We start from the raw sequence: 57,671 nt of genomic DNA on the forward strand, positions 1-57,671 counted from the left end.
TTTCAGCAATTATGGCCAATGTATCGTCTACAAGTAATAGATTTAAACTGAATCTAACCCCTAAATTAGCTTCTATATTAATAGAAAATTATCATTCTGTATCGCATGAGCGATACAGATTTCCTGATGACTGGCAGTTCGATAAATTTACACTTGGTGAATATAAAAAGATATTTACAACGCTTCAGTCCTTACTTTATGGGCGTTTTATTGCCAGAACAAAACTGGCAAGTGAGGGATTGAGAGGAATTGGCTATCCGGACTCGGTTTGGGTACTTTCTTGCTTTGAATTAACCTCTCGATTGTCTAGATATACATCTTTAAAAAATGAAACTATAGAATCCATTCTCGATTATTTAACATTCGGAGGCGTTGATGTTCGAAATCCAGATATTGCCATCCAGCCGATTGTTGACCTTAAAAACGGCTATCTTGCACTTTCCTCATTCGTGTTTATGAATTCAGATGCAGAGAGAAATTTAAGCGTCCTATTGAATCAGGTCGAAAATGATCGAAAGCTATACTCTAACTTGGTCCAACAGAAAGAAGATATTTTACGTGATTTATTGAAAAGTGAAATTGAACCACTCGGCTTTGAGGTTGTCAGTGGAAAACTTGTTGATACCGATCTCGATCTCGCAATTATAGATAGAAAAGAAAAGCTATGTATTGCGTTCGAACTGAAATGGTTCATCGAACCTGCGGAGATTCGAGAAGTTATTCAGCGATCAAAGGAGCTTCAAAAAGGTGTCGAGCAGGCATTGAATTTCATGAGAAAATTTGAAAGAAATGACGAAGATTTGCTCAATAATCTATTGAAAATAGACCAAGAATACATCTTTAAGGTGGCTGTGGGTTCAAGAAATTGGATCGGGCACTTTGATGTACAGAACCCGATAGTTCCGATAATAAAGATTCGTCATTTCACCGATGAACTCAAACAGAGGAAAAATTTAAAATCCGCTGTTAAATGGCTAGAGGAGCGTCAATATCTTCCAAAAAATATGGTTGACTATGAGATAATTGACATACCGTTAGAGTTAGGGGACTGGAATAGTTCTTGGTATGGAATCAAACCCAAACCCAAAACTGAATAACTATAAGTACTAGGACAAATTTCATGCTTTACTCTAAGTTATAGTTGGCTGTCTTTAATAACGAATTAATATACCTGATAATTTTAATGTGTAAAAATCAGCCCCTTGGCGTACTACTGCAATCTACGGAACAAATTTATATGTCACACAAAAATCTCGAAGCCAAGAAGCGACATCATTACGTCTGGGCGAAGTACCTCACCCGCTGGGGTAAAGGGACGAAAAACGTTTTCTACACTACGAAGACTGGCAAGATAGCCTATGACAGCGTGCGTGCCATAGCTGCTGACAACTATTTCTACAAAACTACAATGCTGACAAGTAAGCATGTTGAAGTGATAAAAAGCTTTTCCCGGCAAAGTCCCGAGCATCTTCAACAACAGCACATGTCGTATCTTAATGATTTCCTTAAAATGCAGCGTTTGGAGGCCATTTATAATGAGTCTGATATTCAAGATCCGGAAGCTGAGGCTCTTCTCCATGCAATGAAGTGTAACCTAATGGAAAATCTCCATGCCTCCCACGAAAAAAGTGTACTACCGATTTTATCAGAGTGAGCTGATGACCAGCTTGATATACTGCAAGATAAGCAGCAGATGATAGAGTTCATGATGTTTTTGGGTCATCAAATCGCCCGGACGAAAGCTTTTCGAGATGGTGTGCTCAGGGCTCAGCCTCGCCGCAATATTGTTGAAATTGAAGTAGCCGATGCGATGACACACGCATGGTGGTTCCTAAGCTACATGTTTGGAATGAATATCGGATTCAGCCTCTACTCAAGTCGACACGACACCAGACATGCATTGCTGGTAAATGACACAGAGCATCCTTTCATTACGTCCGATCAGCCGATCGTCAATGTACATGCGTGTATCTCAGAGACAGAATTCTCAGCACCTGAACACGCTGATTTCTATTACCCAATTTCGCCTCGCATTGCCTATATCATCTGCGATTCCAAACGATTTTTACCAGGCAAAAATCAGGTTGATGAGGCCACTGTTACTGAGTTCAATACTAAAGTGGCGGCCCAAGCTATGGTGCATATCATCGGTAATACCGAGAGCGCCATTCTACCCTTTCAAAAACACATTGGAAGCCGTTATGCAAGTAGAACACCCTTTTATGAGGATAGAGATTAACTACTTACCTTTAAAAATTGTTGCACGATTTACCTGTCTACTAGGTAATAACCATTCAGAATAAATTACCTCCCACTTCAACACATCGTGTAAAAACGTCAATTTTTTACATAACAATATGTATATAAAGAAAATAAAATTAAAACCTTTAAATGTGCTACAGCGGGAAGATGCCTAGTAAATAGCTGACCTTCTCGCCCTTGTGCAACATAAGTCTGCGGGCGTGGTATCCACTTCCCTTCAGCAGTTGGACATTTCTAATGAGCCAGCGAATAGACATTTCTATCGAGCCTTGACAAATAGGGCTGTAGCCAAAATGCACGGTTTCCACAGGACTAATCCACCATGGCTATGTTGCGCTACAATCTCTCACTCAATGCTCAATTCTTTCTGCAGGATGAACACCGTCCTGACATTTTCGCGATGCACCACTTCAACCGACTCAGGATCTTCAGGATACCCTCGACGTGGCCAGCCTGGTAATCGGCAGTTGATGTCAGGCCTTGCAGAGCCTGTACTGCGCATCATCCGCGAACGTTACGCCGACTTTGGTCCGACATTAGCCTGCGAGAAGCTTGCTGATATTCATGATCTTAATCTTGCTAAAGAGATTGTGTGTAAGCTCATGACCCGGGACGGTTTATGGATCCTACGTAAGCACGGCCGCCTCGTGTGCATCAGCCACGCCTGCGTCGGACCTGTATCGGTGAGTTGATTCAGATTGATGGCAGTGAACTATTCATCACCCACGACAAAGTCGAAAACCCTGCGCAATTAAAGGATAAAACCTTTCTGCTCGCCACCGAAGCCTATACCTCCTTCTGGCCATGGGCGAAAAGCGAGCTGGGGTTGAGCAACACCAAAGTGCGCCCCTATACCTTTAACGTCCAGCCGTTCCTCGCGGATAAAAATCTGGTACAGCAGGGCTACGTAACTTCAGAGCCATTCTCTGTCGCCAAAGGGGGGCAACCGTTCTACGTTTATCCGCTCAGCGACTGGGGCTACCCTCCCTACGGCAACTCGATTATCTGTATGACCGACACCATCAAGAAGCGCCCGGCTGCCGTGGCGGCGTTTGTCAAAGCCTCAATGGAGGGCTGGAAAAGCTATCTTCAGGATCCCCGCGCCGGGAACGCGCTGATTAGCAAAGCGAATCCGCAAATGGGGGCCGAGCAAATTGCTTTTGGTATTGCCCAGATGAAGAAATATCAGCTGGTCACCGGCGGCGATGCCATGACCGGTGGTATCGGTATTATCACGCAGCCGCGGCTGAAAAAAACCTGGGATATGTTGGTGAAAAACAAACTGATCGATGCCAGCAAAGTGCCATTTGAGCAGACCTACACCCTGGATATGGTCAAAGATGCCGGAGTCATGCCATGAATACCGCGCCTAAACTCACCGTGATGAGCGACAACCACTTTGTTCCGGCGTCCGTGGCGCCGGCCATTGAAGTCCTCTCGGCGGAGAAAATTTACAGCAACGGGACCCGGGCGCTGCTGCCCGTCAATCTGACGATCAACCAGGGGGAGTTTGTTACGCTGCTCGGGCCTTCCGGTTGCGGTAAGAGCACCCTGCTGAAAATGGTGGCCGGGCTGGTGGAGCCCAGCGACGGCAAACTGATGTTATGGCGTCGTGACAGCCGGGAAAAAGCCCAGGCCCCGCTCTCTTTTGTCTTCCAGGAGGCCACCTTGATGCCGTGGAGCAGCGTTCACAGCAACGTCCGCTTGCCTCTGGATCTTGCTGGTGTCCCGCGAGCAGAAGCTAACACCCGGGTGAGCGAAGCCCTCGAGTTGGTGGGGCTTGGCAAGTTTGCCAACGTCCTGCCGCGCGAGCTCTCCGGGGGCATGCAGATGCGCGTCTCTATCGCCCGTGGCCTGGTGACGCGGCCAAAATTGCTGCTGATGGATGAACCCTTCGGGGCGCTGGATGAAATCACGCGTAACAAGCTTGATGCCGATCTCCTGCGTCTCTGGCAGGAGCAAAACCTGACGGTGGTGTTCGTCACCCATTCGATCCATGAAGCGGTGTTCCTCTCTCAGCGGGTCATTATGATGGCGGCCCGCCCAGGCCGGGTCGTCGAAGATATCGCCATCAGAGAGCCGTTCCCACGCAATGAGGATTTTCGTGTCAGCCCGGCATTTTCCCATTACGCCCGGCAGTTGCAGGACAGTCTCTTACAGGCAAGCCAATCCGGTATGGAGCCATAATATGAAATCTGCAAACGCTACACCGTGGATTAATCATCCGCACTTTCTCAAAATTCTCTACCCGACCATCGTTGCGGTGCTGGTGATCTTGCTCTGGCAGGGGGCGGTCAGCTATTTTCGCATCCCGCAATTTCTGGTGCCTTCCCCGCTGGTGATGGTGGAAAGTCTGTGGACGCATCTTACACCGCTGCTGCTGTCATTACTGTTTACGCTGAAGATCACCCTGATATCGTTTCTCCTGTCGATCGTTATCGGCACCGCTATCGCGTTTATCCTGGTGCAGAACCGTTTTATCGAAACCGCGCTGTTTCCGTACATCGTCTTTTTGCAGGTGACGCCGATTGTTGCTATCGCGCCGTTGATCATTATTTGGGTGAAAGATGCCACCCTCTCGTTGGTGGTGTGCTCAACCCTGATGGCGGTATTCCCGATTATCTCCAATACCACCCAGGGGTTACGCAGTGTATCGCCTGGGCTGCTGAGCTATTTCAGGCTGAATCACGCCAGCCGTTTGCAGATCCTGGTACGACTGCGCATTCCCTCCGCGCTGCCCTATTTCTTTGGCGCCCTGCGTATTTCCAGCGGCCTGTCGCTGATCGGCGCGGTAGTAGCGGAGTTTGTTGCCGGCACCGGTGGAACCAATACCGGTCTGGCCTATCAGATCCTGCAGGCGGGTTACCAGTTGGACATTCCGCTGATGTTTGCCGCTCTGATGTTGATCTCCCTCGCCGGTATTGTGCTGTTTGGGGTGATGTCCTGGGTGTCGCGCCTGGCGCTCAGCGCATGGCATGAAAGCGAAGCCGTGCAATCTCACTAATTTAACAGGTAGAAAAATGATGACTTGTGAGCAACGTCAACATGCGGTCGCGCTGATACAGCAGGCATTGCCGGAGCTGGAGTGGACCTTACACCCGGCGAAGATCAAACGTCTTTCCCGCGATTTTCACTGGTTCAGTCCGGTGCTTAACCAACAGCTGGAAGGAAAACAGGCGGACGCCGTAGTCCGTCCACGCAACGAAGAAGAGCTACGGCAGCTGGTTGCCGCCTGCGTACAGCATCAGTTGCCGATTACCCTGCGCGGCAGCGCCACCGGTAATTATGGCCAACTGGTGCCCCTGGAGGGCGGAATACTGGTCGATATGACCGCGTTGAATCAAATCTGCGAGCTCAACAACGGTACGGTAAGCGCCCAGGCCGGCATTCGCCTGGCGGACATTGAGGCCGCAACCCGTCCGACAGGATGGGAGTTGCGCTGCATGCCATCAACCTTCCGGTTGGCCAGCTTAGGCGGCCTCTACTGCGGCGGTTTTGGCGGTATCGGCTCCATTAACTACGGCCCACTGGCGGCGCCCGGCAACGTGCTCAGCGTCAAAGTCATGACCGTGGAGGCTTCTCCCCGAGTGCTGACCATTCCGGCGCCGCAGGCTCTGCTGCTGCACCACGCCTACGGCAGTAACGGCATCATCCTTGAAGTCGAACTGGCGCTGGCCCCCACGCACCGCTGGATCGAACGCCTTGACGTGTTTGACGACTTCGCCGACGCCCTGAATTATGCCAACGAGTGCCTCCGTTCTCCCGGATTCGTCAAGCGCCAGCTGGCGCTGCTTGCCGCACCGATCCCGGACTATTTTAGCCACCTCAAGGACCATTATCGTGCCGGGCAGCACGCGGCCATCAGCGTTATCGCCGAGGAGAGTGAAGGCTTCTGCCCCGGGCTGGTGCTGAAGCATAAAGGGGAAAATGCCATCCGCCAGAGCGGCGATGAGGCCCGGGAGCGCAATGCCTCATTAATGGAGTACTGCTGGAACCACACCACACTGCATGCGCTGAAAATCGACAATACGCTGACCTATTTACAAACAGCGTTTAATTATCAGAACTTCCCTCAGCAAATTTTGCAGATGGCGCAGCGATTCTCAGGCGAAGTCATCTCGCATATTGAATTCCTGCGTGATAATGATGGCAATATTACCGCCAGCGGCCTGCAACTGGTGCGCTATTCTACCGAAGAGCGGCTAAATGAAATTATGCAGATATTTCGCGATAATGACGTCAAAATTAATAACCCACATGTTTATCAGGTTGAAGATGGCAAACAGGGAGTTATTCGACCCGACGTTGTCGCCGTCAAAAAATATATCGACCCGGACGGTTTGCTTAATCCAGGCAAGCTACGAGGCTGGGCCCAGCGCGACCAGCTAGCCTTAGAAAGTAACCCATTGTCCTTACACGATAAATAAAGCCCGAGCCTTACTGGCCGCCCTACAAAATAAAAACACGAAGGTATCACCTGCCATTTTTATGGCAGGTATTTTTCTTCCCAAAATTGAAGTGATATTTAACAGGGTGATCTCAATGAAAAGCAAAACCATGACTCGTGGACTAACGTTGGCTGCGTTACTCATTTCCCAGGGGATATTCATCCAGGACGGCCACGCCACAATTTCCTTAACCACGGACTGTAAATCCAGCGTCGCCAGTTCACTCACCGAATTCTTTACCTGCGGTAGCGTCAGCGGCAGCCTGCGCACATTATATTATTCAACCCATAACGCCTATTTTGTTTCGGGCCTATCGCAGGACACGGTCAGCTACGGCGGCAGCGTAAAATATGCCACGGCGGAATATTATGGCGTCAGCCTCGGCGTCAGCGGCATTCTGCAGCGTGGGATTTCCCATAACGATGACCATCTGGTTAGCGAACTCGGCCCCAATCAAACCGGCATCGGCGAAGCCTGGCTCAGCTGGCATGACGAGCAGTTCAGGATCACCGCCGGCGACCAGCGGATTAATATTCCTTTTATCGGCGACTATGACTGGCGCATTACGCCAATACTTTTCCGGGCGATTGATGCCAGCTATGGCGATAGCGACAATTTCCTGCATGCCACCAAAATCACCCGCTATAAACCCTGGGGCGACGACCAGTTTCTGGATACCACCGCGTATACCGACATAGAGCAAAGCACCAACGGGATGTGGGGCATCGGTGGCGGGCGGTCCATCGCGTTTGGCGATCGCAAAGTTAACGCCCAGATGTGGTACGAAGACTATGACGACTATACGCGGATCGTCTATGCCGACAGTTTTCTCTCGTGGAATGAATATGCCACTGAGCCAAAAATCGGTCTCCAGTTCATTCGCGGGCTGAGCGAAGGTAAAGCGCTGGCCGGCGAGGTAAACAGCACCAGCTATGGCGCGCAGTTCAGTATGAAACTCGCTCCGTCTCTGGCGTGGACGCTGAATTATAACCACATTTCCGCCAACGGTAATGCTTATGGCAACGGCGCCCTGGTGACGCCGTACGCGCACAATACCTCTTCCGGTCCCTACTTCGCTCAGCCCTTCTTTACCAGCACGCAGGATCTGGGCAGCGGCAACGCCTACTCCACCGCTCTGAACTGGGCCGCCACCGAGCAGGTTTCCCTCGGCAGCCGCTACTCGTTTATGGATTTAACCCCCACGCCAGGCGCTTCCAGCAGCAACCAGTCTGAATATCTGGTCTACGGCACCTACCGTTTCACAGGACTGCTGAACGGGCTGAGTCTGACGGACTTTGCCGGCGTACAGACCAACTCCACCTCGGATAAAAATTTCTGGCAAAACCGTCTCGCGTTACAGTATGACTTTTAAGCCTCTGGCAACCACGCAAGCCGAGGGGACCGATAATGCGCCTGCGGGCGCATCTTTGGTTTTTTTAACACCTCACTCCCCCGCGGTATTCTCGGTCCAGTCAAACGCCAGCTGTTTCGCGGTCCGTTCCGCCAGTGCTCTGTCCGCCAGGCGTTCAACTAAATGCAGGCACATATCAATCCCCGCCGAGATCCCCGCCGAAGAGACAATCTTCCCCTCATCAACCCAACGCAGGCCCTCTTTTACGACTAGCTGCGGGAACATGGCGCGCAGATCGGCGATATCCTCCCAATGGGTGGTGGCCGATTTATCCGTCAACATACCGGCCTTCGCGAGTAAAAACGCGCCCGTGCACACCGAAGCGGTGATCGTCGTGGTTAAGGACTGCTGGCGGATCCAGGCGATGACGGCGTCCTTTTTCAGCTCTGCATTAACAACGCCTCCGGGAATGATCAGGCAGTCAATTGGCGGGTGGTTGTCGATTGTCACTTCCGGGGTTAGCTTCAGGCCGGCGCGTGCATGGATGGTGTCCTGCGTTTCGCCGATCGTAAAGACGTTAAACAGTGCCGGCTCTCCCCGATGCACCCGGGAGGCACAGGTAAAGACCTCATAAGGCCCGGCAAAATCGAGCACTTCAACATTATCGAAAATATATATCCCCACGTTTACTGCCATAAATTCACTCCCTCGGCGGTGCAAAATAAACAGCGAAATCGCTTTTTTAAACCCGATCAACATTACCCTGTTTTATTTTTTCTACCAAAATACAGAAATCGAATGATGCCCAAATGAAACAGTTGTCGTCATATGCTGGCGATAGTTGCATCACATAGTGTGCGGCTTTTCCTGTGCATCTCTTCCGCCCGTGGGCGATCCCTTCCCTCTTCCCGCAAACCGAAAGCGCTCAAGGCCGCAACAGGCAGGCTCCAACGCCGTCGCGATCGTCAAGACAACATTTCGGTAGCTGCTCTGCCTGGGTGCACGCCGTGCTTTGTTTTTGTGAAACTCTTGCACCTTTTTTGACGCTAACGGCTCGTATTGTTCCTTTTTGGTGCTCGGGAATATCCGTCACTTTCTAGGTACTTCAGTCGATAAATAAATATTTCCATATGTTTCATCAAGATAAAAAGATGGCATCAAAATTGCCTTTATCGACGTGGCAGACCGACACAGTAAAAAAAACGTACGGTTAAATGCACACACAACCACATAACAACACGATTTCTCCATACAGGATGCTTTATGAAAAAAATGATGCTCTCCACTCTGGTTGCCGCCGCGTCTCTGTTCGCTGTCGCGCAGCAAGCGCATGCTGGCACCACGTTGGATGCAATTAAGAAAAAAGGGTTTGTTCAGTGCGGTATCAGTGATGGTTTGCCGGGCTTCTCTTATGCCGATGCGAGCGGCAAATTCACCGGTATTGATGTCGATCTGTGCCGGGCGACGGCCGCCGCGGTGTTTGGCGACGCCAGCAAGGTCAAATACACTCCGCTGACGGCCAAAGAGCGCTTCACCGCCCTGCAATCCGGCGAAGTGGACATTCTGTCCCGCAATACCACCTGGACGTCGTCACGTGATGGCGGGATGGGATTCTTGTTCGCCGGGGTCAACTATTATGACGGGATCGGCTTCCTGACCCACCAAAAAGCCGGCCTCAAAAGCGCGAAAGAGCTGGATGGCGCCACCGTCTGTATTCAGGCCGGCACGGATACCGAGCTGAACGTGGCGGATTACTTCAAAGCCAACAAAATGCAATACACCCCGGTGACCTTCGACCGTTCTGACGAATCCGCGAAAGCCCTCGACAGCGGCCGTTGCGATACCCTGGCTTCCGACCAGTCTCAGCTGTATGCACTGCGTATTAAGCTCGGCAAACCGGATGAGTTTATCGTGCTGCCGGAAGTGATTTCGAAAGAACCGCTGGGTCCGGTGGTACGCCGTGGTGATGACGACTGGTTCACCATCGTCAAATGGTCGCTGTACGCCATGCTGAACGCCGAAGAAATGGGGATCACCTCGGCAAACGTCGAGCAGATGGCGGCGAAACCGTCCAACCCGGACATCGCGCACCTGCTGGGCGCGGAAGGTGACTTCGGCAAAGACCTCAAGCTCGACAACAAATGGGCGTTCAACATTATCAAACAGGTCGGTAACTACCAGGAAAGCTTTGACCGCAACGTGGGTAAAGACAGCGCGCTGAAAATCGCACGTGGCCAGAATGCGCTCTGGAACCAGGGCGGCATCCAGTACGCACCGCCGGTACGTTAATTCTGTTTCCAGTCGGGTACCGCACCCTGCGGTACCCAATGCGCTTTTTTGATTGAGGTTTCATCATGTCTCAACGCCCAACCGTAAAAAGGGATTTTTCGTTCGGTAATCCTACGGTTCGCGCCTGGCTTTACCAGATAGCCGCCATTGTGGCCGTCTTTGTTGTCGTGGGGTATCTGATCCATAACACGGTGATCAACCTGGCCAACCGCGGTATTACCTCCGGTTTTGGTTTTCTTGATCGTAGTGCCGGGTTCGGCATCGTCCAGCACCTGATTGATTACTCGGAAGGCGATACCTACGCGCGGGTGTTCCTCGTGGGGTTAACCAACACCCTGCTGGTTTCCGCGATGTGTATTGTTTTCGCCTCGGTACTCGGGTTTTTTATCGGCCTGGCGCGCCTGTCGGATAACTGGCTGCTGCGCAAGCTCTCGACTATCTATATTGAAACCTTCCGTAATATCCCGCCGTTGCTGCAAATATTCTTCTGGTATTTCGCGGTGCTGCGTAATTTACCCGGCCCGCGAGAAGCACTGAGCGCCTTCGACCTGGCCTTTGTCAGCAACCGCGGGCTGTACATCCCCTGGCCTACCTGGGCCCCCGGCAGCTGGCCGTTCGTGATTGCCCTTGGACTGGCGATCGCCGGTAGCATCGGCCTGCGCCATTACAACCGTCAACATCAGTTGAAGACCGGGCAGATGCGCCGGACCTGGCCGCTGGCCGCCGGGATGATCATCGTCTTCCCGCTGGTCGCCCATCTGCTGTTTGGCGCCGCCACCCACTGGGATGTTCCGCAGCTACGCGGCTTCAACTTCCGCGGCGGCTTCGTGATGATCCCGGAGCTGGCGTCGCTGACGCTGGCGCTGTCGATCTACACCTCGTCGTTTATTGCCGAAGTGATCCGCTCAGGCATTCAGTCGGTTCCTCACGGGCAAAGTGAAGCGGCCCGTTCGTTAGGCTTGCCGAACCCCGTGACCATGCGTCAGGTGATCATCCCGCAGGCGATGCGGGTCATCATTCCGCCGCTGACCAGTCAGTACCTCAACATTGTGAAAAACTCCTCACTGGCGGCGGCAATCGGCTACCCGGATATGGTCTCGCTGTTTGCCGGTACGGTACTGAATCAGACCGGTCAGGCGATCGAAACCATTGCCATCACCATGGCGGTGTACCTGATTATCAGTCTGCTGATTTCGCTGCTGATGAACCTCTACAACCGCAAAATCGCGCTGGTTGAGCGTTAAGAGAACGGAATGACTATGTCTGTGACCACACATGAAACACCGCCAGTGCCGACCAACCCGGCAAGTAAAGCCTGGGCCTGGGCACGTAAAAACCTGCTCTCCAGCTGGACCAACGCCCTGCTAACCCTGCTGTGCCTGTGGATTATCTGGAGCGTTATTCCACCCGCGCTGAACTGGCTGGTCTTCCAGGCCAACTGGCTGGGAACCACCCGCGCCGACTGTACCAAAGAAGGCGCCTGCTGGGTGTTTGTCCATGCCCGCTTTGGCCAGTTTATGTATGGCCTGTACCCGCATGAACTGCGCTGGCGCATCAACCTCGCGCTGGTCATTGGTCTGCTGTCCATCATTCCGATGTTCATCAAATCGATGCCGCGCCGGGGCCGCTATATCGCCTGCTGGGCGGTGGCCTATCCGCTGGTGGTCTGGTTCCTGATGTACGGCGGTTTCTTCGGCCTCGAGCGCGTCGAGACCCGCCAGTGGGGCGGCCTGACGCTGACGCTGATTATCGCCTCTGTCGGGATTGCCGGGGCCTTGCCGCTGGGGATTTTGCTGGCGCTGGGGCGACGCTCAACCATGCCGGTGGTGCGCACCCTGTCGGTGATTTTTATCGAGTTCTGGCGAGGCGTGCCGTTGATCACCGTGCTGTTTATGTCATCGGTGATGCTGCCGCTGTTTATGGCCGAAGGAACCACCATCGATAAGCTGGTGCGTGCCCTGGTCGGGGTGATCCTGTTCCAGTCGGCCTATGTTGCCGAAGTGGTGCGCGGCGGTCTGCAGGCGCTCCCGAAAGGACAATATGAGGCGGCGGAATCGCTGGCGCTGGGCTACTGGAAAAACCAGATGCTGGTCATCCTCCCCCAGGCGCTGAAGCTCACCATCCCCGGGCTGGTCAACACCATTATTGCGCTGTTCAAAGATACCAGCCTGGTGATCATCATCGGCCTGTTCGATCTGTTCAGTAGCGTACAGCAGGCCACGGTTGACCCCACCTGGCTGGGGATGTCGACAGAGGGCTATGTTTTTGCCGCCATGGTCTACTGGATTTTCTGTTTTAGCATGTCGCGCTATAGCCAGTATCTGGAAAAGCGCTTTCACACCGGGCGTAAATCGCACTGAGGTTTTACATGACACACACAATGACTAATTCTGCTGACGCAATGATGATTTCGCTCGAAAATGTGAATAAATGGTACGGCCAGTTTCACGTATTAAAAGATATCAACCTGCAGGTGAAACCGCGCGAGCGCATTGTACTTTGCGGGCCTTCAGGCTCGGGTAAATCGACCACCATCCGCTGCATCAACCACCTGGAAGAACACCAGCAAGGGCGTATCGTCGTTGATGGTATTCATCTCAACGATGATGTCCGCAACATCGAGCGCGTTCGTACCGAAGTCGGCATGGTATTCCAGCACTTTAACCTTTTCCCCCACCTGACCGTATTGCAGAACTGCACCCTGGCGCCGACCTGGGTGCGCAAGATGCCGACCAAAGAAGCAGAAGCCCTGGCCATGCACTATCTGCAGCGCGTCCGTATTGCCGAACATGCGCATAAGTTCCCAGGGCAGCTCTCCGGGGGCCAGCAGCAGCGCGTGGCGATTGCCCGCTCTCTCTGCATGAAGCCCAAAATCATGTTGTTTGATGAGCCAACCTCCGCGCTGGATCCGGAGATGGTCAAAGAGGTGCTCGATACCATGATTGGCCTGGCGGAAGATGGCATGACCATGCTATGCGTCACTCATGAAATGGGCTTTGCCCGCACGGTGGCGGATCGGGTGATCTTTATGGACCGCGGTGAAATTGTCGAACAGGCGCCGCCGCAGGAGTTCTTCTCCAACCCGAAATCAGAACGTACCCGGGCGTTCCTGTCGCAGGTAATACACTAAACCAGCTTGCAACTCGCCCCTCTGTATTAAGGGGCGCAGTTTTATTCAGCCAGCAGACTCCTGACGCTGGACATCTACCGCCACTTCCAGCGCCAGCGTTGCCCCGCCATCGAAAATCACCCCCTGGAGCGGCGTGACATCGGCATAATCCCGGCCCCACGCGGTTACAATATGTTGCCCCTGCGGCATGAGATCGTTTGTCGGATCGAACTCCAGCCAGCCGCTGTCAGGGATAAAAATGGCGAACCAGGCATGTGACGCATCGGTCCCGACCAGTTTTTCCTGCCCCTCTGGCGGCAGGGTTTCAATATAGCCGCTGATATAACGCGCGGGTAAGCCGACGGAACGCAGGCAGGCGATCGCCAGATGGGCAAAATCCTGGCAGACGCCGCGCCTCTCCTCTAAGACCTGTTCGGGCGGCGTGGTAACGCTGGTCGCCACCGGGTCGAAAGTAAACCCGGTAAAAATGCGATGAGTCAACGCCATTGCCGCCTGCAGCACCGGGGCATCGTCGTGGAACAGATCCGCCGCATAGCTGGCCAGCCGTTCTGAACGACGGATTAACCCGGAATCCAGCACATACTCTTTCGCCATGCGCAGGTCCGCCGTTGGGCAGGCATGCAGCAGGTATCGATATTCGCCGCAGGTCAGCGCGTGGCTCTGCAGCAGATCCGCGTGGTGGATTTCGTCAATCTCAAACTCACTTTCCATCTCAATGGTCAGCGTGTCGTGCGGCACCTGAATCGAGAAATAAAAGGTCTGGTTGCCGAAATAATCACACCCCTCGTTCTGATAAACCGGCATCGGCGTGACGGTGATCCGACGCTGTAAACAGCGCTGGCTGGCGGTGTTGCGCGGCAACAGGTGCGTCATGTTGTAGCATAACGTCACCGGCGAATTGTACTGGTACCTGGTAAGGTGTCGTACCCGATATTTCATAGATCAGTCTTCCACTGCGCGTTAATCAGTTGCTGCGGCCCGTCGGCGTGATCGAAATACTTGTCGCTCAACAAGGTGGTGAATTGCTCCAGCTGACTGATTATCTGGGTCATCAGGGCATCCAGCTGCAAACGCTCACCGCTGGTTTCATCGACCTGTGCCAGCACTTCCACTTCAGCCAGCTGAATATCCGTCAGGGATTTAATGATCGGCCGCAGATCTGACGTCAGGCTGGAGGTCTGGGCCTCCTGGCGCGGCAGATCGAGGAGATATTTGCGCAGACGATCGACCTGATAAATCAACGAACGCGGGTTCGTCCCGTCCAGCATGAGTAAGTCCAGACCAGAAATGATATTCATCTGCCCCCGGTAGCGACGGCGGAAAGAAATCAGCGCCTCAACGCTCATCAGCACCGACTCCAGAATTTGCTGTTGCTGTAGACCCGGCACCGCGGGGGTCAGCGTGTGCTTCAGCAGAATGGCGGTCAGGCGCGCCCGCTCGGCACGCCGGCCAATCTCCTGGAACCGCCAGTCCATCCCGCGCAGCATGCTTTCATGATTCAGCCCGGATAACGCCAGCAATGAGGTCACCAGATTATCCAGCGACTCTTCCGGCAGCTCCGGCAGCCCGTCCTGATAGGCAACCTCTACGGTGCGAATATAATCGCGTAATTCATTGATAATGATCCGCGTATCGGCCGAGAGCATCTCTTTGACCTGCTCGCCGCAGGCCAGCATATTGAGGATATTAAACTTGATGGAGCCGGTGCGTTGACCATCGCAAACCAGCGACGCGAGTTCATGATTGAGGTCGTCGGGGGCGTCGCTTTCTGGCACCGTTCCGGTCAGCGCAGATAACGCCGCCAGCAGAATGTCGCGGCTTTCAGGCATAAAATACTCCACGCCGTTGAGCTGCTTGAACAGAATACGGATCAGGCGCAGGCTCATCTCCGCGCGCTCCGCATAGCGGCCAAACCAGAACAGGTTTTCGATCACCCGGCTCGGCAGATTCCCCTCATCGCGAGGCAGAGAGTCCGCCAGCGTCGGCTGCACGGTATCCACGCTTTCCCCGAGTATCCACGTATCTTTACTGCGCGCGCCGGACAGATCGCTGACGATAAACGCCCCAGCTGACTCGGCGACTCGCGACAGGGTTCCGGGCATCACGCAGTACCCTTCCTCGGTGGCGACGGTGAACCCGCGGAAAATCGTCGGGCGATACTCAATGCGCTGATTATCCCAGACCGGAACCTGCGATCCCGGAACATAGGCCTGAGCCACGTAATCGTGCGGACGGGCAGAGATCTGCTGAATAATCTGCTGGCGGCTATCCGCATCTAGGCAATGGCCGTAGATACTTTTGCTGTCAAAACTGCGGTAAGCCGGTTTGATGATCAGCTGCTCAAGGTGGCTAATTACAAAATCGCGGTCTTCCGCCCGTCCGCACCACCAGGTTTGCACCGTGGGGATCGATAGCGGTTCACCAAGCAGATACTGGCTGATGTCCGCGAGGAATGCCAGCAGGGCCGGCGCTTCAAGCACCCCCGAGCCCAGCGGGTTTGCCAGCACCACGTTACCGTTGCGCACCACTTCCAGCAGCCCCGGCACCCCCAGTCGCGAATCGGCGCGCAGTTCCGTCTGGTCGCAGTAAGCATCATCCATCCGCCGCAAAATCACATCGACTTCCGACAGGCCATTCAGGGACTTCAGCCAGACCCTGCCGTTACGCACCGTCAGGTCGCCGCCCTGCACCAGCTGGAAACCGAGATAGTTCGCCAGATAGGCATGTTCAAAATAGGTGCTGCTGTAGGCGCCGGGCGTCAGAACCACAATGCGCGGGGTATCGGTTTTATGGCTGGCGAGGCTCGCCAGGGTATGGCGTAGCGCATGAAAGAACCCGGACAGCCGCCGCACATGGCTGGTGCGAAACAGCGAGGGCAGCACGCGGGAAACGGCGATACGGTTTTCCAGAACGTAGCCGGTGCCGCTCGGCGCCTGGGTGCGATCGCCAATGGCCACAAACTGACCATCGCCACCGCGCACTACATCGACCGCGTGGAAAATCAAATTGTGCGCCCCCGGCAGGCGGATGCCGTGGCACTGGCGCAGAAAGCCAGGGTGAGAAAAGATAATTTCCGACGGGATAATCCCGTCTTTCAGTAACCGCTGTTCGCCATAGAGATCTTTCAGCATCAGATCGAACAGCCGTGAACGCTGTGCCAGCCCGCGTTCCACGCTGGACCACTCCTCTTCCGCCAGCAGCGTCGGGATGATATCCAGCGCCCAGACGTTGGGCGACAGCGGATCGCCATTGAGGTTATAGGTCGCGCCATCATCGCGCAAAATACGCTGGGCCTGGCGAAGACGGTTTTCCATCCCCTCCACGCCCATCTCGCTGACGCTGTTAATCACTTCCGCCCAGTGCGGGCGGAGGGTGTTCGTCAGATCGCAGGCTTCGTTATAGATGGCTGTCGGCACATTCCCGACAGAGAAAGAGGCCGGCTCACAGGCCGGCGCGCTTGATTCAGAAAAAGAAGCTGTCATGTATGCTGATTACCCGGCTCAAAACTAAATCCTAGTAGACTTCCTGCGAAGGTCCAACGTATGCGGGTATTCGTCGCCAGGCTCTTCCGCAGGCGGAGCCATCGGGCGTGGAACCTGTTCGTGCTCATAGAATGTCCTGAGCGCGCTGAAGGCCGGCGGAGGGATCAACGCCCCCTGGGTGAAGCCATGATCCCAGAAGCGATTGACCCGCCGGGCCTCGGCTTCATTGCTGTTAACCGGCCGCGTGTCGTAATTACGCCCGCCAGGATGGCTGACGCGATAGCTACAGCCGCCAATGGAAAGCCCGTTCCAGGTATCGATCAAATCAAACACCAGCGGCGTATTGACCCCCAGCGTTGGATGCAGCGCCGACGGCGGCGCCCAGGCGCGATAACGAACCGCCCCCACCATCTCCCCTTGCCTGCCGGTCGCCCGCAGCGGCACGCGGCGGCCGTTGCACGCCAGCACGTAGCGACCTTCGGTCAACCCCGACAGGCGTACCTGAATGCGTTCGACGGAGGAATCCACGTAGCGCGAGGTTCCGGACAGCGTCACTTCTTCGCCCAGCACGTGCCACGGCTCGATGGCCCAGCGAAGCTCCAGCTCGATATCATCAATTTGCTGGCGCCCATAATGCGGGAAACGGAACTCTTCAAACGGCAACAGCCACGCCAGCCTGAACGGATAGCCATGCCGCTGCAGGTCATCCACCACCTCTTTGACGTCCTGCCAGACGTAATGCGGCAGCATAAACTTATCGTGCAGCTGGGTGCCCCACCGGACCAGCGGCTTGTGATACGGCTCGTTCCAGAAACGCGCTACCAGACAGCGGAGCAGCAGCAATTGCACCAGCGACATGCGGGCGTGCGGCGGCATTTCGAAGCCGCGGAACTCCAGCAGCCCCAGACGGCCGCTACTGCTGCCCGCGGCGTACAGTTTATCGATGCAAAACTCTGAGCGATGGGTGTTCCCGGTGACGTCCACCAGCAGGTTGCGCATCAGCCGGTCCACCAGCCATGGCGTATCAACCAGCCCTTCCGGCATATTCTGGAAGGCGATCTCCATTTCATAGAGCACTTCATCGCGCCCTTCGTCCGGACGCGGCGCCTGGCTGGTGGGGCCAATAAACATCCCGGAAAATAAGTACGACAGGCCGGGATGATGCTGCCAGTAGATCACCAGGCTGCGCAGTAGATCGGGACGCCGCAGCACCGGGCTGTCTGCCGGGGTCACGCCCCCCAGGGTCACGTGGTTACCGCCTCCGGTACCGGTGTGACGCCCATCCAGCATAAACTTCTCGGCCCCCAATCGGGTCTGGTGCGCCTGCTCGTACAGCGTTTCGATATGATGAACCAGCTCATCCCAGTGGCTTGCCGGGTGAATATTGACCTCGATAACCCCGGGATCGGGGGTTAACAGCAGCTTCTGCAAGCGCGGATCTTTCGGTGGCTCATAACCTTCAATCACCACCGGGAGTTGCAACGCGCTGGCCGTCGCCTCGACGGCGTGGATCAGGGCGACATAATTTTCCAGATGAGTGACCGGCGGCAGGAACAGATGGAGCTTGCCCTCGCGCGGTTCGAGGCACAGCGCGGTGCGGACTACGCTCTGGCTGCCGTTAGCCGTCGGTTTTTGTTGCTGTAGGGCCTGCCGGGCAACGGGGGTATCCGCCGCGTCCCCCAGCGCAAAGAGCGGCAGCGGCTCGCGCGGCTCGAAGGGATCGCGGTCGATAACCCGCTCATCTTCGGTGAGTGCCGGCAGTGAATTAAGCGGCAGACGGTAGCCCATGGCGCTGTCTCCGGGGATCAGCGTAATCAGCCCGCCGCGCATCGGCCAGGCGCTGCTCCGCCACTGCTGGCCCACAAACTCAACGGGCAGAATGTAGCCCGTCGCGCTTTCCATCCCGCGGCTCAGTAAACTGGCGAGCCGTCGCCGTTCAAGGTCATCATCAAGCTTCGCCTTCCTCGGGTCGGCCCCTTCCGGCAGCCCGCGTTCCAGCCACAGATAGTAGAGCGTATCTTCATACGCGGGTTGCAGATAGCCGTTATCGACGCCAAGCTGCCGACATAGCGCCTGACCAAAGCGCTGCGCATCAGCAATGTCGTGACCGTAATCTTGATCGACGCGGGCCAGCAGTTCCGGATCGTGCCACAGCGCCTCGCCGTCGGTGCGCCAGAAGCATCCCAGCGCCCAGCGCGGGACTTCCTCTCCCGGATACCACTTGCCCTGACCGTAGTGCAGCAGCCCCCCATGACTGAACTGCGCTTTTAGCCGCAGCAGCAGATCTTTGGCGAGACGTAATTTGTCCTTACCCAGCGCCTCGGTATTCCACTGTGCAGAATCCATATCGTCGATGGAGATAAATGTCGGCTCGCCCCCCATGGTCAGGCGCACATCGTTGGCCTGCAGCTCAACGTCAACGGCGCGTCCCAGCGCATTAATGTTCTGCCATTCATCTTCGCTGTAAGGCCGCGTGACTCGCGGATCTTCATGAATGCGCGTGACAATGTTGGTATAGCTGAATTCACATTCGCACGGGTCGGTTGCGCCGGTAATCGGGGCTGCAGACTGCGGGTCGGCCGTACAGGCTAAAGGAATATGCCCTTCGCCAGCGAACAGGCCGCTGGTCGGATCCAGCCCCACCCAGCCGGCGCCGGGAAGATAGACTTCACACCAGGCGTGCAGATCGGTGAAATCCTGTTCCGGGCCTGACGGACCGTCGAGCGCTTTGACATCGGCGGTCAGCTGCACCAGATAGCCGGAGGCAAAGCGCGCAGCCAGCCCCAGATGACGCAGTATCTGCACCAGCAGCCACGAGGTATCTCTGCACGAGCCTTTTTGCAACATCAGGGTTTCCTGACAGCTTTGCACCCCCGGCTCCAGGCGAATGCCATAGGCAATTTCGTTGGCCAGCCGGCTGTTGAGCTGTACCAGGAAGGTCACGATGGGCACCATTTCCTCGCAATCAACGCTGTCCAGCCACGCGTCCAGTTCAGGGCTCTGCTCGGTTATCTTCAGATACGGCGCGAGTTCTTCCTGCATCAAGGCATCATACGCAAAGGGAAAATGCTCGGCATACTCTTCAATAAAGAAGTCGAACGGGTTGATCACGGTCATGTCCGCGATCACCTCCACCGCAAACTCCAGCCGTTTCATCTTTTCAGGAAACACCAGCCGCGCCTGATAGTTACCGAACGGATCCTGCTGCCAGTTAATAAAGTGGTCTTCGGGCGTCACTTTCAGCGAGTAGCCATGAATATGGGTACGTGAATGGGGCGCTGGCCGCAGGCGCAAAATATGCGGCGCTACGTTGATCAAACGATCGAACTCGTACGTCGTAGTATGTTGAATCGCAACCCGGATGGTCATACGGCATCCCCTTGCAGGAAATGAAACCAGTTATCGGTAATCAGGTGATGAAGCGCGATCAGGCTAAGCTGAACCTCATTGAGATACAGGCTGAATTCGCGGTTCAGATCGTGTGAATTATCGACGCCCCGGGTTGCAAGCAGAAGACTGTCGATGTGATCGGAAACGGCCGACGCCCGCGGCAGTTCAGCGGCGGCCAGCTTGATTTGCTGCAGGCAATAGCGCTGCGAACGGGGGAAATGCCCATCGGTGAGCAGCAGCGTCACCACCAGCGAGCCTTTAATCGAACAGCGCATCACCCGGCGAAAGCTGAGATAGGCGCTTTGCGATTTGAGCACCTTAGACCACACCACCTGGCCTAGCTTGATGCTCTCTTCTTCACGCGCCTGCATCATCAGCGAGTTCGCGGCGTCCAGAATGCGGGTGTTCATATCGGCGCGCTCCAGATAGCGCCCCATATTGAGAAAATGCCAGCCGGCATCGCGGCTCATCGACCCGGTCAGCAGACCGATAATTTTCTGGCAGCCTTCAATTACGGTATTGAGATAGGTATGCCGTTCAGAGCGGTTGATCCCCAGGCGGATATTCTGTCTGGCGTAGAGATCCAGTTCATTAATCAGCTCCCACATTTCGCCCGGCACCACATCGCGGCTGGTCCGGATATTTTCACGCACCATTTTTAATGACGACAGCAGCGAGTCGGGGTTGCTCTCGTCGGCCAGCAGAAACTTCAGCACATTGCGCTCGTCTTTAATCTTATAGCGCTGGCTGAACAAGGCGACGCCGCTGTTAATTTCGATCAGGTTATACCAGGAAACGGCGATATCGCGTGGCAGATCGTAAAGCAGGTCGTCATACACGCTGACTAACCGTGCGATATTCTCCACACGTTCCAGATAACGCGCGCTCCAGTACAGGCGCGCCGCAACTCTTGATAGCATGTTCATTTGCGTTTGCTCTCCACGATCCAGGTATCCTTGCTGCCGCCGCCCTGCGATGAGTTCACCACCAACGAGCCTTTTTTCATCGCCACCCGCGTCAGGCCGCCGGTCGTCACGTAGGTCTCTTTGCTTTGCAAAATAAACGGGCGTAAATCAAGGTGGCGCGGCTCGAGATAATCTTTGGCAATGAGCGCCGGTGCGGTGGAGAGCTTCAGCGTCGGCTGAGCAATATAATTTCGCGGATTTTGCTGGATCAGTTCGGCAAACATCTGCTGCTCTTTTTTGGTCGAGTGCGGCCCGACCAGCATGCCGTAACCGCCGGATTCGTTGGCCGGTTTGACCACCAGCTTATCCAGATTCTGCAGAACGTACTCGCGGTGGTCATCATTCTGGCAGAGGAAGGTTTCGACATTCGGGAGAATCGGCTCTTCGTCGAGATAGTAACGGATCAGGGCCGGGACATACGCATAGACCACCTTGTCATCCGCCACCCCGGCGCCAGGCGCGTTAGCCAGCGCCACGTTTCCGGCTTTCCAGGCCCGCATCAGGCCAGGCACGCCCAGTACCGACTCAGGATAGAAGACTTCCGGGTCGAGGAACATATCGTCAATGCGCCGGTAAATAACGTCCACCCGCTCTGGACCGTAGATCGTTTTGGTGTAGACGCAGTCGTCGTCGCCGACAAACAGATCGGCGCCCTCTACAAGTTCAACCCCCATTTGCTGGGCCAGGAAGGCATGCTCGAAGTAGGCGGAATTATAAATCCCCGGCGTCAGCACCACGATTTCCGGGCGTTCAATCTGCCGCGGCGACAGGGCCGTCAGGGTTTCCAGCAGCTGCGCCGGATAGGCGTCAATCGGTTTGATATCGTCACTTTCAAACAGTTCCGGCAGGACGCGCTTGGTAATGGCGCGGTTTTCCAGCATATAGGAGACGCCGGAGGGAACCCGCAGGTTATCTTCCAGGACGTAGAACTGCCCGGTTTCATCCCGAACTAAATCGGTGCCGCAAATATGCGCCCATACGCCATACGGCGGCGACATGCCGACACACTCGGGACGGAAATTTTTCGATTCCTTAATGATATATTCGGGAATGATGCCGTCTTTGATACACAGTTGTTCGTTGTAGAGGTCATTGATAAAGCGGTTCAGGGCGGTAAGACGCTGCTTGAGGCCGGTTTCGGCTATCGCCCAGTCTTTGGCATCAATGGTGCGGGGAATAATATCGAATGGCCAGATCCTGTCGATATTGCCTTTATCGGTATACACCGTGAAACTGATGCCCATTTCCTGAATTGTCGCCTCCGCCGTCAGACGACGCTTTTCCAGTTCGTCCGGCGGCAGTGAATCAAGGCATTGGATCAATCGCTGTGCGGAAAGGCGGGGATTCCCCTCATGGTCGATCAGCTCGTCGAAATAGACATCGGCTTCGTAGTTTTTTATGAGTTTATGCATCAGCATTGTTCCTTGTTAAATAGCCGATCGTGGCAATAGTTACTTCACCTACACGAAACCCGCCCCCTTTCATTTACCCGAAATAGTGAATACCGTTATCGTTACGCTTACAAAGATAAGCATAAAGCATGCCATTGATTATCATGTTTACTATCAATGACATAAAAACATCGCTGTCGTCTTGTTCACGGACGAACTGCATCATCATGATGCAGGGAAATTTCAGTGGGGCACCAAAATAAGACAGTGCTGTGGGTTCTGACGGATGGCCTGAATTTTCCGTTGCGGAGAATATTAATTGGCAGTAAAAGCAGCCCGAATAAGCGTAAACTGGCGGGACCTTAAACGGATGTAACCCAGGAAGAAACGCCTGGACAGGGAGCGGTGATATGGTGAACAAAGTCTTACTGCTGGCAATTCTGGTCAGTCTGGCAACGGGATGCGCGCCGTTGCAGCCTTCCGGGTGCCATAAAACCACAGCAACAGGGAGTTGCGGTTCAGGACGCTGGGAAGATCAAGACGAATGGGGAGCCCAGGCGCGAGCCATCAAAGCAGCTATCGATGCTCAGGTGGAAGACCCGCAACGCTGGGAAGGGAAAAAGTGCCGGTTGCATCTTGAATTTGCTAAAGATGGTACGGTTTTGAACATCTCAACCAGCAAGGGTAATAAAGCCTATTGTGAAGCGCTAAGATCTGCAGCCCGCAAAGCCACGTTCCCGGGCTTCACCAATCCAGAGGTCTATCGCGATTTTCAAAAGTCGGGGTTTGATATGCGTGGATAACCCAGCTCCGGGCATGGCCAGAGCTGAATTAATATGGGGTTGATCTGCAAACTTACTGAGGGCGCAATTCGCCGTACTTGTAGGCCGCCGTGGCGCCACCGTCTATCAGCAGATCGCTGCCGGTGACGTAGGTACCGGCAATGCCAATTATCACCACCTGATGCGCTTCCGCCCTCGCTACATCAAGATAGATAAGCTGTTTACCGCCGATATCGAAAACGATACGGCAAAAGCTGCGATTGTGCGCAACATCATCGCTATCGCCAGAGAAATGCAGTGCATGACCATCGCCGAAGGGGTCGAAACCGCAAGCCAGATGGCAACGCTGGCGGCACTGGGGGTGTCGCATTTTCAGGGCTATTTCTTTGCCAGGCCCGTTGACGCGGCAGCGTTTTTCCGCGACCGCTGTGGCGGGTTCGGCCATCGACTCGAAATATAATCCTATGATATATATCGCCATGTTAATTCTGCGACCGACGGCATTTTTGTGACTCACCTGCTGGACATGGCCCTACATCCTTAACCGCGCCAGCCGCCGTCGGCAATACCCACAACAATAAGGTTGCTACGATGATGACACAAAGGGAACGGCTCGCTGGTGGATATTTATATACCGATATGGGGGAAGGCATGCCAGAGGAGCGCCTGCGCGGAAAGACGCTGACCTTTGAATTTAACCACACCTCGCCGGCGGAACCGGAAAAACGCGTGGCGCTGATCCGCCAGTTAATGGGCAGCGTCGGTAAAAACGTGTGGATTGAACCTCCGCTGCATGTCGCCTACGGCAGTCAGATCACCCTCGGTGACAACTTCTATGCCAATTTCAATCTTGTCGTGGTTGACGACGGTAAAGTAGTTATCGGCAATAACGTCATGATTGCCCCGAACGTCACCATCTCAACCACCGGCCATCCGGTCGATCCGACCGTGCGCATCACCGGCCAGCAGTTTTCGCAGACCGTCACGCTGGAAGACAACGTCTGGATCGGCAGCGGCGCGGTCATTAATCCCGGGGTGACCATCGGTCGCAACAGCGTCATCGGCGCCGGCAGCGTGGTGACCAAAGATATCCCGGCTGACGTGGTGGCCGCAGGCGTGCCCTGCCGGGTACTGCGGCCGATCGGCGAACAGGACCGGCAGAACGCGCTGGCGGGCCTGCCGCAACCGGCGGTGACGACGGAGTAAGTAAGGGATCCAGCGCCGGACGCATCTGCCCGGCGCTGAACAAGACGAGAGCTATCGGGACGCGGTGGCGCTATGCTGGCGGATAAACCGCGCGCGCCAGGGTTTCAGCACCATAATCGCCAGCGCGGCGGTGATGAAATCCAGCCCGATGGCGCAGCTGAAGACTACGTGCCAGCCGTGAGTATGCTGATACAGCAGCGCCGCCAGCGGGCCGCCGAAAATCGAGCCGATACCCTGCGAGATATACAGCCAGCCATAGTTTGAACTCGCGTACTCGCTGCCAAAGGTATCGGTCAGCGTCGAGGGGAAGAGTGAGAAAATTTCTCCCCAACCGAAGAACACCACCCCGGACAGCAGCACGAACAGCAGCGGATCTTCCCGGCACGCCAGCCACAAGCTCATCGCCACCCCTTCGAGGGCGAAGGCGATAAACATCGTGTTTTCCCGGCCATAGCGATCGGAGATAAAACCAAACAGCGGGCGCGTCAGACCATTGGTAAAACGGTCGATGGTCAGCGCCAGCGGAAGTGCCGCCATGCCGAAGACCACCGCTTTACTGATGCCAAAATCTTCCGCGAAGACCGCCATTTGCGAAGTCACCATTAACCCCGAGGTCGACATCATCGCCATCATGGCAAACATCAGCCAGAACAGCGGCTGGCGCAGCATTTCGCGAGAGGTAAACTGACGGGTATTCTGCGCGACGGTCTGGCTGACCGGCATCGCTTCGCGCTCGGGCGGTAGCTTCAGTCCCTGGCTGGCGATCAAACCCACCGCGGCGAAAATCAGCCCGAACACCGTCATGGTCTGTTCAAGCCCGTAGCTGCCCAGCGAGACGGAGATCGGGAAGGTGGTCATGATCGCCCCCATGCCATACCCCGCTGCGACGGCGCCGGCGGCAAACCCGCGATTGCGCGGAAACCAGCGCACCATTAAACCGACCACGCCAATATAGACAATCCCGGTACCGAGCCCGCCGATGCAACCGTAGACCAGGTACAGCGCCGCCAGGCCGCTGACATGGGCGGAGAGTACCCAGCTCAGTCCGGCCATCACCGTGCCGATGGAGATAAGCAGACGGGGGCCGAATCGCTCAACCAGTCGCCCCTGGAAGGGTGAGAAAAAGGTCTGCAGGATAATCAGCAGCGAAAAGGTGACCTGTAATTCCGCCAGCCCGACGCCCAGTTTCTCGGTCAACGGGCGGGTCAGCAATGTCCAGACATATTGTGGACTGGAAATCGATGCCATACAGATCAGGCCCAGCGTGAGTTGTGTCCATTTGCCAAATTTGGCTACAGCCAAAGATTCTCTAAGAACGGTCATAAGCAAGCTCCAACAATCCGTTAGCAACGTATAAAAACCCCAGCCGCGGCGCACTCCTGCATCCAGTGTTTGAATTCCTCGAAAACACGGCCTATCCCGGTTCACAGCAATACTTACACTGCTAAGCATTAAGCGTGCCACGTTGAACAGTGGATGTTTATCAATGGGTTAGATTGAATTTCGGCGTGCTGGAGGTCAAAACGGCTGGTGTTGCACCGACGAAGTGCGGCCGGTTGTTCCTGCAACGTGCAGCGCCGTGGCGGTTGCCCAACGAAAAATGCGCCCGCAGGCGCATGAGTAAAGGAGTAAAGGAAGAAGGCGTCGCGCTAGCGGCTGGCGATGGTCGAGGTCACCCGGACGCTGGCGAAAACCATCACCATGGCGCTGATCAGCAGCAGCCCGCTGCCGGCAAAGACCCCGCTGGCGCCGGTGAGGTCGAACACCGCCCCGCCACCGGCCGCACCGGCGCTGATTGCCAGCTGAATTGACGCCACCAGTAAGCCCCCCGCGCTTTCCGCCTCGTCCGGTACCGTGGTCGCCAGCCAGGTGGACCAGCCGACCGGCACCAGGCCGAAGGCAAAGCCCCACAGGGCGACCAGCAGTCCGTCCACCATCGCGATATGCCCGAAGGTGACCATCATCAGTGCCAGCAGACCCATCACGAGCGGCACCAGCGCCAGCGTCAGGCGCAGGCTGCGGCTCAGCAGATGCCCGGCGATAGAGGTCCCGACGAAGTTCGCCACCCCAAAGCCCAGCAGGATCAACGACACCCCTTCCACGCTGGCCTGAGCCACGGTTTCAAGGAACGGACGCAGGTAGGTGAAAAAGGCAAAGTGCCCGCTGAAGATTAAAATGGTCGCCAACAGCCCGCCCACCATGCCGGGACGACGCAGGACCTTAAGCAGCGTGGCAAAGCTACCGGTGCTTTCCGGGCGCATCGATGGCAGAACCCACAGCTGCCACAGCAGCGCCACCAGGCTCGGCACCGTGCACAGGATAAACACGTTGCGCCAGCCAATCAGCCCGCCTAAATAGCTGCCCAGCGGCGCGGCCACCACGGTCGCAATCGACACGGCGGAGAAGATCACCGCCAGCGCTTTTGGCACGAAGGCCGCCGGCACCAGGCGCATCGCCGTGGCGGTGGACATTGACCAGAATCCGCCGATGGCCACCCCGAGCAGCAGGCGTCCCAGCAACAGAAACTCCAGCGAGCTGGCGAAAGCCACCATCAGGCTGGAGACGATCTGCAACAGCGAAAAGAACATCAGCACCCAGCGGCGGTCGATATTTTTAGTCGCCGGGGTGATCAGCAGCCCGGTCACCAGCGCCACCAGGGCCGTGGCGGTAACCGCCTGCCCCGCCATCCCTTCACTCACCCGCAGGCTGGCGGCCATCGGGGTTAACAAACTGGCGGGAAGAAACTCTGCAACGATCAGGCCGAAAACGCCCAATGCCAGAGCATAGACGGCGCGCCACGCGGGTTTGGCCGTAGCCATCTCCGCTTCGGCAGTTATGCAGGAACTCATATACATCTCTCCAGAATAATTAACATTGCGACAAGCGTAGGGGTTTCCGTTCGGACGATCTATGATGCATACTCTGCAATTATTGATAATTCGTCCGGGATTGTTTTGATGACACGCCAGCCTATCGATCTCACCAGTGAACTCCTGCGCGGCATGCGCCTCTCCGGCGTCCATTACCGCCGCATCGAACTTGGTTCTCCGTTCGGCGTCGCGTTTAACGCGGTCCCCGGCAGAGCCCAGTTCCACTTTGTCAGCCGTGGCCCGGTGCAGCTGCAGATGGCCAGCGGCCAGCAGCTAACGCTGGAGAGCGGCGACGCGCTGTTTATTCCCAACGGCGAGAGCCATACCTTTATGTCCGATGCGCAAGCGCCGGTGATTGACGTGATGCAGCTCGCCAGCGAGACGGTGTGCAACACCGTCTGCTGCGTGAAAGGCGATAGCGCCTGCAAAACGGCGGACAACACGGTTATCTTCAGCGGATGTATGGATTTTGAACTGGGGGGAATGCAGCCGCTGGTCAAGGCGATGCCGGAAGTGATGCTGGTCAGCCGGCTGTTGAAAACCTGGCCTGAAATTCACCCGCTGCTGCTGGCGATGGAGAGAGAGTCACTCACCCGTCAGGCGGGCTATGCCGGGATTCTGGCGCGTCTGGCCGATGTGGTGGCGGCACTGATCGTCCGCGGTTGGGTTGAATGCGGCTGCGGCAACGCCACCGGCTGGGTGCAGGTGCTGCGCGATCCCCGCCTGGCCAGGGCAATCTACGCCATGCATCAGCAGCCCGGCGTCAACTGGAAGGTTGAAGCCCTTGCCCGCGAAGCCGGAACCTCGCGATCCGTTTTCGCCGAACGCTTCCTCGCCGCCACCGGCACCACCCCGGCGCGCTATCTGACGGAGCTGCGGATGCGGCTGGCGGTGCAGTATATTTCCCAGGAGGGCCAGGCGCTGGAGAAAGTGGCCTTCAGGCTGGGTTACAGCTCGCTGGCGGCCTTCAGCCGCGCCTTTAAGCGCATTACCGGTAAAGCCCCGGGCGCGCTGCGCGGCGAAACGGCACAGTAAGCGCGCCCCGCTTTTATTTCTTATTCTGCCAGTTGGCCCACGGATTATCGGCCGGCGGCGTGGCGGGCTCAGACGCTGGCTCATCCAGCGAATCAATATAGAGTTCCTCAACCTCTTTGCGCGCCCATGGTGTACGGCGCAAAAACTTCAGGCTCGATTTGATGCTCGGGTCGCTCTTAAAACAGTTGATGTTGATCCGTTTTGCCAGCTCGGCCCAGCCGTATTTTGCCACCAGGGCATTCAGCAGGGCCTCAAGGGTGACGCCGTGAAGAGGATCTTTCGAAGGCTGCATTGCGATGTGTGTTCCTGATACCGTGGAAATGCCGCACACCATACTGGCTACGCCCGCCCGGTGCAAGGGAGGGCATCGCTTTTGCCTGCGATTAAACCCATTCCGCTACCCGCGTTCCACTTTAGCAATCTTCGCCGGCAGTCCCTGGCGCACGGAAGCGCCCGTGACCCAGTCCAGCCACGGCCCAGGCACTTTCCGGGTGGGGTCGGCAAAACCAAGATCATTGAGATTGACGCCTGAGGCAATATGGTTTTTTTGCGCCATGGGCACACCGTCCAGCCAGTGCTGTCGCGCCCCCATCTCCTTATGCCCGTACCCGTGCTCCATGGCGATCACCCCCGGCATTACCCCGGAGAGCACGCTGACCTGTACCTCAACGCTGCCGCCGGGCGTGCTGATACGCGCGATATCCCCATGCTGCAGACCATAACGCTTACCGTCGTCAGGATGGATTGCCACCAGCCCGCTTGGTTTCACGTGGTGCAGGCGTTCAATCACGGTGGACGAGCTGCTCATGACATTCGATTTAAACGACATCAGTTTCAGCGGCCATTGCGATAGCGGGTAGACCGCCTCCAACGCCTGGCCATCCGCCAGGCGGGCCGGATACCAGGTCGGACAGCCGCTGTAGCGCTCGCCGGTCATCGCATGGCGGTATCCCGCCACCTGCGGATTCCAGATTTGCAGTGGCTTTTGCCACTCCACTCCGACCGTATCGCCGCGACGACCCGAGGCCTGCGGCGCAAAGCGGCCACCCCGGCTGTAGAGAAACGCCACAGGCAAGGCCTCATCGGGTTTTAAGGTACTGCGGATGTCCGGATAAATACGTTCAACCCCCGACAGCGCGATATCCTGGGCTTCGGCAGGCGGCAGCGGTTTTTGCCCGGCAAAGGCGATATTGGCGGCCACCCGCAGGTAGTAATCTTCGGCGCGGTGTAGCCCCTGCATTACGCCCTGGGCATCGGGTATTGCCTGGTCGCCGAAGCCGGGGAGCCCCATGCGTTTAGCCACCGCAATGCAGAAGGCTTCCATCGAGACCGGTTCTCCCTGCGCCGTTTTCGCCGTGGCTGGCGACACCACCGGCCAACGGGCGGTTGAGGTTTTAGTGGCTACGCCGCCCCAGGGAGCGCTGAATCCCCAGCTCTCGAAATTATGCGTATCCGGAACGATGTAATCGGCAAATGCCGTCGTCTCGTTCATAAAGGCATCGATGGCGATAAACAGCGGCAGATGCTGCGGATCGCGCAGTCGTTGCTCGATCACGCTCCGCAGTCCCGGTACGCCGTACAGCGGGTTTGCCATATTGGAGATCCACGCCTTGAGCGGATACGGATAGCCCGCCAGCGCCGAAGGTAAGATCTCGGTCAGCTGCCCGGCGGCAAAGGGATACCACGGCGCTTTCGCCGGCCACGGTGAATGCTGTCCGGCGATCTTCTCGCGATACTCATCCGACTGCGCATAGTCGGCTTTGCTGCGGGCGATATTGAGGCCTTTTGGCGCCACTTTACCGGGGAACTGCGCAAGGTCGTAGCGCGGCCCGCTGGCCTCGCCGTTAAATTTCCCGCCGCCGACAAACACCCCGCCGCTGAGGCTCATATTGCCCAGCAACACGTTCAGCATCATCACCGACCAGGCGTTATAAAAGCCGTTGCCGGACATCATGCCGCCGTGCGTCACCACCGCGGCTTTACGCCCGTGACGGGTAAAGGCCTTCGCCAGCGCGATAATCTGTTTTTCCGCCACCCCGCACAGCTGACTGTATTCGGCGAGGGTGAAGCGATCGGCGGACGCTTTCAGGCACTGAAAGCTGCTTTTTACCGCCACCTGTGAGCCGTCGTGTAAAGTCACGGTTCGATCAACCAGCAGTTCACCGCGATCGCACTGGCTCACCGGAACCACCTCGCCCTGCGGGTTAACCACCACAGGCTCATCGTTCTCGCGGGTTTCACCGCTCAGCGCCGATGCGCTCATGTGCTGCCCTGCCAGCGGATGCTGTGCGTCGGCGATCACCAACCAGCTGGCATTGGTCCAGCTTTTCTCCCCGGCACGCTGCATCGCATCACGACCGGTCAGAGCCAGATACTCAGCCATATAGCGCTGGTTATCGATAATCCAGCGGATCATCGCCATCGCGAGGGCCGAATCGGTGCCCGGCAGCACCGGTAGCCAGTGACCATGGTCGTCGGCGAGTACCGTGGTTAACGGTAATGCCGGGGCCACCACCACATAATTGAAGTCGCGACGCACGCGGGCGCTGGCCAGCTGGCGGGCCTGGCGTTTAAAGGGGTTGCCCGACTGCGCCGGCGAAGTTCCCATAAACAACGCGAACTCCACCTGATCCCAGTCCGGTTTAACATGAGGATTCTTATCGAGATCGCCCAGCAGCGCTCCGGAACCGGCGCGATACGCCAGCCCGCAGTATGCGCCGTGGGCGCCAAAATTCTTGCTGCCGAAGCTGTGCTGGGCGAAACGGCGGAAAAAGCCGTCCCGACCTTCATCGCTGGTATTGGTGGCCAGCAGCTGATTGGCTTTCGGGCCATAGGCCGGGTGACGCGGATCGACCGGGGTGGTCAGGTCACGAATGGCCCTCAGCCCCTCAACATGGCCTTCACCAAACAGATTGCCGCCTTCCACCACCTCTTCAATCAGTTGTTCAAAACTGATGTGCTGCCATTTCCCTTCCCCACGCTTGCCGGCCCGCTTCATCGGCGTGAGCAGGCGCAGCGGGCTGGTGAGACTTTCCAGCAACGTGGCGCCCCGTGCGCAGGCGGTGGATCGCGACGCCAGCCCGCTTTCACCGGCCAGTTTGTTCATCGCCTCGGCGAAAGGCATCATGCTGTCGAACGGTTGCTCATGGGACAGCGGATGCCAGGGATTGCCGGCGATCCGCAATACCGTATTCGTCTGTTTGTCCACCCGCGCGCGGATCCCGCACAACGTCCAGCAGCCAAAACATTGGGTCATGGAAACCGCCTGTCCGGAGTTACCCTGCCAGCCATTCTGCGCCGCACCTTCCGGAACCAGGGCGTTGCCGTAAATATGATCGCGCGTCACCTTGCCTGAGGTCCCGTTAACCAGACCCTCGACCGCCCGTTTCGCGACATCGCGATAGCTCAGGCCAAACGCCGCAAAGCCACCGGCGGCGACACCTATTTTCAACCATTGACGACGAGTTAACTTAGCCATGCTGGACTCTCCTTGAAAACCAATTCACGCACTCCCCAATCACGATCATCAGCGCCAGCCACAGGCCGAATGTCCCGACAATGGCCAGCAGGCCATCGGTCCCCATCGGCAGCTGGTAGTCATTACTGAGGGCGTTGTATTTCGGTATCACCTGCCCGCCGATCAGCCATGTCCAGCGCAGGAGCCAGCACAGCCCGGCCACGATAACCACGTTGATCAGTAGCAGGACACGCGGCGGTACGCGGCAACAGCTGTACAACGCGATCGCCATCGCCGCGGCCCATAGCAGGATGCCGGCGATCAGATCGCTGCGAATTGTGCTGGCGAGGTGCCACTGTTGACGCAGTGCGGCGCCGGATAGCGTTTCGCCGTGGTACCACGCCAGCAGGCATCCGCCCAGCAGTGCGAGCATCGCCAGTTGCCCTTGTGCCAGCGGACGCATCAAGCCGCTGTGCCGCCGATAAATCAGCGCCAGCATCGCCAGCAGCGCGCACATGGCGCTGATAAACATCACCAGCGGAAACCAGTAGCTGAACCACAGCGGTCTGGCGCGCACCACCGAGACTTCCCGCCCGGTATACAGCAGCAAGCCGATGGCGGCGATGGCGCTGGCCACAGCAATCCAGCGCCGCCACGGCGTCTCGCGCCCGGTCAGTTTGCGCAGGTGAAAAAGAACAAACCACGCCCCGACCAACAGGGTGAACAACGGCAGCAACAGCGCTCCCCACGGCATCCACGACCACGGCGTTGGCCAGGCATAAAAATGCCAGAACCGCGCGGCCTGATGCAGGTCGGCGGTCAGCGCCAGCGGCGCGGTGATGCCGCAGGTCAACGCCAGGAATAAGCAGGTGCCTTCGATTCGCTCGCGCCAGGCGGGCTGCACCCAGCGCACCCCGCAGGCCACCAGTACCGCGCAGGTCGATACGCCAATAAAAAAGAAGTACTGCACGGCCCAGGGTAGCCAGGTGACCGGCTGCGGCTGCGCGACAATTTCAGAGATGTTCATGTTCGACCTCCTGCCACAGTGCGGGCTGAGCGCGGCCCTGAAGCGGTGAGACAAACGCCTCGTCGAGCCCCAGGTAAAAGACGTGAGGCGCGGTGCCGTTCTCCGGCTTAAGCACTTTGATCTCATCCCAGTGCGCCGCCAGCAGCGTGCTGATCGTACTGTCGGGATCTTTTAAATCACCGATGATTCTGGCCCCGCCCACGCAGGATTCGACACAGGCAGGCAGCAGCCCCGCTTCAAGCCGGTGGGCGCAGAACGTGCATTTGTCCGCCGTCTGGGTGGCATGGTTAATGAAACGGGCATCGTACGGGCAGGCCTGCACGCAGTAGGCGCAGCCGACGCAGCGGGTGTTGTCGATCACCACGATGCCGTCTTTTCGTTGAAAGGTGGCCTGTACCGGACAGACCGGCACGCACGGCGGATTATCGCAATGGTTACACAGCCGGGGCAGCAAGACGTTGGTCACCTCATCGCGATGCTCCAGCATCACCTGGTACTGATTGACGGTGGTGCGAAACGCCCCCTGCGGGGTCTGGTTTTCGATGGTGCAACTCACCGTGCACGACTGGCAACCGATGCAGCGACGCAGGTCGATCAGCATCGCGTAACGGTGCGCCTCTGAGCCGCCATGGCGTTGCGGCTGGAAGGTGGTGCCCGCTTGCGCCAACGGCACCAGAGAGGCGCCGGCGGTGACCACGCCCAGTGTCTTCAAAAAATGTCGCTTACTGATGTCCATGTTGTTCTCCACCCAGTGCGCGGCGAGGGAAAGGATTAGGGATGGTATTACCTAACCAAATGTGATTAGTTACAGTCTAAAAATCCTGCCGGGTCTGGCTCTATTGTGGTTAACCACATAAACGAGGCGGGCTTGATCTGGCGCAATAGAAAGGGGTCATTTGTCGCATGGAGCGCATCACAACATTCCTTATGGTGCTCATCGTTAGCGCGCTGACCTCCCCTGTTTTCGCGGCCGACTGGACCATCGGTATCCTGGCATTGCGCGGCGATGCAGCCACCCGCCAGCACTGGCAACCGCTGATCGATGGGTTAAACCGCAGCGTCCCCGATACCCGTTTTCAACTCCTTCCCCTCGACCTTAACGAGATGCGCGAGGCGGTGAACACCGGCCGCGTCCAGTTCGTGCTGACCAATCAGGCGCAATTCGTCCAGTTAAACAGCCACTATCATTTGCGCTGGCTGGCCTCGCTGCGTTCGGGGGACGGGGCGACGGCCGAGAGCATGGCGACCGGTAGCGCCATCCTGGTTCGCCGCGACAGCCCGATCCAACAGCCGGCGGACCTGACGGGGAAAACCCTGGGCGCGGTCGATGCGCAGGCGTTTGGTGGCTATTTGCTGGGCTATCGCGAATTGCAGAAGGCCGGTTTACAGGTGGACGACCGGCTGACGGTGCGCTATATGGGTTTTCCGGCGGATGCGCTCCTGTACCTGCTGCGTGAGAACGCCATCCAGGCGGCGATTGTCCCGGTGTGCTTGCTGGAGAACATGGATAAAGAAGGACTGATCGACAAGCGCGCTTTTCGTCCGTTGCTGCAAAAAACCAGCGATTTTCCCTGCGTGACCAGCACCGCGCTGTATCCCGACTGGTCTTTTGCCGCCCTGCCTGGCGTTGGCGATCGGATCGCCGATGCCGTCGCCAGATCGTTGCTCAACTCGACGCAAAGCAACGGCTGGCGCTGGGGCGCGCCGGCCTCAACCAGCGACACCGAGGCCCTGCTTCGCGAGCTGCACCGCCATCCCGAACAGCAGCGCATGGCGCAGACGCTACTCGGCTGGCTGGACCAGCATAAATTGATGATCGGGGTGATATTATTATTACTGGTGCTTTTTATCGCCAACTATGGCTGGGTGATGGTGCTGGTCCAGCGGCGCGGTAAAGCGCTGGAGCAGGCCAACCAGCGTTTACGCGAACAGCAGCAGACTCTGGAACAGGCCAGGCAAATGAGCGTGCTGGGGGAAATGGCCTCCGGCTTTGCTCATGAGCTGAATCAGCCGCTGTCGGCCATACGGATGTATGCGCAAGGCGGGTTAAATCATCTCTCGCGGCCCGATAATCAGCAGGCCCTGACGACCGCCCTCAGCCATATTGACTCTCAGGCCGAGCGCTGCGGGATGATCATCAAACATCTACGCAGCTGGGCGGCGTCCGAATCCGCACCTGCCAACGCGACAGAGCCGAATGTTCGCTGCGATGTCGCCCACACAATCGGGCATGTGCTGCGGCTTTTGCAACTGGAGAATATCCGCGTGCACCATGACGCCACGCCAACGGCCGGCTTGTGGCTGCCGCCGATTTTACTGGAGCAGGTGCTGGCAAATATTCTGCTCAATGCCGTTCAGGCGGGTGCCAGCGACCTCTGGGTCAGCGCAAGCCCCCCTGGCGCGTCGCCCACGATCGTCATTCAGGACAACGCCGGCGGCCTCACTTTGGAGCAGCAGAGCAACCTGTTTCGCCCTTTCCACTCCAGTAAAAAAACGGGCATGGGGCTTGGGCTGGTCATCTGCCAGCGCCTGCTGCGCCGCGTCAACGGCGAGATCCGCGTTGATAATCACCCTGCACCGGATGGCCGGCGTGGGGTACGGGTCACCCTGACCTTCGCTACCGGGACAGATAACGAGAACAGACAATGATCCATTTGGTCGATGACGATGATGCCGTCACCCGTTCATGCTGCTTTTTGCTAGAAAGCATGGGCTACAGCGTACAGTGCTGGAATCACAGCGAGCAGTTTTTACATGAAGCGCCACTGACCACCACCGGTATTGCGCTGCTGGACATGCGGATGCCGGTCATGGACGGCCACAGCCTTTTTCAGGCGATGCGCGAGGCCGACAGCACGCTGGCGGTGATTTTCCTCACCGGACACGGCGACGTGCCGATGGCGGTCAAAGAGATCCAGCACGGGGCGGTGGATTTTCTCGAAAAACCCGTGGCGACGCCTGCGCTGCAGGCGGCCATCAGCAAAGGTTACGAGCACTCTGCGCAACTGACGGCCATGCAGACGCTGAAGCGACGCTTCGACACGCTGACCGCCAAAGAGCAAGAGGTCGCCCGCTGTGTGGTCGCCGGTCTGATGAACAAAGATATCGCCACGCACATGCATATCGCCGTGCGCACGGTCGAGGTGCATCGCTCCCGAGTGATGGAGAAAATGGCGGCCAGAAATATGGCGGAGTTTATCGGACAGATGCGCCAGATCGGGTAACGCGACGAGTTTCCGCTGCCGAAAAACCGCACTCCGCCATTAACGTCTGCATCAGTTCCGCGGCCGACAGCGCGCGGATCATCCCGACGTTCTCCCCGGCCCAGTGGGCGCCAAACCCCTGCTCGCCCATCGCTTTTGCCGCGCTGGCCAGCGCTTTACCCGCATCGTAAGCCACCGGATACGCGGGGACGTCTGACGCGGCGTGCTGGCGCCCGAGCTGGCAAAATGCGTTATCAATGCAACGGGCGGGACGACCGGAGATCGCACTGGTCAGCACCGTTGGCGGCACAGGCTGGCGAGTCAGCGCCTGGCGATAGCCAGCATCCGCCGAGGATTCCGGACAGAGCAGGAATGCGGTGCCCAACTGGGCGCCTTGCGCACCTAGCTGCATCAGGTGACGAATACCGGCGCCATCCATTATTCCGCCGGCGGCCACCACCGGCAGCGATACGGCGCGGTTAATGGCCTGAACCAGCGCATCCGTTGACAGCTGGCGATCGTCGCCCAATGGGTCGAAGATCCCGCGATGACCGCCTGCCTCATAGCCCTGAGCAATCACGATATCAATCCCCTGGGCGGCAATCTGCTGCGCCTCCGCGACGCTGGTGGCGCTGGCCATGGTCACCACGCCTTTCTCCTGCAGACGGCGAACCAGGGTCTTGTCCGCCACGCCGAAGTGAAAGCTGACCACCGCAGGTGCGAGATCGAGCAGCAGTTCGGCCATCCGCTGATGCCCGAGAAAGCTGTCATAGATTTCTGCCAGCGTTTCCGGCGGCTCGTAGCCAAAACGGGCAAAATACGGCCTGAGCGCCGCAATCCACCGGGCTTCCCGTTGTGGGTCCCGCTGCGCCGGCGCATGACAAAACAGATTGACGTTAAAGGGTTGCGAGGTCTGCTGGCGGGTGGCGTTGATCAGCGCTTCCGCCTGTTCCACCGTCGAAGCGCCTAATCCCAGCGAGCCCAGGCCGCCTGCGTTACTGACCGCGGCGGCCAGCGCCGGGGTTGAGACACCGGCCATCGGCGCCTGGATAATGGGGTATGCAGTATCAATAAGCTGGGTGAGGCGATTCATGCCGGGAATCCTGTCTGAAGATGTGATAACGGATACTTAACTTCTCTTTTTGAGATGTTAAGATCAATATCATTTCCATTTTAAGAATAAAAACTATGAACCACACCACGTTGCAGATATTTAAAATGGTGGCCCAGGAGCACAGTATTACCCTGGCGGCGAAAAAGTTAGGCCGTGCGCAGTCGAACATCACCACCCGGATCCAGCAGCTGGAAGAGGAGCTCGGGGTCGAGCTGTTCGTGCGGGGGAATAAAAAAATGGTGCTCTCCGCTGCCGGCAGCTGCTTCCTCGATTACGCCCGGCGGATCCTGAGCCTGGCGGACGAGGCGAAACAGGCGCTGCACCCGGCGACACCGGCGGGAAGCCTGCGGCTGGGCTCGATGGAAGCGGCGGCAATCAGTCGGCTGATGCCGCGACTCCCGGCCTTCCGGGCGGCCTGCCCGGAGGTTGAACTGACGCTACAGGTAATGCCGACCCAGCCGTTAATCGAGCAGGTGCTGAACGCCACCCTCGACTGTGCGCTGGTCTGTTTACCGCTGACGGCCGAAGATGAGCCCGCCTGTCCGGCGGAGATCGAATTTGCGGAACTCTATGTCGAACAGTTGATGCTGGTCACCGCGGAAAAGCCAGGTAACATCCGGCTGGCGGCCTTCCCGCGCGGCTGCAGCTACCGGGCGATCGCCGAAGCCCATTTTGCCGCAGACGGGAACGTCGATATTCAGGATGTCGGCTCGTATCAGGCGATGATCGCCTGCGTGGCCTCCGGCGGCTATGCCGGGATCCTGCCGCAAAGCGTTATCGAACGGATGACGTTGCCGCAGGGCAGCCAGCTGCAAGCCATACAACCGGCACGCACCCAGCTGATCTGGCGGCGAGGCTACGGCTCCCCTGCGCTGACTGAATTACGCCGCGTTATGACCTCTGCCACTGCTGGTTGATGCACATTAACTGCGGCGAGGCGATGGCGGCAACACCACCAGCCCCGCCGCCAGAAACAGCGCTGCGGCCGCCGCGATCAACGACAGGCTAAAGGAACCACTTAGCCGATGGAGCGTACCGGCCACCAGCGGCCCGACAATTTGTCCGACCCCGTACAGCGCCGTCATGGCGGCGATCATATTGAAGCTGACCAGGTGATTCAGACGTCTGGCCAGCGGCAGCGCGATGGTCACCGTCCCCATAAAGGTAAAGCCAACCAGCAGCGCGCTCAGCAAGCACATCCCTAACGACGGCTGCCAGGCCGGCAGAATGACGCCCGTTGCCTGAACCAGCAGATTACCGGTCAATGCCCGACGATAGCCGAATTTCACCACCAGTTTGTGCCAGATAAAGCACGACGGCACCGCCGCAAGGCCAAACAGCGCCCAAATCTGCACCGGATCCACCCCGCCCAGCGAGCCTGACAAAAACAGCGGCAGATAGGTCGCGGTAATGATGTAGCCAAATCCTGCAAGACCGTACACCAGCAGTAAGGTCCAGGCCCCGGCGGTTTGCCCTTGCCCTGCTGTTAATACGCTTTCCGCCTGCACTGACGTGTGCGGCGTTTCGAAGGCTGGCGTTAATAGCAGACGCACGGCCAGCAGCAACAGGATCGTTGCGCTGACCGCGCAAATAAGCCATATCTGCGGGCTGGAGAGCGCCCACGCTTTGCCAAGGGCGATAATTTCGGCGGATAAGAAAATCCCCATCCCGACGCCAGAATAGAGCACCGGTGCGCCATTATGTTGCTTCATATGCTGGAGCAGCCACAGCGAGGCGGCAATCAGCGTCACCGCGCTGAGTACCCCGGCGATACCACGGACCACGATAATTGCCAGCGGCGTGGTGACCCAGGCCAGCAGCGCCAGACACACCAGGGTGAGCCCGACCGAGACCAGGCTCAGCCGCGTGCTGTCAGCCGGCCGGGCTTTTGAGAGCAGCAGCGCTCCCAGCAGATAGCCCGCGTAGTTGACCGATGCCGCCAGGTTTCCCTGGCTGAGCGAGACGATCTGCTCGCTCAGCATGACCGGAAGAATACCGGTATAGGCAAAACGCCCGAATCCCATCCCGATAATCAGCACCGCTGAAGCGGCCAGCGCTAGCAGAAAAGCCTGAGGTTTCGCCCGAGGTTTACGCACATTCATAGTCTGTCTCTGTGATGTGAAAACCCAACTGTAGCGGAGCCCCACAAAAACACTTCGTTGCCGGGCGAAATATGGCGGCAAGGTAACCCGATCAGCGGCTGCTTAACGCCAGACGGGCGGCAAAGAGCATAAACACCCCGCCGGTGACGCGATCCATCCAGCGAACAACCGGCGGTTTTTTTAACACGCCGGAGGCATAGCGCGTCGCCAGAATCAGGGTTAATGACCACAACGTGCCTATCAGCACATGGATCGCGACCAGCAGGAAGGTCCAGATCACCGGCGAATGGCCGCTTGGGATAAACTGCGGCAAAAAGGAGACGTAGAAGACCCCCATTTTGGGGTTCAGCACATTACCGAGCATCCCTTTGACAAACCAGTTGCTGGTTGTCGCCGACGTGCCGGGCTGAGTGTCAAAGCTCTGGCGCGGGCGAAGTAAAAGCTGGATCCCTAACCAACACAGGTAGGCCGCGCCGCACCACTTCAGCAGGTTATAGGCCATCTCCGAGGCGGCGAGGAGCGCCCCCAGTCCAAACGCGACAATCGCGCCCCAGATAAAACAGCCGGTATCAATACCCAGTGCGGCCTGAAACGCTTTCTTACCGCCTTCAACGCTGGAGGTGCGAAGAATCAACGCGGTATCAAGTCCAGGGGTAAGGGTCAACAGCAAGGCGGCTAAGGAATAAGCCAGAAGGGCATCGGCGACGGACATCTACTCTTTCTCCGAAAGCGATGATTCTATGGAAAACGGGCTGCGTCAGCAACGAGAGAAATGTCAGCAGCCGCCCGTTGCGATGGTCACGACGGGCAACTGCTGACATTGTCTTTTACTCGTTAGCTGTCGGTGGCAAACCGGAGAGCCTTCATCATACCGCCTCGCGCAGCCAGGGCGTGATGGTCAGGCCGGTCAGCAGCCCTTCCGGGCTGAGCAGCCGCGTGACCGTCTGTCCCCATGGCTCTACCCGATTGGCGATCAGCAGTTGATAACCTTTAGCGAGCAGCTGATCGGTGGCGAGCGCAATATCGCGCACTTCGAACTCAATCCACGCCTGAGGTACCGTGACTTCGGCGGGCCATTGTTCCTGACCAAAGCAGGACGTCGCCGCCTGGGCCAGCGGCCAGAGGGCAAAATGTTTCACCCCTGGCAGCGCATCCTTTTCAGTCAGCAGGTAGTCGGGATTACCGGGCATCGGCTTCAGGGGAAGCCCCAGCGCCGAACAATAAAACGAGTGGCTGTCAGCGGTGTTCTGCGTAATGGGGCCAAATCCCGCCACAAACAGCACTTCACTATGCGCTAAATCTTCAGTCATGTTCCCTCCTGGATAATGAGCAAGCCGATGAGGCAGAGAGAAAATATATACAGTGAAAACCCGGACTTGCACAGATTCGTCTTGTCGCAATGCGAATTTTGGTGGGTTCGGCTGAAAACGCATCCTTTACTCGTCCCGACGGCTGGGTCTGCGCTATGCTGATCGCCCGTTTGTTTTCACTGCCATGGCGTTATGACCTCTTCAGTCAGTAATACTCAGCTTAATCTGCGCATCATTTCGATCGTCGTCTTCACCTGCATCTGCTATCTGTCGATCGGGCTTCCGCTCGCCGTGTTGCCCGGCTATATCCACTATCAACTGGGCTACAGCACGCTTATTGCCGGGGTAGTCATCAGCCTGCAGTACATTTCAACCCTGTTCAGTCGTCCGCACGCCGGGCGCTATACGGATATCTGGGGCCCCAAAAAAGTGGTCAGCTTCGGGATCGTCTGCTGCCTGCTGAGCGGGCTGTTTACGCTGATTGCCGTAGGGTTGCAGTCGACGCCACTGCTGGCGATTGGCGCATTGCTGATTGGCCGCGTATTTCTCGGCGTCGGCGAAAGCTTTACCGCCACCGGAGCAACGCTGTGGGGAATTAAAACCGTCGGGGCGATCCATACCGCGCGCGTTATCTCGTGGAACGGCGTGGCGACCTATGTCGCGATGGCGGTAGGTGCACCGCTGGGGGTACTGCTGAACAGCTATTTTGGCATCAGCGGCTTCGCGGTGGTGGTGGTGGCGGTGGCGTTTGTTGGCCTGCTCTTTGCCCGTACACGCCAGGATGTCAGCGTGACGGCGGGCGTGCGCGCGCCATTCCATGTGGTGGTTCGTAAAATCTGGCCCTACGGTCTGGGCCTGGCGCTGGGCACGGTCGGATTCGGGGTTATCGCGACCTTTATTACGCTCTACTTTTCTGCCCATCAGTGGCAAGGCGCAGCCTTTACGCTGTCGCTGTTCAGCGTCGGGTTTATCTGCATCCGGCTGGTCGCCGGCAATATGATCACCCGTTACGGCGGCGTGCGCGTCTCGCTGGTCTGTTTTGCCGTGGAGTGTGTTGGGCTGATGATCATCTGGCTGGCGCCTTCCGCATGGATTGCCGGCTTCGGCGCCCTGCTGACCGGCTCCGGCTTCTCGCTGGTATTTCCGGCGCTGGGGGTTGAAGCGGTACGCCAGGTTGAAGAGCAAAACCAGGGTACCGCGCTGGGCACCTATTCGGCCTTTCTCGATTTAGCGCTGGGGCTGACCGGGCCAGTGGCTGGATGGGTAGCCGGGTATTACGCGCTGGATACCATTTATCTTCTGGCCGCCGTGGTCGTGGTGCTGGCATTTATTCTGATTTTTCGCGTTTACCGACAACAACGTGCCAGTTTAGACCCTGCATAAAGTCCGTGCTTTGGTCACCACCGAGGCGCTGTACAGGCAAAAAAATAATCACTCATTGACGGGGATTCTGCATCCGTGCCAACATCCCCGTCACATCTGGTAACAGATGTACTGGCGTAACGGGTGAAATAACAGAGATCGCAGGACAACGATCCAGGCCCGCTACGTAGCCCAATCCGAATCACTGGCCTGTACAGTGAGTCCCTGAGTCTGGCGGGAAATACGCAAATGCATCAAAGTTTTAATCAGCGTGTTCATTTCTACTACTGCATTCTGGTGGCGCTGAAAATACATGGAAAATCAAAAAAATCAGGTGGCGTCAGGGGGAAGAATAACTTTCTGCTGAAGTGGTTACGTAAAGCCCAGGACAACAACATTTTCCACCCGGATATCACCAGCGAAATTGAGTGGTTGCGCGGAAAAATCATTCAGGCCGGTTATGACACTGACCTGGAGCCGATGCTGGATTTTGTCTACGCCACGGCGAAACGGGCTGAAACCCTCAAAGACAGCGAATAATCCCCGTCAAAGCCTGGCTCTCCGGCTTCTCTCGCGGTCAGCGGGATGATGCGTTTTAGCGACGAGAACCACGTGACGCTGTCACTTTTAGTGCCCACCATCGGTAACAACAATCAGCAACACTAAATGCGTTTTACCTTCGAGCATTGCCCTCTATGCTGATGAACGCGCTTAATTGTATCCGGAGATATGCATGGCAGACTGGAATCCCTCGTTATATCTGAAGTTTGGTGCCGAACGTACTCGCCCTGCGGCAGAATTAGTGGCCCGCATTGCAGACCAGCCGGTGACGTTTGCCGTTGATTTGGGCTGTGGACCGGGGAACAGCACCGCCTTGCTGCATCATGCCTGGCCAGAAGCCACCATTGTCGGGGTCGATAACTCACCGGCGATGCTGGAAGAAGCGGCGCAGGCCCTGCCGTCCTGCCACTTTGTCACCGCCGATATTCGCGAGTATCAACCTGAACGTCCGGCCGATCTTATCTATGCCAACGCGTCGCTGCAGTGGTTGACGGACCATGAAACGCTGTTCCCGCAGCTGGTCAGCCAGCTTGCACCGCATGGCCTGCTGGCGGTGCAGATGCCGGATAACTGGCAGGAGCCGTCCCATACGCTGATGCGTCAGACGGCACAGGAGCTGGGGTATGCAGAGAGCGGACGCCATCCGCTGCCGTCGGCTCAGGCCTACTACGATATTCTGACCCGCAGCGGCTGCGAGGTTGATATCTGGCGCACCACCTATTATCACCCTCTGGCATCTCACCAGGCGATTATCGACTGGCTGCAATCGACCGGGTTACGCCCGTATCTACAACCGCTGGATGCCGAACAACGCGAAGCCTTTCTCCAGCGCTATCTGGCGTTGCTGCAACAGCACTATCCGTTACAGTGTAACGGAAAGGTGCTGCTGTTATTCCCGCGCCTGTTTATCGTAGCCCGCAAGCACAGCGTCTGACAAAAGATCGTAACAACGGCGCCGGGATGGCGCCGAATGGCAGGTTTACCAGGAAAGATGATGCACCAGTGAGAGATCCCACGCGGTGGCCAGCAGTGACAGAAACACAATCAGGTTAATGGCGGTCTCAATACGTTTTTCCATTTTTCCTTCTCCTGAATCGTTTTCAGCGGTCAGACAGGCTGAGTGAAACCACATCCTACTGCTTATAAACGTTACAGCGTCACGCGATAACGTACGTAATCATCGGCGGGAGTAAACTCGTCATACAACCGGCGGGCAGGATTATCGTTGCGAGTATGCCAGTACAGGCGCGACCAGCCCTGAGCTTTGCCCTCGGCGTGCAGGGTCTGCAGGAGTTGCCTGGCGATACCCCGGCCGCGCATCTGCGGTTCAACAAACAGATCTTCCAGATAGCAGATGGGGGTTTTCACCCATGTGCCCTCGTGCAAAACGCAGATCGCAAAACCCACCACGCGGCCGTCCACTACCGCGACACGTCCCAGCACCGGGGAGGCGTCATCGAGCAGACGTTGCCAGGTAAATTCGGTCACATCCTCAGGTTGCGGACTGCCGTAAAAGCCGGTGTAACCTTCCCACAGCAGCAACCACTGTGATTTATCATGTTGATGAATATCACGAATCTCTACGGCCATGGGCTATCCTCTTTGGCGTTTCATCCATCAGGCGATGTCTGCACGAACGTGTGCGATGTAAGCCCACCCGGAATGTACGATAAGCCATTATTTTCCGGTCAGAAAATTAGTTCAAGCACCGAGGGCACGATTTGCCTCTATTCGGCTTTATCTGGAGATTGTCAGGCAGGCCTGCTAAGCGAACGTTTCCCGATGTTCCAGACCTGCTCGGGCTAAGTATTCATAAAATAAATAAGTATGTTGTAACTACTGAGCGATAATAAAAAAACCCGGCAGCAGTATGGCCGGGTTCTCATCACATCACGACATCATCGTATCAGCACAGCGGTTTGACAGCTGCACGCATGCCACGCAGTAAAATTGCGTCCAGGTCCAGGCTCACCTGCTCTACCAGCCCCGGGATCTGCGTCAGGTCCTGCTCCCAGTGGGAGGTTACCGACAGCACGGCTTTAACCAGTTCACTGGTGCAGAGCTGCGCATCACGATGCTGCGCCCAGAGGGTCTGGAAACGGGTCATCCATTCGGCATCATCCTGCACCGGATAGCTTTCGCCATCGCGCTCTCCCCGATAAAACGCAATCAGTGCCGCCAGCGCGAACGTCAGACGGGCCGGGAGTTTGCCCGATTTTGCCTGCCCTGCCAGCAGCTGCGGCAGAATACGCGTGCGGTATTTGGTCATGCCGTTGAGGGCGATAGACAGCAGCTGATGCTTAATGTACGGGTTGCGGAAACGCCCGGTCACGGCGCTGGCAAACGACTCCAGCTCGTCACGCGGCAGATCCAGCACCGGAATGATCTCTTCATAAATCGCCTTCTCGACGAAAGCGCAGATCTCCTGGTCATTCATGGCTTCACCCACGGTATCCAGACCAGCCTGGAAGGCCACCGGTACCAGCGCGGTGTGCGCGCCGTTGAGGATCGCCACTTTGCGCTCTTTGTACGGCTTGATATCGTCAACAATCAGGACGTTAAGCGGGAGTTTATCGAGACGCAGCTCGGCAGCCAGCGACTTCGGCCCCTGGATAACGAACAGGTAGAAATGTTCGGCGGTCGCCAGGAAACCGTCTTTATAGCCCAACTGGGCTTCAATCGCTTCGGCTTCATCGCGCGGATAGCCGGTCACAATGCGGTCCACCAGCGTAGAGCAGAAGGCATTTGCATCTTGCAGCCAGGTGATAAAGGCTGACGGCAGCGCCCACTCGTGAGCATAGCGCAGCACCAGTTCACGCAGCGCTTCGCCGTTGTAGTCAATCAGCTCGCAAGGAATGATGATCCAGCCTTTATCCGCCGCGCCCGCAAAGTGGCTGTAGCGTTCGTACAGCAGACGGGTCAGCTTCGCCGGGTAGCTCACCGCCGGCGCATCGTCGAAACGATCGCCCGCGTGGTAGCTGATACCGGCTTCGGTGGTATTGGAAAACACAAAGCGCATGTCCGGATTATGGGCCAGACGCAGGAACTCGTCGTAATCCGCGTAGACGCTGATCTCCCGATTGACCGAACGAATCAGGCGCGCGTCGCTGACCGCTTCGCCCTGCTCGTTCAGCCCGCGAATGATGGTGGTGTACAGCCCGTCCTGAGTGCTGAGCGAAGGCGGGAACGCACTCTCGATCGGACGAACGATGACCACCCCGGCATTCAGGTCGGTATGCTCATTCAGCAGGTCCAGCTGCCAGTCGACAAAGGCGCGAAGGAAGTTGCCTTCGCCAAACTGAATGATACGTTCAGGGTACTGCGCGCCGGGGAAATCACGACGATTTAATGTTTTCACAATAGGTTCCCTCTTAGAGTAGTCATACAACCTGAGTAATTGGTGTAATAACTTATCAGCTTTTCTAAGAATAAAACCGTGTTTTGATCAAACCTGTCTCTGTTATTGCAGGAACTTATAGAACAGTGAGGTGGCGGTCATCTTTCCGTCCGGCATCAAGGCATAGCGCGGGATTTCCCCGGCTTTTTCCCAGCCACACTGGACGTAGAAGCGTTCAGCACCGCTGCCTGTGGCGGTATCGAGTACCAGCACCGATTTGCCCTGCTGGCGCGCCTGCTGCTCCAGATATGCCATCAGCGCATTCGCTACCCCCTGACGTCGGGCATTTTGGTGAACCAAAAGTTTGGCTACGTCGGCGCGGTGCGGTTGGTTCTCTGGTTGATCGGTAATCAGCTGTACCGTCCCGACAATCTGCCCGGCCTGTTCAGCCACCAGCACCAGCCGTTCGCCAGCGTCGACGCTGCGTGCAGTGCGGTGCCAGAAGGCCTCGGCCGTCTGCGGGTCGAACGGCAGCATAAAGCTCACCGACGCGCCGCCATTGACGCTGTCTGCCAGAATATCGCTAAGTCGGGAAAGGTTGGCGAGAATATCGTCGTGCGAAAGGCAACGGAAAGAAAAGGATGTGGTCATGGGTCGCTCCCTGAAATTAACCACATCACTATGATTTTAACTAATATTTAACACAAGCGGCTTTATCATCGTATTTTCTTATTACCCATTCTCCGCCAGAGTCGGCGTGAAAATACGATTGCGCCCTGCTTTTTTGGCGCTAATAAGATAATCGTCGGCCACCATCAGCAGCTGATTAAAGAGTTCGGTGATCCGCCCGGAACCAATCGGACGACACTCAAGCCCCATGCTGATGGTCAGCTTGATCTGCTGTTGCCCCCAGACAAAGGTTTGCGCCTCGACGCCCTGGCGAATTTTCTCCGCCAGCTGCTGCCCGGCCTGCGCCGTCGCGCCCAGGCTGGCCACTGCAAACTCTTCCCCGCCGATACGCGCCACCATTCCCTGCTCGCCGGCCAGCTCCCGCACCCGCTGGGCCAGCTGCGCCAGCACGCAATCGCCGCACTCATGGCCCCACTGGTCATTGACCCGCTTGAAGCCATCGATGTCGAGCACCATCACCGTCAATACCTGCGCTTCGGACAGCGGCTGACGCTTCAGCGACTCGCTTAATCCCGAACGCGAATACACCCGGGTCTGGAAATCAAAATCGGCCCGCAGCGCCAGCTGTTTGACCAGGTTGTTAATCGCCTCCACGCTGGACGCCACAATCACCGGGCTAATCAACATCGCCGCAATCCCGAGACGGGTTGAAAACAGCTGCCACGGCTGCAGGTGGGTATCAGGAGAGAGATGAATCAGAGCGTTAGCCACCAGCAGGATCTCCCCGATGCCGGTCAGAAAAGTCAGCAGGCAGGTCAGCGGCAGCGGATAGCGAATAGCACACCAGATCAGCGCCGGCAGCGGGAAGGTGATGCTACCGGCGCCCCCCACGGCGACGCCCAGAATAACCGACAACACCAGCACGATAACCGGCAACAGCTGACTCCAGCGGAAACCGCTCAGTCCGGAGGGGATCGACACCGTCAGGATAAACGGCAGGATCAGCACCGCGGTAGAGAACTGTTCGCTAAACCAGTCCACCAGTAGTGAAATAAAGGTTTCTCGTTCCACATCCACAGAGCCCAGCGCCCCGACGGCCGCGCTGAGCAACGCCGCCAGCAGACAATAGCAGAACAGATTGAGGACATTTATCGGCCCGGGCATCGAGTCGGTGCGGCGTTTATCCCACAGCACCAGCTGCGCCAGGGTGACAATAAAGACAATATTCGAGAAGTTAATCAGCAGCGAGGCATAGCCCATTCCCCAACGCGAGGTTAAGCCATCGTAAACCAGCATCGCCCCAAAGCAGACGGCATAAAAGTAGCTACGATTTAGCCAGACATAACGCGCGAAGATCCCTGCCAGCACGGCATTCAGCGGCCAGAAAAAAGAGAGTTCCTGTACCAGACGCAGCATCGCGCCGAGAAAATGGAGCAATAAAGTGATTGTGAATAACACCAGTGCATCACGCACGGGCTGTTCCTCACGAAACGCAGTGAATGACCGAATCGACAGTGAAGACATTCAGTAATTATCCGTCTAATTGTTTCAGGCAATTATTATGTTAATAATTAGTTAGCGGATTATCATAGCATGAGAATATTTCTCAGGCATATACATGCCTGAGAAATGAACATAACTAACGTTGCGGGGAATTCATCTGTATCACTAACCAGTGATGGATAACCTGCACCACATAGCGCTGCTCGTCGGCGCTGAGCTCGCGCCCGGCAGGAATGGCGTGCCATTTTGCCAGACAGCCGCGACAGCAGGTGGCGGTGGCATGCTGAGCAATAAACACCGGATGGCCGCGCATCGGGGTCTGTTTGCCATCATTGGCAATATCAGCCGGGGCCAGGCGGCGAGCGATAAAGTCCGCCGCATGCTGATCGATTACCTCCGCCCCTTTATCCAGGCAATATTGCCGCTCTTTGATGCCCAGCCGAAAGCGCGAGCGAAAAGCGGAGCCCTGCAGACGAGTAAAAAGCATATCGATTGAGCGCATCAGAATACCGACCGCCCCAGCTGGTGAGTGAGTTTCTCCAGCACCGCCGTTCCCGCCAACGAGTTACCGGCCTCATCAAGCTCCGGGCTCCACACCGCTATCGCCATCTCCTGCGGCACGATCGCCACAATCCCCCCGCCGACGCCTGATTTTGCCGGCAGGCCGACGCGCCAGGCAAACTCACCGGCGTTCTGGTACATGCCGCTGGTCATCATCAATGCGTTCACTTGCCGCGACTGGATCGGGGCGATCACCGGCGCATCGAGATGTGGCGCGACACCGCGATCCGCGAGAAACAGAAAGGTTCGCGCCAGCTCGACGCAGCTCATTTCCAGCGAGCAGTAATGAAAATAGTTGTGCAGCACCGTGGCGACATCGTTATGGAAATTACCAAACGATTTCATCAGCCAGGCAATCGCAGCATTGCGCGCAGAATGGTCAAACTCTGAACGTGCGACCACCGGATCGTAGGCAATATCGCTGACGCCGCTCAGACGACGCACAATCTCCAGCATTCTCTGGCGCGGCGCGCTCAGTCGGCTTTGCAGCATATCGCAGACCACCAGCGCCCCGGCATTAATAAAGGGATTGCGCGGTTTGCCCTGCTCAATTTCCAGCTGTAACAGCGAGTTGAAAGGTTGCCCGGATGGATCTTTCCCCACCCGCTGCCAGATTTCGTCTTCCGGATAGTGGTTCATCGCCACCACCAGGCTCAGCACTTTGGAGATAGATTGAATGGAAAAACGCTCGTGGGCATCGCCGGCAGAATAGTGCTGACCGTCTACCGTACAAATTGCTACCCCGAGTTTATTACCGCTTACGCTGGCCAGCGCCGGAATGTAATCCGCCACCTTGCCGCGCCCAATCAGCGGCCTGATTTCTGCCAGAATGGTCTCCAGCATTGCATTATTGATGACCGTCGCCACACCCGGCTCCTTGCCCGCCGTCAAATTCGGGCTGGGAGTATAGCAGAGTGCGGCGACGGTCGTCAGGCGTGACGTCGGTTAGCGACGGTCTTTCCATACGGTTTGCACATTACAGAACTCATGCAGGCCGAAATGGGACAGTTCGCGACCAAAGCCACTCTTTTTCACGCCGCCAAACGCGACGCGGGCATCGCTGGCGCTGTAACCATTAATAAAGACGCCTCCGCACTCCAGCTCGCGGGAAAAACGCTGCGCTTCATCGACGCTGGTGGTATAGACGGTGGCCGACAGGCCAAAGTCGCTATCGTTGGCCAGGGCCAGCGCGTGATCGGCATCGCGCGCCACGCTGATGGTGGCCACCGGGCCAAACAGCTCCTGGCGGAATCCGGTCATTTCCGGTGTGACGTTACCCAGCACCGTTGGCGCATAGTAGTTGCCCGCCCCGGCCATTTTCTCTGCGCCCAGCAGCAAGGTCGCCCCTTCCACCAGGGTCGCGGTCACCTGCTGATGCAGTTCATCACGCAGATCGAAGCGCGCCATTGGCCCGATGTAGTTGGCTTCATCACGCGGGTCACCCATCTTCAGGGCGTCGACGGCGGCGACAAAACGGCTGGTAAAGGCCTCGGCAATGCCGGCTTCAACGATAAAACGCTTCGAAGCGGCACACACCTGACCGCTATTTTGATAGCGACCAATCACCGCCGCTTTAACCGCTTCATCAAGGTCAGCATCATTGAGGACGATAAACGGATCGGAACCGCCCAGTTCAAGGACGCATTTCTTCAGAGCAGCACCGGCCTGTGCGCCGATAGCCTTGCCGGCACGCATGCTCCCGGTCAAGGTCACCGCGGCAATACGTGAGTCGTTAATCGCCTGCGACACGCCGTCGTTGGTGGCATTTACCCAACCGAAGACGCCATCCGGCAGTCCTGCTGCGTCAAAGATCTCGCCAATCAGCGCCGCGCTGCCCATCACATTCGGCGCGTGTTTCAGCAGGTAGCTGTTGCCCGCCAGCAGGATCGGTACCGCCCCGCGCAATACCTGCCACAGCGGGAAGTTCCACGGCATAATCGCGAGGATCGCCCCCAGAGGACGGTATTCAATCACCGCGTTGTTGTTTTCCACCGCGGTGGCTTCGGTCGCGAGCATCGCCGGACCATGCTCTGCGTACCAGTCGCAGAGGTTGGCGGATTTGGTCACTTCGCCACGGGCCTGGGCGATCGGTTTGCCCATTTCAAGGCTGATCATCTGCGCCATCTCTTCGGCGCGGGCGCGCAGCGCGCTGCCGACACGACGGAGTGCATCGGCACGCTCGGCGACACTGACGGTGCGCCACTGACGATAGCCCTGCTCAGCCAGCGCAATCGCCGAATCCACTTGTTGTTCAGTCGCCCAGGGAAGAGACGACACCATTTCTCCCGTGGTCGGGTTGATGGAAACCGCGTGCGTTGTCGATAAAGTCATCGTATTGCTCTCTCTGTTGATTGCGAATTGACCTCATTCTGGCGTACCCTTCCTTTCATTGAAAATGAATAATATTAAGTAACCCATTCACAAAAGAAGAACACTATGGACCTGACCCAGCTTGAGATGTTTAACGCCGTCGCCAGCACCGGCAGCATTACCCAGGCCGCGCAGAAGGTGCACCGGGTTCCCTCTAACCTGACGACCCGCATTCGTCAGCTGGAGGCTGACCTTGGCGTTGAGTTGTTTATTCGTGAGAACCAGCGCCTGCGCCTGTCGCCCGCCGGGCATAGCTTTTTACGCTATAGCCAGCAGATCCTCGCGCTGGTTGATGAAGCGCGGATGGTGGTCGCCGGAGATGAGCCTCAGGGCCTGTTTTCGCTCGGCTCGCTGGAGAGCACCGCGGCGGTGCGCATTCCGTCGACGCTGGCGCTGTATAACCAGCGCTATCCGAAAATCCATCTGGCGCTCTCGACCGGCCCGTCAGGTACCATGATTGACGGCGTGCTGGAGGGCACCTTAAGTGCGGCATTCGTTGACGGGCCGCTGGTGCATCCCGGTCTTGAGGGCTTACCGGTGTTCCCGGAAGAGATGATGATTGTCGCGCCGGTTGGCCATGCGCCGGTCACAAGGGCCAGCGAAGTTAACGGCAGCGAGGTGTACGCCTTTCGCGCCAACTGCTCCTACCGCCGCCATTTCGAAAGCTGGTTCCATGCCGACCGCGCCACGCCGGGACGGATCCACGAAATGGAGTCCTATCACGGCATGCTGGCCTGCGTGATTGCCGGGGCCGGGCTGGCGCTGATCCCGCGCAGCATGCTCGAAAGCATGCCGGGGCACCAGCAGGTTTCCGCCTGGCCGCTGGCCGAAGAGTGGCGCTGGTTAACCACCTGGCTGGTGTGGCGCCGCGGCGCCAAAAACCGCCAGCTGGAGGCGTTTATAGCGCTGCTGAACGAAGATCGGCAACGAGCAGTTTCTCCATAAACAGGCTCAGCGGGTCGGGCTTATAGGGCGCAAAGGCGCAGCGGGTTTGATACCCGCTGCGGGTATACAGTTTGACCGCCGCGTGCTGATGGATCCCGGTCTCCAGACGCACGGTATGGCAGTCCCGGCGCAGAGCTTCGCTTTCCAGCGCCTCCAGCAGCCTCTCCCCCAGCATCTGTCCGCGATGGGTCGGGTCGATATAGACCCGCTTCATTTCACCAAAGCCCTGCTTATCCAGCACAATCGCCCCGCAGCCGACCGCCTGCTGTTGCGCGTCGCGGATTAGCAGCACGATCACTGACTCCGGTGCCAGCTGGGTCAAATCGACCAGATGGTTGCTTTCAGCTGGATAAAGAGACTCCTGGTAGGCATCCAGTTGGGCGATCAGGGCCGTCAGGTCGGGGTGGGCAAGCGTAGTGGGGGCGATGGTATACATAGGTAAGCTCCTTTTTTGACCACTGTAGCGCAGCGCGTACACCTGCCCCTCATAGCGTTAACTTATACCTCCGCCCTGCGCTTGCGCTAAGCCATTGAGCGGCGGTAATTTTATAAGATGACCTCTGATAGCGGGACAGGACCATGAATACCAAAGCACGTAAGGTGATGATTATTGGCGCCGGCAACGTCGGCACGTCGGCCGCCTACGCCTTGTTAAATCAAAATATCTGTGAGGAATTGATCCTCGTGGATTTGAATACCGCCCGGGCGCAGGCCCACGTTCAGGATCTCAGCGATGCCGCGGCCTATATGCCGGGGATGATGACCATTTCAGCGCGTGACGTCAGCGACTGCGCCGACGTCGATATTGCGGTGATCACCGTCTCCGGCGGTGCCCTGAAGCAGGGCCAGACGCGGCTTGATGAACTCACCGCGACGGCCGGCATCGTCAACAGCATCGTGCCGCAGATGATGGCCAACGGCTTCAACGGTATTTTCCTCGTCGCCACCAACCCCTGCGACATTATTACCTGGCAGGTATGGAAACTCTCCGGACTGCCGCGCAGCCAGGTGATCGGTACCGGCGTCTGGCTGGATACCACCCGCTTGCGCCGGGTGCTCGCCCAGGCTCTTGATATCGGCGCCCAGAGCATTGACGCCTTTATTCTCGGCGAACACGGCGATACGCAGTTTCCGGTGTGGTCGCACTCGTCGGTCTATGGCTCGCCGATTGCCGATGTGTACCGCAAACATACCGGGCAGGAGCTGGACCGCCAGCAGATTGCCGAGAAGGTACGCACCCTGGGGTTTGAGATTTACGCCGGGAAAGGATGTACGGAGTACGGCGTCGCCGGCACCATCGCCGAGATCTGCCGCAATATCTTTACCGGCAGCCATCGCGCACTGGCGATTTCATGCATTCTTGATGGTGAATATGGCGAGAAAAACGTGGCGGTTGGTGTGCCGGCGGTGCTGGCGCAGAGCGGTGTTCAGCAGATTATCGAGCTGCAGTTAGCCGCGGACGAGCGCGAGAAGTTCGCCCAATCAGTCGCGGTGATTAAAGCCAATATCGCCCGCCTTCCCGCCTGACAGTGCGCAATGACCCGCCCGCAGAATGCGGGCGTGGTCAACGATCTCAATTCGTCTGATGCCTCAGGCGTCGCGTAGCAGAATTTTCCCCTGCAGCCAGGTCACCGCCTGCCCGGACATCAGCACCCGATCGCCCTTCAGCTCACAGCGCATATCGCCGCCGCGGGCTGACACCTGACGCGCCAGCAGGCTGTTTTTCCCCAGCTTCGCGCTCCAGAACGGGATCAGCATAGTGTGGGCCGATCCGGTAACCGGATCCTCCCAGACCGCTTCTCCCGGAGAGAAAAAGCGGCTGACAAAGTCATATTCACCGTCGCCAGGGGCGGTGATCGTCACTTTATGTTCACCGGGCGTCAGCGCGGCAATTGCCGGTCTGACCGCCTCAACCTCTGCGCGAGTCGCCAGTTCGATAAGCCATGCCCGGCCGCGCCGGGCGCTGACGTAGCGGTCGATGCCCAGTCCGGCCAGCAATGCCGCAGGCGGCACGCACTCTTCGGTGGCACCGGCCGGAAAATCCAGCGTCAGCCAGTCGCCTTCCCGGCTTACCGTCAGGCGACCGGAGGCGGTTGCGAACGCCACCGATGCCTGGGGATAGTCAAGATGATGGAAAATGACGTGGGCGCTGGCGAGCGTCGCATGACCGCAAAGATTGACCTCATTGCGGGTGGTGAACCAACGCAGGCTAAACGTCTCGCCTTCCCGTACCACGAAGGCGGTTTCAGACTGGTTATGTTCCTGGGCCATCTTCAGCAGTACGTCATCCGCCAGCCACTCCTCCAGCAGGCAGACCGCCGCCGGGTTGCCGGAAAACGGGCTATCGCTGAACGCGGAAACCAGATACATCGGAATCGCTTTCACGGCTTCTCCTTAGCGTAGGGTGATCGACCCGGTCATGTAGGTGGTTGCCTGGCCGCCGATCAGCACCCGATCGCCCTGCCATTGGCAGCGCAGATCGCCGCCGCGGGCCGACACCTGACGGGCAAGCATCGTCGTTTTCGCCAGCTTGTCGCCCCAGTACGGGATCAGCATGCTGTGCGCAGAGCCGGTGACCGGGTCTTCGGCGACCGATTCGCCCGGGCAGAAGAAGCGGCTGACAAAGTCATACTCATCATCGGAGGCGGCGCTGATACAGACCATTTTGCCAAGCTGCTCGAGCTGCTGCATATCCGGCCTGACGGCTTCCACCTGCTGGCGGTTTTCGAGAACCACCAGATAGTCGCGCCCTTCGCGCACCTCAATCGCCTTACTCAGCCCCAGTCCGGATAACAGCGCCGGCGGCGGCGTCACCACCGGTGTGGTCTGCCATGCCGGGAAATCAAGGGTCAGCCAGTCGCCGTTGCGGGTCACCCGCAGCTCTCCGACAAAGCGGGTGCTGAACACGATGGTGGCGGAAGGATGATCGAGATATTCGAAAATAATATGTGCCGAAGCCAGCGTCGCGTGACCGCAGAGGTTGATCTCATACTGGGTGGTGAACCAGCGCAGTTCATACCCTTCATCGCTGCGCACGAAAAACGCCGTCTCGGACTGATTATGCTGCTGCGCCATTTTCAGCAGTACGTCATCCGGTAACCATTCGGTGAGTGGACACACCGCCGCCGCATTGCCGCCAAAATTGCGGTCGCTGAAGGCATCCACGAGGTAAAAATCAATTTCCTTCATCCTACAATCCTTCCTGTTTTTACATCTCATCAACATGACATAAAAGCGAATCATGCACACTATCTATATAAAAATGAATCCGTTAACGCTGGAATGTCTGCCAATGAAATAATGAGATCCAGATCACAAAGTGATTGTATTTTCACCACCGTTCGTTTTAAGATCGACGCCTCTCTTCTCTTCAGTTATCAGCTCAGAATCTATGATCACAAATACGGTTTCACGCAGGGTCGCGTGGCTTCGGGTCGTCACGCTTGCTATCGCCGCGTTCATCTTTAATACCACCGAATTCGCGCCGGTCGGTCTGCTGTCCGATATCGCCGACAGCTTTGACATGGAGACCGCGCAGGTGGGCATGATGCTGACCATCTACGCGTGGGTGGTGGCGTTGATGTCGCTGCCGTTTATGTTGCTGACCAGCCAGATGGAGCGCCGTCGCCTGCTGATCGGCCTGTTTATTCTGTTTATTGCCAGCCACGTGCTGTCGTTTTTCGCCTGGAACTTTAACGTGCTGGTGATCAGCCGCATCGGTATCGCCTTCGCTCATGCGGTGTTCTGGTCGATCACCTCAGCGTTGGCTATTCGCCTGGCCCCGCCGGGCAAACGCGCGCAGGCTCTGAGCCTGATCGCCACCGGCACCGCGCTGGCGATGGTCTTTGGTATTCCGATTGGCCGTATCGTTGGGCAGTATTTCGGCTGGCGAACCACCTTCCTGGTCATCGGTATGGGGGCGCTGGTTACCCTGGTGTGTCTGTTCAAGCTGTTGCCAAAACTGCCGAGCGAGCATTCCGGTTCACTGAAAAGTCTGCCGCTGCTGTTCCGCCGTCCGGCGCTGCTGAGCATCTATCTGCTGACCGCGATTGTGGTCACCGCGCACTATACCGCCTACAGCTACATCGAACCCTTTGTCCAGACCGTCGCCGGCCTGAGCGGCAATTTTGCCACCGTCCTGCTGCTGACCCTGGGTGGCGCGGGGATCATCGGCAGCATTCTGTTTGGCAAACTGGGTAACCAGCATGCGTCTGGCCTGATCAACATCGCCATTGGACTGCTGCTGGCCAGTCTGTTGCTGCTGCTGCCGGCTTCGCAGAATGCGAACTACCTGATGGTATTGAGCGTCTTCTGGGGCATCGCCATTATGATTATCGGCCTCGGGATGCAGGTGAAAGTGCTGGCGCTGGCGCCCGATGCCACTGACGTGGCAATGTCGCTGTTCTCGGGGATCTTTAATATCGGTATCGGCGCCGGTGCGCTGGTAGGTAGCCAGGTCAGTACCCATCTGTCGATGGCCTCTATCGGCTACGTGGGCGCCATTCCGGCGCTGGTGGCGCTGGTGTGGGCGGTGATGATCTTCCGCCGCTGGCCGGTGTCGCTGGAAGAGCGGCCGCATCACTCCTGATCGCTGATTGCAGCAAGTACAGGTAAACAAAAGCCCGCCCGGTTTATTCCCCGCGCGGGCTTTTTTACGATCTAACGAACAGACTGCATCAGGCGTGATAGGTGGTGATAATCTCCAGCACGCCGTTGATGATAAACTGCACGCCCATACAGACCAGCAGGAAGCCCATCAGGCGGGAAATCGCTTCGATGCCGCCCTTGCCCACCAGGCGCATAATCGCCCCGGAGCTGCGCAGACAACCCCACAGAATAATCCCCACCAGGCCGAAGATGATCGGCGGCGCCACCAGCACCACCCAGTCGGGAAAATCGACGCCGTGTTTCACCGTTGAGGCGGTACTGATCAGCATCGCGATCGTCCCCGGTCCGGCGGTGCTGGGCATCGCCAGCGGCACAAAGGCGATATTGGCGGTAGGCTCATCCTTCAGCTCTTCCGACTTCATCTTGGCTTCCATGGAGTCATGCGATTTCTGCTGCGGGAAGAGCATGCGGAAACCGATAAAAGCGACAATCAGGCCGCCCGCAATACGCAGGCCGGGAATGGAGATCCCGAAGGTGCTCATCACCACCTGACCGGCGTACCAGGCAACCATCAGAATAACGAACACGTACACCGACGCCATCAGCGACTGTTTGTTACGTTCTTCATTATTCATGTTGCCTGCGAGACCGAGGAACAGCGCCACGGTCGTCAGTGGATTTGCCAGCGGTAAAATGACCACTAGCCCCAGGCCAATCGCTTTAAAAAGTTCAATCATATTAATTAAAGCCCCGTTAATTTTTCATTCATCACCGTTTTGCTGGGGCAGTATAACTTTTGTCAGCGTTATCATACCAGCGCCGAAATCCCGCCAGCACCCGCTTCTCTGGTACCACCTGCTTGCTGCGTGGCTCACTTTAGCAAATCGTGTCATCAGCAATCGGTCAGGTTGACTTATGATTGCCTGGGCAATAATATCCACAGCAACTAACTAATTGCCTGGGCAACCATTGTGAAAAAC

At 57.2% G+C, this 57,671-nt stretch carries 52 protein-coding genes and 1 pseudogene (2 of these 53 cut by a window edge); 26 read left to right on the forward strand and 27 right to left on the reverse strand.

Translation table 11 applies throughout. The features are described from left to right. The 8 genes and pseudogenes from EDF82_RS04320 to EDF82_RS04355 form a co-directional block, all read left to right on the forward strand. A protein-coding gene (locus EDF82_RS04320; RefSeq protein ID WP_148060377.1) for a hypothetical protein crosses the window boundary here: on the forward strand, positions 1 to 1,097 show its 3' portion. 499 nt of this gene lie to the left of the window's left edge; only the last 1,097 of its 1,596 coding nucleotides appear in the window; its start codon lies beyond the left edge, outside the window; the stop codon is at positions 1,095 to 1,097. A gap of 140 nt (positions 1,098 to 1,237) precedes the next feature. After that, a complete protein-coding gene (locus EDF82_RS25255; protein WP_199733662.1) occupies positions 1,238 to 1,654 on the forward strand; it encodes a hypothetical protein in 417 nt (138 codons plus the stop codon). Between the two features lie 39 nt (positions 1,655 to 1,693). Continuing rightward, positions 1,694 to 2,239 carry a DUF4238 domain-containing protein gene (locus EDF82_RS25260; RefSeq protein ID WP_199733663.1) on the forward strand — a complete coding sequence of 182 codons (546 nt, stop codon included), beginning with the start codon at positions 1,694 to 1,696 and terminating at the stop codon, positions 2,237 to 2,239. Positions 2,240 to 2,974: 735 nt separating this feature from the next. After that, a pseudogene (locus EDF82_RS04335) lies at positions 2,975 to 3,622 on the forward strand (ABC transporter substrate-binding protein); the annotation flags it as partial. Next, positions 3,619 to 4,449 (forward strand): ABC transporter ATP-binding protein, encoded by an 831-nt coding sequence (locus EDF82_RS04340; RefSeq protein WP_123754365.1) that lies wholly within the window; start codon positions 3,619 to 3,621, stop codon positions 4,447 to 4,449. The pseudogene EDF82_RS04335 and the gene EDF82_RS04340, both read left to right, overlap by 4 nt. Position 4,450: 1 nt before the next feature. Further along, the gene (locus EDF82_RS04345) at positions 4,451 to 5,266 is read left to right on the forward strand and encodes an ABC transporter permease (protein ID WP_123754366.1); all 816 of its coding nucleotides are present in this window, start codon (positions 4,451 to 4,453) and stop codon (positions 5,264 to 5,266) included. Positions 5,267 to 5,282: 16 nt separating this feature from the next. Further along, on the forward strand, positions 5,283 to 6,689 hold the full coding sequence (locus EDF82_RS04350; protein WP_199733664.1) for an FAD-binding oxidoreductase: 1,407 nt from the start codon (positions 5,283 to 5,285) through the stop codon (positions 6,687 to 6,689). Positions 6,690 to 6,804: 115 nt separating this feature from the next. Continuing rightward, on the forward strand, positions 6,805 to 8,082 hold the full coding sequence (locus EDF82_RS04355) for a TonB-dependent receptor (RefSeq protein ID WP_123754367.1): 1,278 nt from the start codon (positions 6,805 to 6,807) through the stop codon (positions 8,080 to 8,082). A gap of 72 nt (positions 8,083 to 8,154) precedes the next feature. Here the strand turns inward: EDF82_RS04355 and EDF82_RS04360 are convergent, their stop codons facing one another. Then, entirely contained in the window at positions 8,155 to 8,757 is a 603-nt protein-coding gene (locus EDF82_RS04360) for a DJ-1/PfpI family protein (protein WP_123755479.1), read from the reverse strand. 567 nt (positions 8,758 to 9,324) lie between these two features. Between EDF82_RS04360 and EDF82_RS04365 the strand changes: the two genes are divergently transcribed. The 4 genes from EDF82_RS04365 (at position 9,325) to EDF82_RS04380 (ending at position 13,480) form a co-directional block, all read left to right on the forward strand. Next, positions 9,325 to 10,350, forward strand: coding sequence for an amino acid ABC transporter substrate-binding protein (locus EDF82_RS04365; protein WP_123754368.1), 1,026 nt, complete (start codon positions 9,325 to 9,327; stop codon positions 10,348 to 10,350). A gap of 65 nt (positions 10,351 to 10,415) precedes the next feature. Next, on the forward strand, positions 10,416 to 11,594 hold the full coding sequence (locus tag EDF82_RS04370; protein WP_123754369.1) for an amino acid ABC transporter permease: 1,179 nt from the start codon (positions 10,416 to 10,418) through the stop codon (positions 11,592 to 11,594). A gap of 15 nt (positions 11,595 to 11,609) precedes the next feature. Beyond that, positions 11,610 to 12,710: an amino acid ABC transporter permease gene (locus tag EDF82_RS04375; RefSeq protein ID WP_370453875.1), complete on the forward strand. Its 1,101-nt coding sequence runs from the start codon at positions 11,610 to 11,612 to the stop codon at positions 12,708 to 12,710. An 8-nt stretch (positions 12,711 to 12,718) separates the two neighbouring features. Then, positions 12,719 to 13,480 carry an amino acid ABC transporter ATP-binding protein gene (locus tag EDF82_RS04380; protein ID WP_123754371.1) on the forward strand — a complete coding sequence of 254 codons (762 nt, stop codon included), beginning with the start codon at positions 12,719 to 12,721 and terminating at the stop codon, positions 13,478 to 13,480. A 45-nt stretch (positions 13,481 to 13,525) separates the two neighbouring features. Here the strand turns inward: EDF82_RS04380 and EDF82_RS04385 are convergent, their stop codons facing one another. From EDF82_RS04385 to EDF82_RS04405, 5 genes are read right to left on the reverse strand one after another with little or no spacing between them, the layout of a single operon-like run. Continuing rightward, the gene (locus EDF82_RS04385; RefSeq protein WP_123754372.1) at positions 13,526 to 14,419 is read right to left on the reverse strand and encodes a transglutaminase family protein; all 894 of its coding nucleotides are present in this window, start codon (positions 14,417 to 14,419) and stop codon (positions 13,526 to 13,528) included. Then, positions 14,416 to 16,962, reverse strand: a complete 2,547-nt coding sequence (locus EDF82_RS04390; protein ID WP_123754373.1) for a circularly permuted type 2 ATP-grasp protein — start codon at positions 16,960 to 16,962, stop codon at positions 14,416 to 14,418. The genes EDF82_RS04385 and EDF82_RS04390 overlap by 4 nt, the downstream gene beginning before the upstream one ends. A 24-nt stretch (positions 16,963 to 16,986) precedes the next feature. Then, entirely contained in the window at positions 16,987 to 20,331 is a 3,345-nt protein-coding gene (locus EDF82_RS04395; RefSeq protein ID WP_123754374.1) for a DUF2126 domain-containing protein, read from the reverse strand. Next, a complete protein-coding gene (locus tag EDF82_RS04400; protein ID WP_199733665.1) occupies positions 20,328 to 21,278 on the reverse strand; it encodes an alpha-E domain-containing protein in 951 nt (316 codons plus the stop codon). Before EDF82_RS04400 ends, EDF82_RS04395 begins: the two co-directional genes overlap by 4 nt. After that, positions 21,275 to 22,729: a circularly permuted type 2 ATP-grasp protein gene (locus EDF82_RS04405; protein WP_123755481.1), complete on the reverse strand. Its 1,455-nt coding sequence runs from the start codon at positions 22,727 to 22,729 to the stop codon at positions 21,275 to 21,277. Before EDF82_RS04405 ends, EDF82_RS04400 begins: the two co-directional genes overlap by 4 nt. A gap of 389 nt (positions 22,730 to 23,118) precedes the next feature. Here EDF82_RS04405 and EDF82_RS04410 point away from each other — a divergent pair, with 389 nt between their 5' ends. The 3 genes from EDF82_RS04410 to EDF82_RS04420 all read left to right on the forward strand — a co-directional run bounded on the left by EDF82_RS04410 (position 23,119) and on the right by EDF82_RS04420 (position 24,696). Further along, positions 23,119 to 23,511 (forward strand): cell envelope integrity TolA C-terminal domain-containing protein, encoded by a 393-nt coding sequence (locus EDF82_RS04410; protein WP_123754375.1) that lies wholly within the window; start codon positions 23,119 to 23,121, stop codon positions 23,509 to 23,511. 160 nt (positions 23,512 to 23,671) lie between these two features. Beyond that, entirely contained in the window at positions 23,672 to 23,950 is a 279-nt protein-coding gene (locus EDF82_RS04415; protein ID WP_255417646.1) for an EAL domain-containing protein, read from the forward strand. Between the two features lie 131 nt (positions 23,951 to 24,081). After that, on the forward strand, positions 24,082 to 24,696 hold the full coding sequence (locus tag EDF82_RS04420; RefSeq protein WP_187042704.1) for a maltose acetyltransferase domain-containing protein: 615 nt from the start codon (positions 24,082 to 24,084) through the stop codon (positions 24,694 to 24,696). Between the two features lie 51 nt (positions 24,697 to 24,747). Here the strand turns inward: EDF82_RS04420 and oxlT are convergent, their stop codons facing one another. Further along, on the reverse strand, positions 24,748 to 26,019 hold the full coding sequence (gene oxlT / locus EDF82_RS04425; protein ID WP_123754377.1) for an oxalate/formate MFS antiporter: 1,272 nt from the start codon (positions 26,017 to 26,019) through the stop codon (positions 24,748 to 24,750). A 326-nt stretch (positions 26,020 to 26,345) separates the two neighbouring features. Continuing rightward, positions 26,346 to 27,545 carry an MFS transporter gene (locus EDF82_RS04430; RefSeq protein ID WP_123754378.1) on the reverse strand — a complete coding sequence of 400 codons (1,200 nt, stop codon included), beginning with the start codon at positions 27,543 to 27,545 and terminating at the stop codon, positions 26,346 to 26,348. 108 nt (positions 27,546 to 27,653) lie between these two features. On the opposite strand from EDF82_RS04430, the gene EDF82_RS04435 reads away from it, so the two are divergent. Next, positions 27,654 to 28,601: an AraC family transcriptional regulator gene (locus EDF82_RS04435; RefSeq protein ID WP_123754379.1), complete on the forward strand. Its 948-nt coding sequence runs from the start codon at positions 27,654 to 27,656 to the stop codon at positions 28,599 to 28,601. 13 nt (positions 28,602 to 28,614) lie between these two features. On the opposite strand, the gene EDF82_RS04440 is transcribed toward EDF82_RS04435, so the two are convergent. From EDF82_RS04440 to ttrB, 4 genes are all read right to left on the reverse strand, one after another. Then, positions 28,615 to 28,893, reverse strand: coding sequence for a VF530 family DNA-binding protein (locus EDF82_RS04440; protein WP_123754380.1), 279 nt, complete (start codon positions 28,891 to 28,893; stop codon positions 28,615 to 28,617). A 105-nt stretch (positions 28,894 to 28,998) separates the two neighbouring features. Beyond that, positions 28,999 to 32,079, reverse strand: coding sequence for a tetrathionate reductase subunit TtrA (ttrA, locus tag EDF82_RS04445; protein ID WP_123754381.1), 3,081 nt, complete (start codon positions 32,077 to 32,079; stop codon positions 28,999 to 29,001). Further along, entirely contained in the window at positions 32,072 to 33,085 is a 1,014-nt protein-coding gene (gene ttrC, locus EDF82_RS04450) for a tetrathionate reductase subunit TtrC (protein ID WP_123754382.1), read from the reverse strand. Before ttrC ends, ttrA begins: the two co-directional genes overlap by 8 nt. Then, positions 33,072 to 33,821 carry a tetrathionate reductase subunit TtrB gene (ttrB, locus tag EDF82_RS04455; RefSeq protein WP_123754383.1) on the reverse strand — a complete coding sequence of 250 codons (750 nt, stop codon included), beginning with the start codon at positions 33,819 to 33,821 and terminating at the stop codon, positions 33,072 to 33,074. Before ttrB ends, ttrC begins: the two co-directional genes overlap by 14 nt. Before the next feature lie 167 nt (positions 33,822 to 33,988). Between ttrB and ttrS the strand changes: the two genes are divergently transcribed. Further along, entirely contained in the window at positions 33,989 to 35,734 is a 1,746-nt protein-coding gene (gene ttrS / locus EDF82_RS04460) for a tetrathionate respiration histidine kinase TtrS (protein ID WP_227540101.1), read from the forward strand. Continuing rightward, on the forward strand, positions 35,731 to 36,309 hold the full coding sequence (ttrR, locus tag EDF82_RS04465; RefSeq protein ID WP_123754385.1) for a tetrathionate respiration response regulator TtrR: 579 nt from the start codon (positions 35,731 to 35,733) through the stop codon (positions 36,307 to 36,309). The genes ttrS and ttrR overlap by 4 nt, the downstream gene beginning before the upstream one ends. Here the strand turns inward: ttrR and EDF82_RS04470 are convergent. Next, entirely contained in the window at positions 36,281 to 37,381 is a 1,101-nt protein-coding gene (locus tag EDF82_RS04470; RefSeq protein ID WP_123754386.1) for a nitronate monooxygenase family protein, read from the reverse strand. The two genes, ttrR and EDF82_RS04470, sit on opposite strands and share 29 nt — an antisense overlap. A gap of 95 nt (positions 37,382 to 37,476) precedes the next feature. On the opposite strand from EDF82_RS04470, the gene EDF82_RS04475 reads away from it, so the two are divergent. Beyond that, positions 37,477 to 38,319, forward strand: a complete 843-nt coding sequence (locus tag EDF82_RS04475; RefSeq protein WP_123754387.1) for a LysR family transcriptional regulator — start codon at positions 37,477 to 37,479, stop codon at positions 38,317 to 38,319. Between the two features lie 6 nt (positions 38,320 to 38,325). On the opposite strand, the gene EDF82_RS04480 is transcribed toward EDF82_RS04475, so the two are convergent. The 3 genes from EDF82_RS04480 to EDF82_RS04490 all read right to left on the reverse strand — a co-directional run bounded on the left by EDF82_RS04480 (position 38,326) and on the right by EDF82_RS04490 (position 40,814). Then, entirely contained in the window at positions 38,326 to 39,504 is a 1,179-nt protein-coding gene (locus tag EDF82_RS04480; RefSeq protein WP_123754388.1) for a YbfB/YjiJ family MFS transporter, read from the reverse strand. 91 nt (positions 39,505 to 39,595) lie between these two features. Then, on the reverse strand, positions 39,596 to 40,216 hold the full coding sequence (locus EDF82_RS04485) for a LysE family translocator (RefSeq protein WP_123754389.1): 621 nt from the start codon (positions 40,214 to 40,216) through the stop codon (positions 39,596 to 39,598). A gap of 154 nt (positions 40,217 to 40,370) precedes the next feature. Next, positions 40,371 to 40,814 carry a glyoxalase gene (locus EDF82_RS04490; protein WP_123754390.1) on the reverse strand — a complete coding sequence of 148 codons (444 nt, stop codon included), beginning with the start codon at positions 40,812 to 40,814 and terminating at the stop codon, positions 40,371 to 40,373. 192 nt (positions 40,815 to 41,006) lie between these two features. Between EDF82_RS04490 and EDF82_RS04495 the strand changes: the two genes are divergently transcribed. From EDF82_RS04495 to tam, 3 genes are all read left to right on the forward strand, one after another. Continuing rightward, positions 41,007 to 42,197, forward strand: a complete 1,191-nt coding sequence (locus tag EDF82_RS04495; protein ID WP_123754391.1) for an MFS transporter — start codon at positions 41,007 to 41,009, stop codon at positions 42,195 to 42,197. Positions 42,198 to 42,425: 228 nt separating this feature from the next. Further along, complete coding sequence (locus EDF82_RS04500; RefSeq protein ID WP_123754392.1) at positions 42,426 to 42,716, forward strand: hypothetical protein; 291 nt, start codon at positions 42,426 to 42,428, stop codon at positions 42,714 to 42,716. A gap of 193 nt (positions 42,717 to 42,909) precedes the next feature. Further along, positions 42,910 to 43,671, forward strand: a complete 762-nt coding sequence (gene tam, locus EDF82_RS04505; RefSeq protein ID WP_123754393.1) for a trans-aconitate 2-methyltransferase — start codon at positions 42,910 to 42,912, stop codon at positions 43,669 to 43,671. A 215-nt stretch (positions 43,672 to 43,886) separates the two neighbouring features. Here tam and EDF82_RS04515 read toward each other — a convergent pair whose 3' ends face one another. The 7 genes from EDF82_RS04515 to sad form a co-directional block, all read right to left on the reverse strand. Further along, complete coding sequence (locus tag EDF82_RS04515) at positions 43,887 to 44,327, reverse strand: GNAT family N-acetyltransferase (protein WP_123754395.1); 441 nt, start codon at positions 44,325 to 44,327, stop codon at positions 43,887 to 43,889. Between the two features lie 316 nt (positions 44,328 to 44,643). After that, positions 44,644 to 46,095, reverse strand: a complete 1,452-nt coding sequence (locus tag EDF82_RS04520; protein ID WP_123754396.1) for a tagaturonate reductase — start codon at positions 46,093 to 46,095, stop codon at positions 44,644 to 44,646. A gap of 102 nt (positions 46,096 to 46,197) precedes the next feature. Then, a complete protein-coding gene (locus EDF82_RS04525; RefSeq protein ID WP_123754397.1) occupies positions 46,198 to 46,725 on the reverse strand; it encodes a GNAT family N-acetyltransferase in 528 nt (175 codons plus the stop codon). Between the two features lie 81 nt (positions 46,726 to 46,806). Then, positions 46,807 to 48,228 (reverse strand): GGDEF domain-containing protein, encoded by a 1,422-nt coding sequence (locus tag EDF82_RS04530; RefSeq protein WP_154143869.1) that lies wholly within the window; start codon positions 48,226 to 48,228, stop codon positions 46,807 to 46,809. Positions 48,229 to 48,343: 115 nt separating this feature from the next. After that, complete coding sequence (locus EDF82_RS04535) at positions 48,344 to 48,709, reverse strand: DUF4186 domain-containing protein (RefSeq protein ID WP_123754399.1); 366 nt, start codon at positions 48,707 to 48,709, stop codon at positions 48,344 to 48,346. Further along, positions 48,709 to 49,635, reverse strand: coding sequence for a glutaminase B (gene glsB / locus EDF82_RS04540; RefSeq protein WP_123754400.1), 927 nt, complete (start codon positions 49,633 to 49,635; stop codon positions 48,709 to 48,711). Before glsB ends, EDF82_RS04535 begins: the two co-directional genes overlap by 1 nt. Before the next feature lie 78 nt (positions 49,636 to 49,713). Beyond that, positions 49,714 to 51,099: a succinate-semialdehyde dehydrogenase gene (gene sad / locus EDF82_RS04545; protein ID WP_123754401.1), complete on the reverse strand. Its 1,386-nt coding sequence runs from the start codon at positions 51,097 to 51,099 to the stop codon at positions 49,714 to 49,716. Positions 51,100 to 51,204: 105 nt separating this feature from the next. Between sad and EDF82_RS04550 the strand changes: the two genes are divergently transcribed. Further along, on the forward strand, positions 51,205 to 52,083 hold the full coding sequence (locus EDF82_RS04550) for a LysR family transcriptional regulator (RefSeq protein WP_123754402.1): 879 nt from the start codon (positions 51,205 to 51,207) through the stop codon (positions 52,081 to 52,083). Here EDF82_RS04550 and EDF82_RS04555 read toward each other — a convergent pair. Beyond that, a complete protein-coding gene (locus tag EDF82_RS04555; protein WP_123754403.1) occupies positions 52,037 to 52,519 on the reverse strand; it encodes a GNAT family N-acetyltransferase in 483 nt (160 codons plus the stop codon). The genes EDF82_RS04550 and EDF82_RS04555 overlap by 47 nt on opposite strands. 143 nt (positions 52,520 to 52,662) lie before the next feature. On the opposite strand from EDF82_RS04555, the gene EDF82_RS04560 reads away from it, so the two are divergent. Then, a complete protein-coding gene (locus EDF82_RS04560; protein ID WP_123754404.1) occupies positions 52,663 to 53,610 on the forward strand; it encodes an L-lactate dehydrogenase in 948 nt (315 codons plus the stop codon). A gap of 63 nt (positions 53,611 to 53,673) precedes the next feature. Here the strand turns inward: EDF82_RS04560 and EDF82_RS04565 are convergent, their stop codons facing one another. Together EDF82_RS04565 and EDF82_RS04570 are read right to left on the reverse strand one after the other, a co-directional pair. Continuing rightward, positions 53,674 to 54,468, reverse strand: coding sequence for a PhzF family phenazine biosynthesis protein (locus EDF82_RS04565; protein WP_123754405.1), 795 nt, complete (start codon positions 54,466 to 54,468; stop codon positions 53,674 to 53,676). A gap of 9 nt (positions 54,469 to 54,477) precedes the next feature. After that, positions 54,478 to 55,272, reverse strand: a complete 795-nt coding sequence (locus EDF82_RS04570; protein WP_123754406.1) for a PhzF family phenazine biosynthesis protein — start codon at positions 55,270 to 55,272, stop codon at positions 54,478 to 54,480. Between the two features lie 202 nt (positions 55,273 to 55,474). Between EDF82_RS04570 and EDF82_RS04575 the strand changes: the two genes are divergently transcribed. Continuing rightward, positions 55,475 to 56,671 (forward strand): sugar transporter, encoded by a 1,197-nt coding sequence (locus tag EDF82_RS04575; protein WP_123754407.1) that lies wholly within the window; start codon positions 55,475 to 55,477, stop codon positions 56,669 to 56,671. Positions 56,672 to 56,759: 88 nt separating this feature from the next. Here EDF82_RS04575 and EDF82_RS04580 read toward each other — a convergent pair whose 3' ends face one another. After that, positions 56,760 to 57,428, reverse strand: coding sequence for a MarC family NAAT transporter (locus EDF82_RS04580; protein WP_123754408.1), 669 nt, complete (start codon positions 57,426 to 57,428; stop codon positions 56,760 to 56,762). A 234-nt stretch (positions 57,429 to 57,662) separates the two neighbouring features. Here EDF82_RS04580 and marR point away from each other — a divergent pair, with 234 nt between their 5' ends. Continuing rightward, positions 57,663 to 57,671 carry the 5' portion of a multiple antibiotic resistance transcriptional regulator MarR gene (gene marR, locus EDF82_RS04585; RefSeq protein ID WP_123754409.1) on the forward strand. Its footprint extends 426 nt past the window's final position, so the window shows 9 of its 435 coding nt (coding positions 1-9); its start codon is at positions 57,663 to 57,665; the stop codon falls past the right edge of the window.

Source organism: Klebsiella sp. BIGb0399, assembly GCF_003752615.1.
Lineage (GTDB): Bacteria > Pseudomonadota > Gammaproteobacteria > Enterobacterales > Enterobacteriaceae > Klebsiella > Klebsiella lignicola.

Coding starts and splice junctions, on each gene's coding strand:
- EDF82_RS04410 (WP_123754375.1), top strand. CDS start 23,119: ATGGTGAACAAAGTCTTACTGCTGGCAATTCTGGTCAGTCTGGCAACG.
- EDF82_RS04385 (WP_123754372.1), bottom strand. CDS start 14,419: ATGAAATATCGGGTACGACACCTTACCAGGTACCAGTACAATTCGCCG.
- EDF82_RS04560 (WP_123754404.1), top strand. CDS start 52,663: ATGAATACCAAAGCACGTAAGGTGATGATTATTGGCGCCGGCAACGTC.
- EDF82_RS04355 (WP_123754367.1), top strand. CDS start 6,805: ATGAAAAGCAAAACCATGACTCGTGGACTAACGTTGGCTGCGTTACTC.
- EDF82_RS04375 (WP_370453875.1), top strand. CDS start 11,610: ATGTCTGTGACCACACATGAAACACCGCCAGTGCCGACCAACCCGGCA.
- EDF82_RS04550 (WP_123754402.1), top strand. CDS start 51,205: ATGGACCTGACCCAGCTTGAGATGTTTAACGCCGTCGCCAGCACCGGC.
- ttrR (WP_123754385.1), top strand. CDS start 35,731: ATGATCCATTTGGTCGATGACGATGATGCCGTCACCCGTTCATGCTGC.
- EDF82_RS04405 (WP_123755481.1), bottom strand. CDS start 22,729: ATGCATAAACTCATAAAAAACTACGAAGCCGATGTCTATTTCGACGAG.
- EDF82_RS04370 (WP_123754369.1), top strand. CDS start 10,416: ATGTCTCAACGCCCAACCGTAAAAAGGGATTTTTCGTTCGGTAATCCT.
- ttrS (WP_227540101.1), top strand. CDS start 33,989: ATGGAGCGCATCACAACATTCCTTATGGTGCTCATCGTTAGCGCGCTG.
- EDF82_RS04525 (WP_123754397.1), bottom strand. CDS start 46,725: ATGACCACATCCTTTTCTTTCCGTTGCCTTTCGCACGACGATATTCTC.
- EDF82_RS04395 (WP_123754374.1), bottom strand. CDS start 20,331: ATGACCATCCGGGTTGCGATTCAACATACTACGACGTACGAGTTCGAT.
- ttrC (WP_123754382.1), bottom strand. CDS start 33,085: ATGAACATCTCTGAAATTGTCGCGCAGCCGCAGCCGGTCACCTGGCTA.
- EDF82_RS25255 (WP_199733662.1), top strand. CDS start 1,238: ATGTCACACAAAAATCTCGAAGCCAAGAAGCGACATCATTACGTCTGG.
- EDF82_RS04340 (WP_123754365.1), top strand. CDS start 3,619: ATGAATACCGCGCCTAAACTCACCGTGATGAGCGACAACCACTTTGTT.
- EDF82_RS04500 (WP_123754392.1), top strand. CDS start 42,426: ATGCATCAAAGTTTTAATCAGCGTGTTCATTTCTACTACTGCATTCTG.
- EDF82_RS04430 (WP_123754378.1), bottom strand. CDS start 27,545: ATGAGTTCCTGCATAACTGCCGAAGCGGAGATGGCTACGGCCAAACCC.
- EDF82_RS04360 (WP_123755479.1), bottom strand. CDS start 8,757: ATGGCAGTAAACGTGGGGATATATATTTTCGATAATGTTGAAGTGCTC.
- EDF82_RS04575 (WP_123754407.1), top strand. CDS start 55,475: ATGATCACAAATACGGTTTCACGCAGGGTCGCGTGGCTTCGGGTCGTC.
- ttrA (WP_123754381.1), bottom strand. CDS start 32,079: ATGGCTAAGTTAACTCGTCGTCAATGGTTGAAAATAGGTGTCGCCGCC.
- EDF82_RS04380 (WP_123754371.1), top strand. CDS start 12,719: ATGACACACACAATGACTAATTCTGCTGACGCAATGATGATTTCGCTC.
- EDF82_RS04535 (WP_123754399.1), bottom strand. CDS start 48,709: ATGCGCTCAATCGATATGCTTTTTACTCGTCTGCAGGGCTCCGCTTTT.
- EDF82_RS04515 (WP_123754395.1), bottom strand. CDS start 44,327: ATGGCCGTAGAGATTCGTGATATTCATCAACATGATAAATCACAGTGG.
- EDF82_RS04365 (WP_123754368.1), top strand. CDS start 9,325: ATGAAAAAAATGATGCTCTCCACTCTGGTTGCCGCCGCGTCTCTGTTC.
- EDF82_RS04495 (WP_123754391.1), top strand. CDS start 41,007: ATGACCTCTTCAGTCAGTAATACTCAGCTTAATCTGCGCATCATTTCG.
- EDF82_RS04415 (WP_255417646.1), top strand. CDS start 23,672: ATGCGCTTCCGCCCTCGCTACATCAAGATAGATAAGCTGTTTACCGCC.
- EDF82_RS04345 (WP_123754366.1), top strand. CDS start 4,451: ATGAAATCTGCAAACGCTACACCGTGGATTAATCATCCGCACTTTCTC.
- EDF82_RS04435 (WP_123754379.1), top strand. CDS start 27,654: ATGACACGCCAGCCTATCGATCTCACCAGTGAACTCCTGCGCGGCATG.
- EDF82_RS25260 (WP_199733663.1), top strand. CDS start 1,694: ATGATAGAGTTCATGATGTTTTTGGGTCATCAAATCGCCCGGACGAAA.
- EDF82_RS04400 (WP_199733665.1), bottom strand. CDS start 21,278: ATGAACATGCTATCAAGAGTTGCGGCGCGCCTGTACTGGAGCGCGCGT.
- ttrB (WP_123754383.1), bottom strand. CDS start 33,821: ATGGACATCAGTAAGCGACATTTTTTGAAGACACTGGGCGTGGTCACC.
- EDF82_RS04480 (WP_123754388.1), bottom strand. CDS start 39,504: ATGAATGTGCGTAAACCTCGGGCGAAACCTCAGGCTTTTCTGCTAGCG.
- EDF82_RS04350 (WP_199733664.1), top strand. CDS start 5,283: ATGATGACTTGTGAGCAACGTCAACATGCGGTCGCGCTGATACAGCAG.
- tam (WP_123754393.1), top strand. CDS start 42,910: ATGGCAGACTGGAATCCCTCGTTATATCTGAAGTTTGGTGCCGAACGT.
- sad (WP_123754401.1), bottom strand. CDS start 51,099: ATGACTTTATCGACAACGCACGCGGTTTCCATCAACCCGACCACGGGA.
- EDF82_RS04475 (WP_123754387.1), top strand. CDS start 37,477: ATGAACCACACCACGTTGCAGATATTTAAAATGGTGGCCCAGGAGCAC.
- EDF82_RS04580 (WP_123754408.1), bottom strand. CDS start 57,428: ATGATTGAACTTTTTAAAGCGATTGGCCTGGGGCTAGTGGTCATTTTA.
- EDF82_RS04530 (WP_154143869.1), bottom strand. CDS start 48,228: ATGTCTTCACTGTCGATTCGGTCATTCACTGCGTTTCGTGAGGAACAG.
- EDF82_RS04485 (WP_123754389.1), bottom strand. CDS start 40,216: ATGTCCGTCGCCGATGCCCTTCTGGCTTATTCCTTAGCCGCCTTGCTG.
- EDF82_RS04555 (WP_123754403.1), bottom strand. CDS start 52,519: ATGTATACCATCGCCCCCACTACGCTTGCCCACCCCGACCTGACGGCC.
- EDF82_RS04570 (WP_123754406.1), bottom strand. CDS start 55,272: ATGAAGGAAATTGATTTTTACCTCGTGGATGCCTTCAGCGACCGCAAT.
- oxlT (WP_123754377.1), bottom strand. CDS start 26,019: ATGACCGTTCTTAGAGAATCTTTGGCTGTAGCCAAATTTGGCAAATGG.
- EDF82_RS04470 (WP_123754386.1), bottom strand. CDS start 37,381: ATGAATCGCCTCACCCAGCTTATTGATACTGCATACCCCATTATCCAG.
- EDF82_RS04420 (WP_187042704.1), top strand. CDS start 24,082: ATGATGACACAAAGGGAACGGCTCGCTGGTGGATATTTATATACCGAT.
- EDF82_RS04390 (WP_123754373.1), bottom strand. CDS start 16,962: ATGACAGCTTCTTTTTCTGAATCAAGCGCGCCGGCCTGTGAGCCGGCC.
- EDF82_RS04440 (WP_123754380.1), bottom strand. CDS start 28,893: ATGCAGCCTTCGAAAGATCCTCTTCACGGCGTCACCCTTGAGGCCCTG.
- EDF82_RS04490 (WP_123754390.1), bottom strand. CDS start 40,814: ATGACTGAAGATTTAGCGCATAGTGAAGTGCTGTTTGTGGCGGGATTT.